We start from the raw sequence: 57,671 nt of genomic DNA on the forward strand, positions 1-57,671 counted from the left end.
CCACGGCTTCCCGATCTTCCTCCACTCAGAATCGCGCGACGGAAACCGTTGCTCGATCGACAGAATCTCGCTCCGACAAAGAATCAGACGACTCGTGGCGCCGCTGTCCACGCGTCGTAGCGGACGATAGAAGACGGTGTTGACAACCTTGCGAGTGGAACTGTTGCTCACCACTTCTTTGACTTGTTCATCAATTCCTCTCGGAGATGCGTCGACGAACCCGGGGTACCCCCACTCGGCGGATTGTCCCTGGAACGCGAGCTCAAAGGATTCGACGTAAGCACGAACGAACGTTCCTTCCCCACTCATGAAATCGAGGGCGCTTCCGGGCACCCAGCGAAAGGAAGTATCCAGGTTCGGCGGCATGCCAGCGTCTTCCGGGGGTTTCGTGGTACGCGATACGCCGGAAACTGAGGGCGAGTCCTGAGGCACACCACAGCCCGCAGCTCCGATCGCAAGGACCGCAACGAGTAAGCACCCGACGAAACGCGCTCTCTCTGAAAAACTCGCTTGCACTCAACTACCTCTTGTACGCGTGTTCGAAGTTTTCGTTGTGACGGAGAGCAAATGAATTGATATCCGACTTCAGCAAGCGCTGAGCATAAGAGGCAGCCTCCTCAACATCAGCTACCTCCGGCATGACCTTGGTGCGTTTCATCTCCTCGAAATCAACCTCACCGTCTGGAGCAAACAGTTTTCGGAAATCTGGATCATCAGCTATCTCGGGATGCGAACTGAAGTAGCCTTCCAGTATCTGCGCGTATTTGGCGTTGGGCTCAATCTGCGATGTGTACATCTCGGTTCGCAACCTCTGTAGTTCCGGGTCCGCGATTATCGTGTCCGGGTCCGTGGGCAGCCCCGAGAAATGAAGTTGCGCCTGTGGGGCCACACCACCGAGCAAGACTCTCACAGCAGGGTCCAGACCCGGTACTGCCGAGAGCAAACCGTACGCACTCTCGAACATTGCACCCCTGGCAGCGGCATCGCGCGCCGCCAAGTGACGACCGTCAACCTTGGTTTCCTCGATGTGCGAATCCAGACCGCTGGCCATCGCACCTTCCAAACGACCGGTGACTTCGCCGAGTCCGTAGTCGTGCGGGTTGCGGCCGAATTCCTCTTGGAGGACGTCGATCTGCAAAGCAGTCATCGAATTAACAATTCGCCCGGCGTCGGCGTCCGAGTTCAGAATCTGGAAAGTCGCCTTCAAATCGGCTAGATCGACTTCAGCAACTCCATGCGAGTCGAACAGTCGAGGATCTGCTCCACCCATCACAGCAGTGTGGGGACCTATAGCCGAAGCCAGGGTACGGGCCAGCTCACCGTTCAGTTCTCCCAACGCACTCTTGTCGTCCCCGATGTCTATGAACGCCTCCTTGTTGTCACCGAAGTACTGGGTGAGGGAGGTAGCGATCTGCCCTGCTCGTTCACTCTCCGCCAGAGCCTCCAGTGAGCTACCGTCGGCGGCATAGGCGGCCCCGGGCATCCAATTGAAGAGCTTGTTGACACCCGAACTCTCGTTGCCCGCACCGTCGGTCCAGTCGAAAGTGAACAGGTGCTTCAAGCTTTCAGCGTCCTTGAAAGTCTGCTCGCGGCCCTCGACGTCGTACACGGAAGGCATTGAACCGGTTGTTGCGCCACCAGTCGCGGCCAACACGGCGTCGTGGATCGCAATGTGATCACTCCCAGCGACGTCGAGCATCCGTATCATCAGGGCTTCGGCATCTGTCTTGGACACGTTGTGGGGGTTGAAAAGTCCAGGATTCGAGACGAGCTCATCACCCCCGACTGCAGCGATCTCTCCCGCCCGCGCAACCAATGCTCGGTCGACATCGCTACCGAGCTGAACCGACGTAGACCCGCCCTCGGTGTCAACCGAGCGATGCTCCAGGATATCCATCACGGTTTTCAAATCATTGAAAGTCTTCAGGTCGGTCACCGGCCTGTGCCCGCCTGAGTGCGGACCCGTATCTGGCACGGTGACGTTTGCTTTGCTGGCCGCGGGATTGGTCAGGACTTCACGTATCGGCGACGAAAGCTGACCCATACCGCCGCTAACGAACTTCGACTCAGGGGACAGTCCCATCTGTTGCAAGGGACCAGCCAAGAACGTCGGCTCGACCTGCTGATCTGTCCGTAAATTAGGGTTGCCAAGCATATAGATACCATCACCGAGTGCATTCTTGAGCTTGGATCTTTCCGCGCCACTGTATTCGTCGCCGAAACGCTTCAACGCGTCGAGTGAGTATGGCGCGGAGCCTTCAGCGCTCTGCCCCCAATTAGGCGTGTAGATGGCCTTCAGGTAATCGAACTGCTCCTTCGAGATGACCGCTTCCTCGCCGCGTGCCAGTGCCGCACGCTGTTCGGGGGTCGAGCTGGTCGCGCGGTAGAAGCGTTCCTTCTGCTCCGGTGTCGCGGTCCCGCTCATGATCGCCTGAACGTCGCGGCTCGCCTGTCCTGCGGAGAAGCTCGATCTGAGCGGAGCACTGATCTCTGCATTGCCGAAGACCACATTCAGCGCGCGTGCACCGTTCCGGTCGTCTTCCCCGATCTGGTCCGCCAGCGACTGCAGCGACAGTGTCGCAGTCTTCGCCTCCTCCGCACGCTTGGCTTGGTCGTTCAGAATCGACTGCTCGGCTGCGCTGCCGGCGTCTACCCCCTTCAACTCAGCCGCGTAGTCACGAGCGTCGCGCACGGTCCAGTCATCCGAGACGCTGAACTTGTCGAATTCGAGGCCGAGCGCTTTCGTCAGAGCAGTGCTTCGGTTGGGGCTGATCGCGGCGGCGGTGTCGTGCAGCACCCTTGCGGCCGCGTTGAGTTCGGTTCCGAGCTTGTTGATCTCGTCTCGGTCAGACGCCGTGCGGTCTTCACACGCACGCCTGGATTTGCCCGACCAGCCCGTCACGTTCATCGGGGCGTCGGCCATTGTCCTGGTCTGGGTTCGTAGGTTTTCGGCCGTTGTCTCCAGCGATTTCGCAGACTGGAGCAGGACCATCACATCCCAGCTGGTGACCGTCGATCGAGTCGGACGGCTCATCAGAACACGGAAATGGCTCGGAAACCGCTCGCCAACTCTTCATCGGTATCGGCGAACTCGGTGGCCACCTGGTAGCACGTCTGCGACACCGCATCCATGCGGGCGGCCGCGCGTCCGAGAAGGGTACGAACGACGTCGTCCTTACCGGCGCAAGCGGCGCTGAACGCTGATCCAGGCATCGCGGCAGCTGCGTCAGCGAGACCGGCACTGCCCGACCAGAGCGCCCGCGTGGCATCCGAACACCCGGCCAACGTCTTGCCGACGCCCTCGATCACTCCCTTTTCAGCTTCCAGGCGATAAGTCACTGTGAGTCCCCCGTCCCCGGCATCAATGCCCCTTGACGCCCCTCGACTCAGACAACCTAGTACGAGACACTACGAAGTGGGGATTCAGCATCCACAACCGGCCGAGCCGAGTCGCACACCGCCCAGGTAGCGCAAGGTTCGTTTACGGAACCCTCACCATCGCCCACACATCTGGACCGTCGTCGGGCAAAGACACCTTCCCGGCCACCTCGAACCCGAGTCGTCCGCCCGCGCGGCAATGTCCGCTCTGTCTCCGTACAGGTCGACAACTCGGGATGCGATGTCGCCGAACGCCTCGTCGAGACCTGTCGAGGACGGAGTGATCCACACCGCCACGGCGGCAAGGTCGTCCGATACCCAGACGCGGCCGCACCGCTGCCATTCTCGGCGAGGAACAACCGCTGCAACGACCGCACTCGGTCGCCATGGTCACGCGCATCCACCGTGCGCCATGTGAACGGATAGTCGGCGAAGGCCTGGCCGAGGGTTTCTGCGCAGCGTCGACGTCAGCCGGAGTCGCCTGCCGAATCAAAAGCGCGGATCGTCACGCCGTTGGACGTTACCCGGCGCCGACACCGCTCAGGCGACCGCGAACAGCTGCAGCAGCTTCGTTTCGATGACGCTTTGTTCAGGGTCTCGATGCCCGACGGCCGGCGGTGCCGTACTCCGATGTCGTGCACCGGTCGGAGTGATGACGTCGATGACCCGGATGTCGCCGGACATGCGGACCGAGTACGTCCAGCCATCGGCCTCTTTCGCGCGATTATGGGTGACGCAGATGCCGTCGGCATTCGCCTCGCTGGTCGGGCCTTCATGCCGATGCGGTTTGGCGTGGTCGATCTCGGCGATAGGCGCCCCGCAGTACGGGGTGCGACACCGCTGATCTCGCAACCGGATGAAATGCGCCAGTGCGGGCGGGAATCCGCGGGAACGGGACTCCATCGCCACCAGCACACCATCGGACGGACGCGCATAGACACGGCGCAGCGTCGAGGCGGTCTCACCATCGGGCGACACCGACGCGGCGACGAGTTCCCGTGCCACTGCTGCCGGAATCGGTCCGTACCCCTTCACTTCGGCCGCCGAATCGTTGAGCCCGAGCAGGCACTCGTCGGACAGGACCATGTCCACCGACACCGGAACCGGTTCCGCTGCGGATCGACCGGTGACTCGTTCGACCAGCGCGTCGGCCATGATCTGCGCATGCGTGCGATCGTCCGCACCGACGACCGAATCGGCGTGCTTCTTGAGCGCGGCATACACCGAGATCCCCTGCGTCATCGGCAACAGCGCCGACAGCTTGGTCATCAGATCGGGCGCCGGCCGCACGCTGACGCGACGGTCTTTCTCGGCCTTGGCCTTTCGCGCGACCACGGCCGCCGGCTCGAGTTCGTACGCGTGACGCTTCGCCCGCGCTTCGATCTCTCGGTCCGAGGCGCCCACCAGCGCCTCCGGATCGCCACACACCCGCCGGTCGATCTCCTCCCGCGATTCGCGAGTCAGATAAGCGGTTTCGCGGACGAGGATCGTGGCTCGCCATTCTGTCAACACCCCGTCCGTGAGTGCGGCCATCGTGTGCGGCATCTCGTGCGCCAGAGCACGAGCGAACCCGAGGTACTGACTCCCCTTCTGCGGTGAGGCCTTGCGCGCCAAGCCGACTTCGGCGGCGAGCCCTCGACCCCGGCGCGGTTGCGGAACATTGCGCGCGGCCTCGTCGTCCGCACGCAGCCGGTCGAGATTCGCGGTCTCACGCACCTGGGCCGCAGTGCACGCCGACTTGATCTCCTCGAGCAGAGTCAGCCGCTCCACCGACTCGGCCTCGCCAGCCCCCGCAGCCATGCCGGCAAGGAGGCTCACGAGAGCGCGCAAGTCGCCCGTTGCCGGCCTCCGTGTTTCCGGTACATCAGTCTCGTACATACGTTCGATAGTACGTGAATACTTACTGCTCCGCCGCATCTTTCCACAACCACATCCCACCCGGATCACTTAGCTGTTGAGTTCAGTGAACAATCATGCAACACTTAGCCACATGGCAAACAGTTCGGTCACACTCGACGACCTCTTCGGCGCACTGTCGGATCCGACCCGCCGCGCCGTCGTCGAACGCCTCGGGCGCGGACCCGCGAGCGTCGGCGAACTCGCCGACCCCTTCCCCATGACCCTTCCGTCGTTCATGAAGCACCTGAAGGTCCTCGAGGACAGCGGACTGGTGATGACCAAGAAGACCGGCAGAACCCGAATGTGCACGCTCGACCGTCGACGCCTGCGACGCCTGCAGACCTGGCTCGAACACCAGCGCATCGTCTGGACCGAACGCACCGACCGACTCGAAGCCTTCGTCACCGAACCCGAGGAGACACCATGATCGACCCCGAACTCGACCTGACCCTGCAACGCATCATCCGCGCACCGCGACAACGGATCTGGAATGCGTGGACCCGACCCGAGCAGCTTGCGAAATGGTGGACGCCCTCCCCGACCATCACCCGGGTCGAACGACTCGAGCCACGCCCCGGCGGCGCTCTCGTCACGCAGATGAGCGACGACGGCGAGACCTTCGTCCCGCACATGGATGCTGTCTTCCTCGTCGTCGACGACAACGAACGCCTGGTGTTCACCAACGCGATCGACAGTTCCTGGCGGCCCGCCGAACCCGCGCCGGTCCCCATGACCGCCGAGATCACCTTCGCCGAACACGCCGACGGAACCGAGTACAGCGTCGTCGTCCGCCACGGCAATCCATCCGATCGCCACCGACATCATGAACTCGGCTTCTACGACGGCTGGGATTCGGTGACCGCCGCGCTCGCCGAACTGGTGGAAAGCGAGGCCACGCAATGAAAATCACCGATCGTCGGTCAGCAACGGCGCAGCCATCCGCGTGACATAGTCCGAAATCTCGTCCATGGAGGCCTGAGAGAGGGCCGGACTCTCGATCTTGTGCCGCATGATGGTGATCCCGACGACCAGGGCGTTGAGCAACTCCGCCCGCAATCCACCCGAATCACCGCCGAGCCGGTCTCCCAGCTGCCGGGTGAACACATCCTCGATGATGCTGCGGATCAGGTCGTTGATGGTCTCGTTGTTGACCACCCCGGCGAGCAGGGCGGTGCTGCCGCCACCCGAGGCGCTCACGTCGAGGACCTCGCGCAGGATCTTGTCGGGCAGATCCGCCAGCGGGGTTGAGGCCACCAGTCCCGCGGCGCCGCTTCCGCCAGTCCGCACCGCCTCGACGAACAGATTCTCCTTGGAGCCGAAATAACGGTTGATCAACGCCTGGTTGACCCCCACGACGGCAGCGATGTCGCGAGTCGTCGTCTGCGTGGCCCCGCGTTCGGCGAGCAGGGTCCGGGCAGCCTCCAGCAGAGCCTCGCGGGTCGCCTCTGCATTACGACGCCGCTGGGTCGGGTCAGCCATCATCTCCCACTCGTCCGGACAGTGTTGCCCGCAAGCTTAGCGTCGACGACGTCGCAAATCCGGCCCGACTGTGTCCCAAGTCATCAGGCATTGACTAATAGGTCCGGAGTAACCTACCGTCGCTAAGTCGTCAATCGTTGACTTACCGGTTCTGGCGGCCTTCAGCCCTAACCTCCTCGAGGAGTTCGTCACCATGTCCTCATCCAAGACCGTCGCCATTACGCCAAGCGGCGCCACAACGCGACCGGGTGGCGTGATCCTCACACTGGCCCTCGCGGGCACGGTGGCCGCAATCACGCAAACTCTCGTAACGCCGTTGCTTCCCGAGTTGCCGCGCATCCTCAACACCACTGCGTCCAACTCCAACTGGGTCATCACCGTGACCCTTCTCGTCGGCGGTGTCTTCGTACCGATCACCGGTCGCCTCGGCGACCTCCTCGGCAAGCGTCGCGTCCTGCTCGCGCTCACCGTCCCGCTCATCGCGGGTTCGATCCTGTGCGCACTGGCGTCGTCGGTGATCCCGATGATTGTCGGCCGCGGCCTCCAAGGCCTCGGTATGGGCATGATCCCGCTCGGCATCGCCCTTCTCCGAGACGCCGTTCCGCCGGAGAAACTCAGCTCCTCGATCGCGCTCGTCAGCGCCTCGATGGGCATCGGTGGCGGTATCGGCCTGCCGCTGTCGGCGGCGATCGCCGAGTACACCAACTGGCGCGTGCTGTTCTGGGTGACCGCCGCCCTGGGCGCGATGATCCTCGCACTCATCTTCACCCAGATCCCCGATGTTCCGCCGGCGGCCAAGGGCCAGAAGTTCGACTATTTGGGTGCGGTCGGTCTCGGCGCCGGCCTCGTCTGCCTGCTCCTCGCCGTGTCGAAGGGTGCTGACTGGGGATGGGCGTCCGGCTCCATCGTGGGCCTGTTCATCACCGCCGTCGTACTGCTGCTCGGCTGGGGCTTCTGGGAGCTCCGCATTGTCGAACCGCTCGTCGACCTCCGTACGACTGCACGTCCGCGCGTGCTGACCACCAACATCGCGTCGATCTTCGTCGGCATGGGCATGTACGCGGCCATGCTCGTAGTGCCCCAGATCCTGCAGTTCCCCGAGGCCACCGGCTACGGGCTCGGCCAGTCGATGCTGGCGGCCGGCCTGTGGATGCTGCCCGGCGGCTTGATGATGATGGTCGTCTCCCCGCTCGGCGGAAAGCTCACCGACACACGCGGACCCAAGTTCACCTTGATGTCCGGTGTGCTCGTGATCGCCGCCGGTTACGGCCTGTCGCTGCTGCTGCTCGGTACCACCTGGGGCCTGATGCTGGCGATGATGGTGATCAACAGCGGCGTCGGCCTCGCGTACGGCTCGATGCCCGCACTCATCATGGGATCGGTCCCGGTCACCGAGACCGCGGCCGCCAACGGTTTCAACACCCTGATGCGGTCGATCGGCACCTCGGTGGGCGCCGCCGTTGTCGGTGCGGTGCTCGCCCAGATGACGATCAACCTCGGCGGCCACGAACTCGCCTCGGAGAGCGGCTTCCGCGTGGCGCTGACGATCGGTGCCGGTGTCGCCCTGGTCGCCTTCGTGGTCGCGGCCCTCATCCCCAAGGATCGCGGTGCGGCGGAATCAGTCTCCGCGGCAGTCGCCGATACCGATGACGACAAGGCGTCGGTCTAGTCCCGACGCCTCCTTCTCTCCGTGGCCGTCCTGGCCCGCGTCAGTCGCGGGTCAGGGCGGCCATGAACATCGCATCCGTGCCGTGGACGTGCGGCCACAACTGCACATGCGGACCATCGCCGAGCAGTTCCGGTCCGAGCTCCCCGACGGTCACCAGCGGGCGGGCGTCGAGCCGGCGGGCCCCGTCGACCGAAGCCAGCACGTCGGCGACCACCGCGGTGGTCTCGGCCGGGTGCGGTGAACAGGTCGAATAGACCACGATTCCACCGGGTTTCACGAGCCGAAGCGCCTCGGTCAGCAACTGCTTCTGCAGCGCGACGAGCTCGTCGACATCGGCAGCGGTTCGGCGCCAACGCGATTCGGGCCGACGACGCAGCGAGCCGAGCCCGGAACAGGGTGCGTCGAGCAGGATGCGGTCGTATCCCGGTTCGAGGCCACTCGACCGGGCGTCGGCGACATGGATCGTCACCGGCAGGTCGCTGACGACCTTGCGGATCAGCTCGGCGCGATGTTTCGACACCTCGATCGCATCCAGCCGGGCGCCGTCGATGTCGGCGAGCGCGCCGATCAGCGCGGCCTTGCCGCCGGGTCCGGCGCACATGTCGAGCCAGCGACCGGAGTCGTCGGCGACCTCGGCGACTGTCACCGCGCGCGCGATCAGCTGGCTGCCCTCGTCCTGCACACCGGCATAGCCCTCACGGATCGCATCCACGTCACCCGGATCACCGCTCGGCAGATACACGCAGTACGGCGAGAACCGGCCTTCCTCTCCCCCGCTGGTCAGCGCCAGCTCCTCGGCGGTGATGTAACCCGGCCGGGCGACCAGATGCACGGGCGGACGTTCGTCGTCGGCAGCGAGTGCCGCCTGCAACTGGCCGGCCGACCCGCCGAGCGCATCCCGGAACACCTCCGCGATCCAGCGGGGATGCGCGTACTGGAAGGCCAGATAGCCGACGAGATCCTCGGCGGGCGACGGCGCGAGCTCGTCGACCCACATCTCCTCGGTCTTCTGCGACACCTTGCGCAGCACGGCATTCGCGAAACCCGAAGGCCCCATCCCGTTCTCGGAACGCACCAGGTCCACCGACGTCGACACCGCGGCATGGGATCCGACGCGCGTACGCAGCAATTGGTAAGCGCCCAACCGCAGCACATCGAGCACCGGGCCGTCGATCTCGTCGACGGGACGCTTGGCGGCCGAGGCGATCACCGCATCCAGCAGCCCCTGGGCCCGCGCCGTGCCGTAGGCGAGTTCGGTCGCGAAGGCCGCGTCGCGACCTTCGATCCTGCGGTCCCGCAGCATCTTCGGGAGAACCAGATTCGCGTAGGCGTCACGCTCACGGATCGCGCGCAGCGTGTCCCGCGCCGCGACGCGCGCCGGGTCCAGATCCTTCTGCCGGAACTTCGCGGAGCTGTTGTCGCGCTTGCCCTGGTTCGGTCGTCGATCTGTACTCATCCCAGCACCGTCCCATCGGTGAGTCGGGCGCCACGGGCCCAGTCGGCGGCCGGCATCGGCTTCTTCCCCGGCGGCTGCACGGTGCCGAGTTTCACCGGCGTCGAACCGGTACCGACGAACACCGCCTTCTTGGTCACCGCGATGACTCCCGGCGCCGGCGATTCGGCACGCACTGCTTCCGGGAGTGCCGCGTCATCGGAATCGACGGGCCGCACCGGACCCACCTTGATCCGCGCGTCGTCGAGACTCGTCCACGATCCCGGCGCCGGCGTGTAGGCGCGGATGAGACGATCGATGATGTGCGCGGGCAGATCCCAGCGGATCCGCGCATCCTCGACCTCGACCTTCGGCGCGTGGCTGACACCAGCAGCGGGCTGCGGTTCCGGGACGAGTCCCCCGGCCTCGATGCCGTCGAGCGTGTTCACCAGTAGACCCGACCCGGCCTCGGCCAGACGCCCGAGGAGATCACCGCTCGTGTCGGTGGGCCGGATGGTCTCGGTGAGGACGCCGAACACCGGCCCGGTGTCGAGACCCTTCTCCAGGCGGAAGGTGCTCGCACCGGTCACCTCATCGCCCGCGGCGATCGCTGCCTGCACCGGCGCGGCGCCACGCCAGGCCGGCAGCACCGAGAGATGCAGGTTGATCCAGCCGTGGGTCGGGAGCGCGAGAAGATCCTCCGGCACGAGTCCGCCGTAGGCCACCACCGCACCGCAATCCGGGGCCCAGCGTCGCAGAACCTCGGCGACGTCCGGCTCGGACATCCGTCGCGGGGTGATCACCTCGAGGCCGTGCTCGTCGGCGAGCACGCCGATCGGTGACCGCACGACCTTGCGACCACGGCCCGACACCGCGTCGGGCCGGGTGATGACGCCGACGACCTCATGCGACGGCGAGTCCAGCAGGGCCTGCAACGACGGCACGGCCACCTCGGGGGTGCCGGCGAAAACGATGCGCATTCATCCGATCGTAGGCGGGTCCACCTGAACCCGGATCGGCCCGGTCTGCCGGTGCGTGTTGCGCCGCGCCTGCCCCGCGGCGAGAGCCTGCGCGAGGAGCCGTCCGTGCTTGCGCGGCAACCGCACCAGGATGCGGTCCATCTCGTCGTCCGCGGCGGCCTCCCACTCGGCGCTACCGGCCGGCGGCCGCACCCCCGGTGGAAGCGGCACGGGCCCGAGCACGTCCGACCCCTCGGGTAGTTCGAGATGTTCCACGAAGTCGGTGATCACCTGCGTCGGACCGTCCACCGACGCCATCGTGACCGCCGGCGGGAAGCCCAGTTCGACACGCTGAGTCAGCTGCAGCGACGCGAAACCGACCGGATCCCAACGGATCAGCGCCTGGACCGGCGCCAGCGTCGAGTCGGCGACGATCACCACGCGACCTCCGTCGCCGTGCGGTCGGACCATGCCGGCCAGCGCCATCCAGCGTCGCACCGCGTGTTCCTCCGCACGAAGATCGGCGCGGTCGAGTTGTGCCCACGTGTCGACGACGATCGCCGCCCCGTAGCCGTCCGGGGCGACCGGTTCGGCCCCCGGTGTCGCGACGACGAGCCGTGCGCCGGGCTCGATCTCGTCGATGATGGTGTCTCCGCCACTGGTGTGGACCGGCACGCCCGCGAAGGCGCGTCCGAGTTCCTCGGCGGTCCGTCGGGCGCCGGTGACCGTCGCCCGCACCTTCGTGTTGCCGCACTCGGGGCAGCGGAACGATCGCTCCGGGCGGCCACACCATCGGCAACTGAGACGTTGGTGGCCGTCCATCTGCAGTGGTCCGTTGCAGGCACGACACCGCGCGTGTTCCCGGCACCGGGTACACGCCAGCGACGGCACGTAACCGCGGCGCGGAACGCTGAACACCACCGGCTGGTCGGCGGCGAACGCCGAACGGGCTGCATCGAAGGCGACCTCGGGGATGCGTGCGGACCTCGCCATCGGATCGCGCGCGATCTGGCGGTCGTCGTCGGAGATGGCCTGCACCCGTGGGCTGCGGTGGCGGACGAGCGGACGGTCGGCGACGAGGTCGTGTGCCCAGCCCGATGCGACGAGCGCCTGCGCCTCCGCCGTCCGGGCGAAGCCGCCGAGGATGAGTCCGCAGCGTTCCCGGTGCGACCGCAGCACCGCGACTTCCCGCGGGTGCGGATACGGCGCCCGCGGATCGGCCATGCTGTCGTCGCCGTCGTCCCAGACGACCACCAGACCGAGGTCGGTGACCGGCGCGAAAATCGCACTGCGCGTGCCGATCACGAGCTTCGCCGCACCCCGGCGCGCGGCCAGCCAGCGGCGGTACCGCGCGGTGGGCCCGAGCCCGGCGGCCAGAGCCACTCCCCGATCGCCGATGAGTGGTTCACATTCCGCCCACACCCGGTCGAGGTCCCGCTGGTCGGGCACGACGATGATGCATCCGCGTCCGACCGCCAGGGTCGCCGCGGCGAGTTCGGCGAGCCGACGCGCCCAGTCCTCACCCGGCAGGGCCTGCCACGCCGCCCGCGGGTGCCCACCGTCGGCGAGCGCCTCGAGGAACGATTCGGCCAACGGATAGCGACACCACGCCTCCAGGTCGGGCGCCTCGACGACAGTCGCGGGCTCGGGCGTCGTCTCCTTCTCGGTCCGCGCATGGCGCGGCGGGATCGCCAGACGGACAACGTCTCCCATCGTGCCGGCGTAGCGATCGGCGACCGCACGGCACAGCGTCGCCAACTCCGGCGACAGGACCGGCTCGGCGGAGACGACCCGGTCGAGCCACCCCAGTTTGCCGGGGTGATCGCTCTTCTCGATCCGGTCGAGCAGGTACCCGTCGACGAGACGACCGGAGAACCGAACACGGACCCGCACGCCCGGAACCGCCGTCGCATCCTGATCGGAGTCGATCAGGTAGTCGAACGGCCGGTCGAGGTGTGCGAGTCCGAGAATGGGCAGAACACGGGCCACCGGCAGCGAATCAGCCGGGACCCGTGCGCCTTTCGGGGGCAGGGACTGCGCCCTTCGGGGTCAGAGACCGGCGGCCGCGCGCAGCTTGTCCGCGCGGTCGGTCCGCTCCCACGGCAGATCGACGTCGGTACGACCGAAGTGGCCGTACGCGGCGGTCGGGCCGTAGATCGGTCGCAGCAGGTCCAGGTCGCGGATGATCGCGAGCGGACGCAGGTCGAAGTTCTCCTTGATGACCCGCTCGATGACCGCGGGGTCGACGTGTTCGGTGCCGAAGGTCTCGACGAACAGACCGACCGGCGCGGCCTTGCCGATCGCGTAGGCCACCTGGACCTCGATGCGATCGGCCAGGCCGGCGGCGACCGCGTTCTTGGCGACCCAGCGCATCGCATAGGCGGCGCTGCGATCGACCTTCGACGGGTCCTTGCCGGAGAAGGCGCCGCCGCCGTGGCGGGCCATGCCGCCGTAGGTGTCGACGATGATCTTTCGGCCGGTCAGGCCGGCGTCACCCATCGGGCCGCCGAGGACGAATTTGCCGGTCGGGTTGACCAGCAGTCGGTAGTCGGAGGTGTCGAGGGTCGGCAGGTCGATGTCGGCGAGCACCGCGTCGACGACCTGCTTCTTGATGTCGGGAGCCAGGAGGTTGTGGAGGTCGATGTCGGCCGCATGCTGGGTCGACAGGACGACGGTGTCGAGGCGGACCGGGGTGTCACCGTCGTACTCGATGGTGACCTGGGTCTTGCCGTCGGGACGCAGGTACGGCAGCGTGCCGTCCTTGCGGACCTCGGTGAGACGACGGGAGAGACGGTGGGCCAGCGCGATCGGCACCGGCATCAGCTCGGGGGTCTCGTTGGTGGCGTAACCGAACATCAGGCCCTGGTCACCGGCGCCCTGGCTGTCGATCTCGTCCTCGGAGATACCGCTGCGGCTCTCGTGGGAGTTGAAGACGCCGCCGGCGATGTCCGGCGACTGAGCGCCGATCGCGACGTTGACGCCGCACGACGCGCCGTCGAAGCCCTTGGTGGAGGAGTCGTAGCCGATCTCGAGGATCTTGGCGCGGACGATGCCGGGGATGTCTGCGTACGCGGTGGTCGTGACCTCACCCGCGACGTGGACCTGGCCGGTGGTCACCAGCGTCTCCACCGCGACCCGCGCGTTGGGGTCGTCGGTGAGGATGGCGTCGAGGATCGAGTCGCTGATCGCGTCACAGATCTTGTCGGGATGCCCCTCGGTGACGGATTCGCTCGTGAACAGGCGTGACGAGGTGGTCATCAGATCCTCTCGAGATCTCGCGCGCGGATCTTCCGGCGCCGTTTGGCAGGTATCGTCCGGTCGTCGTGGCCGGTGGGAGTCACTTCAAAACTACACAGCGGTCGGTTTCGCTGCGGTGCCGCTCAGGCCCCCGGACCATCAGGCACCAGTTGTCGCACTTCGTCAAGTATTCGACTCGACATGAGTGTTTTCGACCCGAAGGGCAGCGCGGTCTCGTCGCCCTTGGCCGACAGCAGCCAGCCGGTGTTGTCCTCGGTGCCGAACGCCTTGCCGTCGCCGACCGCGTTCACCACCAGCAGGTCGCAACCCTTGCGGGCGAGCTTTGCGCGACCGTGGTCGAGGACCCCGCCGGTCTCGTCGCCGGTCTCGGCGGCGAATCCGACGATGACGGTCTCCGAGGGGATACGGCCGTCGTCCCGCGCCTCGACGAGCCCGCGGAGAATGTCCGGGTTGGTGGTCAGCTCGATCGGGGCCGGACCCTGATCGCCCTTCTTGATCTTGGCGTCGGCCACCGCGACGGGCCGGAAGTCGGCCACGGCGGCGGCCATGATGACGACGTCGGCGTCGGCCGCGCGCTTGGTCATCTCCTCGGAGAGTTCCTGGGCGTTCGAGATCCGGACGATGTGCACGCCGGCGGGGTCACCGGGGTCGGTCGTCGAACCGGCGACGACGGTGACGCTCGCCCCACGCTGTGCAGCTGCCCGGGCCAGGGCGAATCCCTGCTTGCCCGAGCTGTGATTGCCCAGGTAGCGCACCGGATCGAGCGGTTCGCGGGTGCCGCCGGCACTGATCAGCACGCGGACACCGGCGAGGTCGTACGGCAGTGCGTCGGCGCGGTCGAGGAGCAGCTCGCCGATGAGGGCGATCTCCTGCGGGTCCGGGAGACGACCGCGGCCGGAGTCGGTGCCGGTGAGGCGACCGAACGCCGGCGTCATGACGGTCGAACCGTGTTCGCGCAGGGTCGCGATGTTGGCCTGGGTGGCGGGGTGCTCCCACATCTCGGTGTGCATGGCCGGCACGAACAGCACCGGGCACCGCACGGTGAGCAGCGATGCGGTGAGCAGATCGTCGGCGCGTCCCTGAGCAGCGCGGGCCATGAGGTCCGCGGTCGCCGGCGCGATGATCACGAGGTCGGCGCCCTGGCCCAGACGCACATGCGCGACCTCGTCGACGTCGTCGAAGACGGTGGTGCTGACCGGGTTACCGCTGAGCGCCTCGAAGGTGGCCTTGCCGACGAACTCGAGGGCCGCCGGGGTCGGCACCACGCGGACGTCGTGCCCGGACTCGGTGAAGTGGCGGATCACCGAGCACACCTTGTATGCGGCGATGCCTCCACCGACGCCGATGAGGATTCGGCGTCGTTTCTTGGTCGGTGTGGTCATACCCGACGCCGCGACTATTCGCCCTCGGTGTGCTCGAGCAGATCGGAGTGGATCTCGCGGAGCGCGATCGACAGCGGCTTCTCCTGGAGGCCGGGCTCGACCAGCGGGCCGACGTACTCGAGGATGCCGTCACCGAGCTGGTTGTAGTAGTCGTTGATCTGGCGCGCACGCTTGGCCGCGTAGATGACGAGGGCGTACTTCGACGAGGCGCGCTCGAGGAGATCGTCGATCGGGGGATTGGTGATACCCAGCGGTGTGTCGTATGCCGGTGCGTCGGCGATCTCGGTGATGTCGAAATTGGTCGGGGTGGTCACACAAACTCCTGCGTCGAGGTCTGGGATGTCAGAGAGGCTGGTCAGGTCGCGGGCGCGGTGGGCTGCTCAGGTCCGACCAGCAAGGATACCAAGTCGGAGGCCGCTCGGTCGACTTCGCTGTTCACGATGACGTGGTCGAACTCGTCTCGGGCAGCCATCTCGACCTTCGCGGTGGCGAGCCGGCGCTCGATCGCCTCGGGGCTCTCGGTGCCGCGGCCGGTCAGCCGGGCGACGAGTTCGTCCCAGCTCGGCGGGGCGAGGAAGACGGTGGTCGCCTCGGGCAGACGGGTGACGACGTTGCGCGCACCGACGAGGTCGACCTCCACCAGAACGGGTTTACCGGCCTCCAGGGCAGCGAGGACGGGCGCGAGCGGGGTACCCGATCGCTGCAGGCCACCGTGGATCTCCGCCCACTCCAAGAGCTCGTCGCCGGCGATCATCCGGTCGAAGTCCTCGGCCGAGACGAAGTGGTAGTCGCGGCCGTCGACCTCACCGGGACGCGGTGCGCGGGTCGTCGCCGAGACGCTGAAGTACAGGTCCGGCAATGCGGCGCGCACCCTGGCGACGACGGTGGACTTGCCGACGGCCGAGGGGCCGACCAAGACGATCAGTCGACCCCTCGTGCGTGCGGCTCCCGCGGTTTCCGGCCGGTTGGTCACCGCCGGTCCCACGAAACCGTCACGCTGCCGTGTTCGGTTGCATTGCTCACGTTCAGGAGCTGAACTTCTCGAGCAGGGCCTTGCGCTGACGGTCGCCGAGACCGCGCAGGCGGCGGGTCGGAGCGATCTCCAGCTCGGTCATGATCTCCTGAGCCTTGACCTTGCCGACCTTGGGCAGGGCCTCGAGCAGTGCCGAGACCTTCATCTTGCCCAGGATCTCGTCGTTCTCGGCGTCCTTGAGCACCTGCTGGAGATCGGTGCCACCGCGCTTCAGGCGCTCCTTGAGCTCAGCGCGGACGCGACGAGCGGCAGCTGCCTTCTCCAACGCAGCGGCGCGCTGCTCGTCAGTCAACTGGGGAAGGGCCACGGGTTCCTCCGTCTTTCGTTCTTGATTGGGACTGTCGTCGTCCGCCGTGAGGCGTCCGACGGCTGTTGCCACGCGGGCGGCGCTGCGTCGTCTTCGCAACGATGCGGTCGGGTGGGGTACCCGTCCGGCACTGCCGATTGTTGGCGGCGAATGCGACCGTACCCACGTGATCAGGCATTTGCGAGCGCGACCCCCCGTTTTCGCGGTGTTTTCTCATGTTGTAGTGCACCGCGGCACTTCGGCCCGGCACACCGGCGCTCCACTCGGTGTTGCACCGCTCTGACGACGGGTTTTACATCATACCCGCAGGTCACGACAGTGGCGCCGGTGAACGAGATCGATAGCAATGCGAAGTACTCGCGATCGAGCGATCGACGTACTGAGACAGATGTGACTGGAGTGGTGTGACCAGATTCGTCTGGAATTCGACGGCGCTTTGCGCGTGTCGCGCCGTCGCACGGAACCGGGCGGTCGCCTCAGCCCAGTGCGGTCTCGACCTCGTCGCGGGCCCGGACGAACGCGTCGCGCAGTGCGTCGACGTCGGGACCGGCGCGGAGCACTCCGCGCGAACTCGCCGGCAGCACCCACCCGGGGTCGGCGTCGGCGAAGACCACCTTCAGATCCTCGGCGGTGGCTCCCTGAGCACCCAGACCCGGCGCCAGGATCGGGCCGTTCAGGTCGGCCAGGTCGAGTCCGTGCTCGCGGGTCGCACCCACGACGAGGCCGGCGGTCGCGGTGCCGTCGGCGTTCTCGGCCGCCGCGGCATCGACGATCGACTGGGCGACCGTCCGCTCCCCCGTCCGCGCCTGCTGCACGTCCCCGCCCTCCGGGTTGGAGGTTCGCGCGAGGACGAACACGCTGCGTTCCCCCGCCCGTGCCAGGTCAAGCGCCGGGCGCAGCGATTCGTAGCCGAGGTACGGCGAGGCGGTCACCGAGTCGGCGCACAGCGGTGAGGCGTCGGCCAACCACGCCTGTGCGTACGCCGACATGGTCGAGCCGATGTCACCGCGCTTGGCGTCGGCGATCACCAGGGCACCCGCCTCGCGGCAGCCCGCGATGACCCGTTCGAGCACCGCGAAGCCCGCGGCGCCGAACGGCTCGAAGAAGGCGACCTGGGGCTTGATCACCGCCGCCGACGGGGCCAGCGCCTCGACGCAGATGTCGGCGAACCGCGACAACCCGTCGACGGACATGTCCAGGCCCCAGCCGGTCAGCAGCCCCGCGTGCGGGTCGATACCCGCGCACAGGCGTCCGCGTTCGGCCGTCACCCGCCGGTAGCGGGCGCCGAAGCCGGACGCCCCCGTCATGCGGACGCCACCGTCATGAGAGGCCGGCCATGTCCGCGTGGCGTCGCTGGATGGAGCGGACCCGGACATCGCCGTTGATCGCGGCCTCGATGCCCTGCACCGCTGCACTGGCGCCCTGCACCGTGGTGATGCACGGGATGTTCACCGACACCGCGGCACTGCGGATCTCGTAGCCGTCGACGCGCGGGCCGGAGTTGCCGAACGGGGTGTTGATCACCATCGTGACCTCGCCCGCCCGGATGATGTCCACAACCGTCCGCTCTCCCGCGGTGGCCTCGAAGTGCTTGAGGACGGTCTCACACTTGATTCCGTTGCGGCGCAACACATCTGCGGTTCCCTCGGTGGCCAGGATCTCGAAGCCGAGGTCGGCGAGGTGCTTGACCGGGAAGATCAGCGCCCGCTTGTCCTTGTTGGCCACCGACACGAAGATCTTGCCGCTGGTCGGCAGCGACCCGTAGGCGGCGGTCTGCGACTTGGCGAACGCGCGACCGAAGTCGGCGTCGATGCCCATCACCTCGCCGGTGGACTTCATCTCCGGGCTCAGCAGGTTGTCGACCCCGCTGCCGTCGTGGCGACGGAACCGGTTGAACGGCAGGACCGCTTCCTTCACCGAGATCGGCGCGGTCGCCGGGGTCTCGCCACCGTCGCCGGCCTCCGGCAGGATGCCCTGCTTGCGCAGGTCGGCGATCGACGACCCGAGCATGACGCGGGCACACGCCTTGGCCAGCGGCACCGCGGTCGCCTTCGACACGAACGGCACCGTGCGGCTCGCGCGCGGATTCGCCTCCAGGACATAGAGGATGTCGTCCTTGAGCGCGTACTGGACGTTGAGCAGACCCTTCACCCCGATACCCCTGGCGAGTGCCTCGGTGGAGGTGCGGACCATCGCCAGGTCGGCGCGGCCGAGGGTGACCGGCGGCAGCGCACACGCCGAGTCACCGGAGTGGATACCGGCCTCTTCGATGTGCTCCATCACGCCGCCGATGAAGACCTCCTCGCCGTCGCACAGGGCGTCGACGTCGATCTCCACCGCATCCTCGAGGAACCGGTCGACCAGCACCGGATGGTCGGGGGTCAGTTCCGTGGCGCGGGAGATGTAGTCCTCCAGGGACTTCTCGTCGTAGACGATCTCCATGCCGCGGCCGCCCAGGACGTAGGACGGACGCACCAGCACCGGATAGCCGATGCGAGCGGCGGTGTCACGGGCCTCGGCGAAGCTCGTCGCGGTGCCGAACGCCGGGGCCGGCAGACCGGCCTCGGCGAGGACCTTGCCGAACTCGCCGCGATCCTCGGCGAGGTCGATGGCGGCCGGGCTGGTCCCGACTATCGGGACACCCGCCTCCTCGAGGCGACGTGCGAGACCCAGCGGAGTCTGGCCACCGAGCTGCACGATGACACCGGCGACGGTGCCCGACTGGGATTCGGCGTGGTAGACCTCGAGCACGTCCTCGAAGGTCAGCGGCTCGAAGTACAGGCGATCGGCGGTGTCGTAGTCGGTCGAGACCGTCTCCGGGTTGCAGTTGACCATCACGGTCTCGTAGCCGGCCTCGCTCAGCGTGAGTGCGGCGTGGACACACGAGTAGTCGAATTCGATGCCCTGTCCGATGCGGTTCGGGCCCGAACCGAGGATCAGCACCTTGGGACGATCCGGCTGCGGCGCGATCTCGCTGGTGGCCGCGGGATCGAGCTCATAGGTCGAGTAGTGGTAGGGCGTCTTCGCCTCGAACTCGGCCGCACAGGTGTCCACGGTCTTGTAGACCGGGCGCACACCGAGCGACAGGCGATGCGTACGCACCGCGGCCTCGTCCTCGAAATCCGAACGGAGAGCGGCGATCTGACGGTCGGAGAAGCCGGTCGACTTCGCCTCGCGCAGCAAGGCCTCGTCGAGGATGTCGGCGTCGCGGATCTCCGCACCCAGCGCGGCGATCCCGCCGATCTCGGCCAGGAACCACGGATCGATGGCGGTGGCCTCGTACAGGTCCTCGATCGTGGCGCCGGCCTCGAAGGCCAGCATCAGCTTGTAGAGACGCCCGTCCTTCGGCGTCTTGATCTCCTCGAGCAGCGCGGGCAGATCGACGGTCTCCGGGTCGGGCCGGTTGGCCTCCGCCCAGAAACCGCCGGCCTTGGTCTCCAGCGAGCGCATGACCTTGCCGAGCGCCTCGGCGAAGCTGCGGCCGAGGCTCATCGCCTCGCCCACCGACTTCATCGTGGTGGTCAGCGTGTCGTCGGCGCCCGGGAACTTCTCGAACGCGAACCGCGGCGCCTTGACCACGACATAGTCGAGCGTGGGCTCGAAACAGGCCGGGGTCTCCTTGGTGATGTCGTTGACGATCTCGTCGAGGCTGTAGCCGATGGCCAGCTTCGCGGCGATCTTGGCGATCGGGAAGCCGGTCGCCTTCGACGCCAGTGCCGACGACCGCGACACACGCGGGTTCATCTCGATCACGACGAGGCGTCCGTCGCGCGGGTCCTGGGCGAACTGGATGTTGCAGCCGCCGGTGTCGACGCCGACCTCGCGCAGGATGTCGATCGAGAGGTCACGCATGATCTGGTACTCGCGGTCGGTGAGGGTCATCGCCGGGGCGACGGTCACCGAGTCGCCGGTGTGCACACCGACCGGGTCGAGGTTCTCGATGGAGCAGACGACCACGACGTTGTCGCGGTTGTCGCGCATCAGCTCGAGCTCGTACTCCTTCCAGCCCAGGATCGACTCCTCGATGAGGACGTTGGCGGTCGGCGACGCGGCGAGACCGCCGCCGGCGATCCGCTCCAGATCGTTGTCGTCGTAGGCCATGCCCGAGCCGAGGCCGCCCATGGTGAACGACGGACGCACGACGACCGGGAAGCCGAGTTCGGCGACGGTCTCGCGGACCTCGTCCATCGTGTGGCAGACGCGGGAGCGCGCGCTCTCGCCGCCGACCTTCTCCACGATGTCCTTGAACATCTGGCGGTCCTCACCGCGCTGGATGGCGTCGAAGTCGGCGCCGATCAGCTCGATGCCGTACTTCTCCAGCGAGCCGCGGTCGTGCAGCGCGACCGCGGTGTTCAACGCGGTCTGCCCGCCGAGGGTGGCGAGCACGGCGTCGATGGGATGTCCGGCGTCGCGCTCGGCCTCGATCACCTTCTCGACGAACTCGGCGGTGATCGGCTCGATGTAGGTGGCATCGGCGAACTCGGGGTCGGTCATGATCGTCGCCGGGTTGGAGTTCACCAGGCTGACACGCAGGCCTTCGGCCTTGAGGACGCGGCAGGCCTGGGTACCCGAGTAGTCGAATTCACAAGCCTGACCGATGACGATCGGCCCCGAGCCGATGACCAGGACGTGGTTGATGTCTTCGCGGCGCGGCATCAGGCACTCGCTCCTTGATTCTTGGTCTTCCGGGACGCACGGTCACCCTCGAGCAGGGTGACGAATTTGTCGAACAGATACGCGGCGTCGTGGGGGCCGGCGGCCGCTTCCGGGTGGTACTGCACGGAGAAGGCGCGGCCGGAAAGCAGCTCGACGCCCTCCACGGTGCCGTCGTTGGCGCAGACGTGACTGACCCGTGCGCGGCCGAAGTCGGAGTCGAACTCCTCCCCCGCCTCGCCCTCGAGTGCGAAGCCGTGGTTCTGCGAGGTGATCGAGACCTTGCCGGTGGCGTGGTCGACAACCGGGATGTTGATGCCCCGGTGCCCGAACTTCATCTTGTAGGTGGACCGGCCGAGGGCCCGGCCCAGGATCTGGTTGCCGAAGCAGATGCCGAACAGCGGCAGGTCCTGCCCGAGGACACCACGCGTGAGCTCGACGATGTCGTCGGCGGTCGCCGGGTCGCCCGGACCGTTGGACAGGAACACGCCGTCGGGCCTGAGGTCGGCGATCGCGTCGAGCGCGACCGTCGCCGGCAGCACATGCGTACGGACGCCACGCTCGGCGAACATCCGCGGGGTGTTGGTCTTGATCCCGAGGTCGATGGCGGCGACGGTGAACCGGTGCGCCTCGAGGGGCTCCACGACATACCCGTCGGACGTGGTGACCTCGTCGGCGAGCCTGGCGCCCTTCATGTCCGGCTGGTTGCGCACCCGGCCGACGAGTTCGTCGGTGTCGGCGAGCGCCGGTCCGGAGAAGATGCCGGCCTTCATCGAGCCGTGGTCGCGGAGGATGCGGACCACGGTGCGGGTGTCGATCCCGCCGATGCCGACGATCCCCTGCTTGACGAGTTCGTCCTCGAGCGAGGTGGTCGCGCGCCAGTTCGAGACTCGTCGGGTGGGGTTTCGCACCGCATATCCGGCCACCCAGATCTTTCCGGAGTCGCCGTCGACCCCGGTGCTGCCCGCGCTGCCGGTGCTCTCGCCGTCCTCGGTGTTCCAGCCGGTGTTGCCGATCTGCGGCGCGGTGGCCACGACGATCTGCCGGTGGTAACTCGGGTCGGTCAGGGTTTCCTGGTAGCCGGTCATCGCGGTGCAGAACACCGCTTCACCGAGGGTCTCGCCCACTGCGCCGAAGCTCCGGCCGGTGAACACCTGGCCGTTCTCCAGCACCAAGACCGCTGTGTTCATTCCTGTGTCCCCTGTCCACTGTCATGCTGCCCGGCAAAGGCGTTCACCCAGCCGGGGTAGATCGATTTGTCGTCGGCGCGGATTCCCGAGTCGATCTCGGTGCCGCTGGGCAGGACCCATCGGATCACCAGGACGCCGTCGGCGCTCATCACCTTGCCCGCGATACCGCGTTCGGTGCGGACCGCGGTGATCGCCTCTCGCGGGATCCAGATGTCGCTCGCACCCTGGCGGGAGATGAGGACGCCCGCTGCGAACTCGGCGATCGTCGCCGACGCGCGGTCGGAGATGTCACCGACGACCACGCGGTTCTGCCAACTCGGCGCCATCGTGGAACCGAGGTAGAGGCCGGTGTCGGGGCCGCGTTGTTGCGCCCCGGGATCGGCCGGGGTGGACGGTAGTTCGCCGATGAGTTCGGCCTGTGCCGTCTGCTTCTTCTTGTTGCCGGTGATCAGCAGGTAGAACATCGACAGCAGGCCGAGCACGATGAGCACGCATACGCCGATGAACCACGCGTTGAACACCACTCGCCCGTAGCCGAGCACGGTGCCGATCACCGAGGCGACCACGACGACCACGAGGATGCCGGGGATGAGGCCGCGCCGGATGTTCATCGGGTCACCTGGCCCTCGCGTGTGGTGACGACCCCGCGCAGGACGGTGGCGGTGATGGTCGCCGGCATCGTCATCTCCTCGAACGGAGTGTTGCGCGACAGGCTGGCCAGCTCGTCTCCGCGGACCACCCACGAGGTGTCCGGGTCGACGACCGTGAGGTTGGCGGGCTCGCCGACCTCGATCGGGCGGCCCTGATCGGTCAGTTCGACGATCTGCGCCGGCCGTTCGCTCATGACCCGCGCGACGCCTCGCCAATCGAGAAGCCCGGGCTTCACCAGGGTCTCGACGACGATCGGGAGCGCGGTCTGCAGCCCGAGCATGCCCGGCTTCGCCTGGGCGAACTCGCAGCACTTCTCCTGCGCGGCGTGCGGCGCATGGTCGGTGGCCACACAGTCGACGATCCCATCAGCCAGGGCCTGGCGCAGGGCTTCCTTGTCACGGACCTCCCGCAGCGGCGGATTGACCTTGTTCACCGGGTCGTACGTTTCAAGTCGGGAATCGTCGAGGAGCAGGTGGTGCGGGGTCACCTCGGCGGTGATCGCGATCCCCTGGTCCTTGGCCCAGCGCAGCAGCTCGACGGTGCCCTCGGTCGAGGCGTGGCAGATGTGGATGCGCGCTCCGGCGTCGCGGGCGAGAAGCGCGTCGCGGATGACGATCGACTCCTCGGCGGCACGCGGCCAGCCGGCCAGTCCGAGCCGGGACGCGGTGGCGCCCTCGTTGGCGACGGCGCCGACGGTCAGGCGCGGCTCCTCGGCGTGCTGGGCGATGAGCACGCCCAGTCCGGTCGCGTACTCCAGGGCGCGGCGCATGAGGAGCGGGTCGTGGACGCATTTGCCGTCGTCGCTGAACATCCGGACGCCCGCGGCGCCGGCGTTCATCATGCCCATCTCGGCGAGCTGTTCGCCCTCGAGCCCGACGGTGACCGCACCCACCGGGTACACGTCGACGAGCCCGACCTCGCGGCCGGAGCGCCACACGTTGTCGGTGACGGTGGAGTTGTCGGCGACCGGGCTGGTGTTGGCCATCGCGAACACTGCGGTGTAACCACCCAGGGCGGCGGCCTCGGAGCCGGACCGGATGGTCTCGGTGTCCTCGCGGCCGGGTTCACGCAGATGGGTGTGGAGGTCGACGAAACCGGGCAGCAGCACACCGCCTCTGCCCTCGATGCGCTCGGCACCTTCGGGTGCGGACAGGCCCGCGCCGATGTCGGTGATCACGCCATCGACGACGAGGACATCGATCGGCTCGCCCTCGCCGTAGGGACGGACCTCGCCGATGAGGACGGTTCCGGTTGCCGGGGCGGTCACGGGCGAACTCCTGACGTGCTGGGGGTGGTGGTCACAGGTGGGCTCCCGCGGAGTCGGACCCGACGAGCAGCCGGAAGAGGACCGCCATGCGTACGTGGACGCCGTTGCGGACCTGCTCGAGGACGGTGGCCTTCGGCGAGTCGGCGACCGACCAGCCGATCTCCATACCGCGCAGCATCGGACCCGGATGCAGGACGACCGCATCGTCGGCGAGCATCGCCAGGCGGCGGTCGCTGAGACCGAAGCGGACCGAGTACTCACGGGGACTCGGGAAGTATCCGCCGTTCATCCGCTCGGCCTGGACGCGCAGCATCATCACCGCGTCGACGGCGGGCAGTTCGGCGTCGAGGTTGCCCGAGACGGTGACCGGCCACTCACCCACTCCCGCCGGGAGCAGGGTCGGCGGGGCGACGAGGACGACCTCGGCGCCGAGGGTCGACAGCAGGTGCGCGTTGGACCGCGCGACCCGTGAGTGCACGACGTCGCCGACGATCGCGATGCGACGTCCCTCCAGCGAGCCGAGCCGCTGGCGCAGCGTGAGCGCGTCGAGCAGGGCCTGCGTGGGATGTTCGTGTGTGCCGTCTCCGGCGTTGATGATCGCCGGACCCTCACCGTTCGAATCGGTTGTCCAGTCGGCGATCTGGGCCGGCGCGCCCGACGCGGGGTGGCGGACGATCAGGGCGTCGGCACCGGCGGCGTGCAGGGTCTTGACCGTGTCGCGCAGCGATTCGCCTTTGCCCACCGAGGAACTCGAGGCGCTGACGTTGATGACATCGGCGCTCATCCACTTGCCGGCGACCTCGAAGGAGACGCGGGTGCGGGTGGAGTTCTCGTAGAAGACCGTCATGACGGTCCGGCCACGGAGCGTCGGGAGCTTGCGGACCTCACGACCGGTGAGGGCCTGTTCGAAACGCTCGGCGTCATCGAGGAGCGCAGTGGCCTCGTCGCGGTTCAGGTCCTGCGTGGAGAGCAGATGCCGCATCACGAATCGCCCTCGGCGGCAACGGCATTCGAAGCCGAGCTGAGGACGACCTCGTCGACTCCGTCGTGTTCGGTGAGATGCACCGACACCTGCTCGTCGCGAGCGGTCGGGATGTTCTTGCCGACATAGTCGGCGCGCAGCGGCAATTCGCGGTGGCCGCGGTCCACCAGCACCGCGAGCTGGACCGCGGCGGGGCGTCCGAGATCGCGCAGCGCGTCCAGGGCGGCGCGGACCGTACGCCCCGAGTAGAGCACGTCGTCGACGAGGATCACGATCGCGCCGTCGACGCCGCCGGCGGGGACCATCGTCCGTTCGAGCGGGCGATGTGGCTTGCCGCGCAGATCGTCGCGGTAGAGAGTGATGTCGAGGTAGCCCACCGGCACCTCGACACCGGCGAACTCGCCGATCTTGGAACCCAGACGAGTCGCGAGAGATGTTCCGCGAGTGGGAATTCCGATGAGAACGACGCGCGGGGCGTCGGGCGAGTCCAGAGCTGTCTTCTCGATCACCTGGTGTGCGACACGAGCAATCGTGCGCGACACGTCAGCGGCATCGAGCAGCACCCTGGGAGCGGGGCTGGCCAAAGCCGACCTCCTTCTCCGCCTCGCAGGACGGATCGTTAAAGGATGTCTGTCTCGCGACACTTTACACCGCGTCGCGAGACAGACGAATTCCCGCGACCTGCGCCACATTCTCGACGCATCGCGTCACTCCGGAGACCCGGAGGGCTGCCGTCAGTCGGCGGCGGAATCGCCGGCGGCCGGACCGCTCGGCTCGGCCGATGCGGCCGCCCGCACCTGCGGTGCGAGCTCGGCGATCTTGGCGAGCACGCCGTTGACGAAGGCCGGCGAATCATCGGTGGACAGCTCCTTGGCGAGCTCCACCGCCTCGTCGACCACCACGATGGGGTCGACGTCGAGCGAGTTGAACAGCTCCCAGGTCGCCAGGCGCATGATGGCGCGGTCGACGGCGGGCAGACGCTCCAGCGTCCACTCGCGCAGATGGGAGGAGATGACCGCATCGATCTGGTCCTGATCGTCTGCGAGACCCCCGATCACCGTGGCGGTGTAGTCGTGGATCGAGCCGACGCTCTCGTCGCTGCGGACGTACTCTCGGCGTTCGGCGACGAGCTGGCTGGGACTGACCTTCTTGGCCTCGGCCTCGAAGAGCAGGTCCACCGCGCGCCGCCGCGCCTTGTGTCGGGTTCCGGGTTGTTTCACAGGTCAGGAGTTGACGCGGCCGAGGTAGCTGCCGTCGCGCGAATCGACCTTCAGCTTGTCGCCGGTGTTGATGAACAGCGGCACCTGGATCTCGGCGCCGGTCTCCAGCGTGGCGGGCTTGGTGCCGCCGGTGGAGCGGTCACCCTGCAGACCCGGGTCGGTCTGGGCGACGATGAGCTCGACGGTGACCGGGAGTTCGACGAACAGCGGGGTGCCCTCGTTGAGCGAGACCTGCACGGTCATGTTCTCGAGCAGGAAGCGCGCGCCGTCGCCGACCACGGCCGGCGGCAGGGCGAACTGCTCGTAGTCCTGCGCGTCCATGAAGACGTAGTCGGTGCCGTCGTTGTACAGGAAGGTCATGTCCCGACGGTCGACGGTGGCGGTCTCGACCTTGACGCCGGCGTTGAAGGTCTTGTCGACGGTCTTGCCGCTCATCACGTTCTTGATCTTGGTGCGCACGAATGCGGGACCCTTGCCCGGCTTGACGTGCTGGAACTCCTGGATCTGCCAGAGCTGGTCGTCCATGCGCAGCACGAGGCCGTTCTTGAAATCGGCGGTGGTCGCCATGTGGTGTTTCTTCCCTTGCAGTCAGATGACGGTGAATGTCTTGTCGGTGGTGGTCAACAGTTCCGGGTCGCCTTGTGTGACGACCAGGGTGTCCTCGATCCTGACCCCACCCCATCCGGGTAGGTACACACCGGGCTCCACGGTGACCGCAGCACCGCATGGCAGTGTACCCGTCGAGAGTTTGCCGATTCCCGGCGCTTCGTGGATCTCGAGGCCCACGCCGTGGCCGAGTCCGTGCACGTAGTGGTCGCCGTGCCCGGCGTCGTCGATGACGGCACGCGCCGCGGCGTCGACGTCCCGCAGCTCCATGCCCGGAGCGAGAGCCGTCCGTCCGGCGGCCTGCGCGGTGGCGACGAGGTCGTAGATGTCGCGCTGCCAGTCCGCGGCGCGGTGCAGCACGAAGGTTCGGGTCATGTCGGAGTGGTAGCCGCCGACGACGGCGCCGAAGTCGATCTTGACGAGGTCGCCGTCCGCCAGCGCGGTGTGCGTGGGCCGGTGGTGCGGAATCGCCGAGTGCGGCCCGGCGGCGACGATCGTCTCGAAGGCGATGCCGTCGGCGCCGAGGCGATACATCTCGAACTCCAGGGCGCGGGCGGCTTCGCGTTCGGTGGTTCCGGCGCGCAGGACACCGTCGGCGATGATCCGGGCCAGCGCGGCATCGCCGATCGCGCAGGCAGCGCGCAGCAACGCGATCTCCCCCGCATCCTTGACGGCCCGCAGACCCTGCACGACGCTGGCGAGACCGACCAGTTCGACCCCGGAATCCTCGATCGACGCGGTCAGGGCACGGTGCCCGGCGACGGTTTCGGCATCAGCCTCGAAGCCGATACGGGCGGCACCCGCGGTCCGCGCGTGCGCAACCAGGGCGGGGACGCAGGCGCGTTCGATGACGGGCTCGACATCGGGGACCTGCGCGGCGACCTGGGTGAGGTAGCGGCCGTCGGTGGCGATCCGGTCCCCCGCGGGGTCGGACACGTCGATGAGGACTGCCGCGTTGGAACCCGTGAAGCCGGTCAGGTACCGGACGTTGACGAGGTCGGAGACGATGAACGCCGCGACCTGCGCGTCGGCACCCGAGTGGTCGCGTAGCTGGTTCCGCAGCCGGTCTCGTCGGCCGGCGGTGTCGTGGATGATCGGCACCCGAGCAACGCTACGGCGGGACGTCCGACTGTGCGAACCCGGCACGCGGAGCCGGCCACATCGGCCAGGTGTGTCCGCAATCACGGCACGGATGCGTAGTATGACGCGCATGTCTACGTGGTTGGTACGCGGTCTGGCGATGACCGCTGTTCACGTCCTCGCCCGAATCCTGCTCGGCGTCGCAGTGGTCGAGGCCCCGCTGAACTCCACCGTGTGGCGCACCGTCGCCATCGCGGCGGTCGTCCTGGTAGCCCTGGTCTGGGGTGGTTTCGACGGTATTCGCGATGCACGCGCCAATCCCGATCCGGACGACTACGAGGACCTCACCGTGCGCTGGCTGAAGGCCGGCGTCCTGGCCGGCGTCGCCGCCGGGCTGATCTCCTGGATCCTCGGCAACACGGTGCTCGCCGGGATCGGCCAGGCCGGCCTGTTCGTCGAGCTGATCGCCGGTGCCTCGTTCACCGCGCTGCTCGTGTTCGTCCCCGCGTTCGTCGGCGCCGCCATCGGCCGCTGGTTGATCCGCCGCGAGCAGAACAAGGGCGCCTCCGACGACTGGTCGGTCCACGAGGACCGGCACGCCGACGCGGCCCGGTAACCGGTTTCGCACCTCTGACAGCAACGAACCCACCGCTTCGAGGCGGTGGGTTCGTTCGTCTGTCGGTTGGTGCCGTCGGACTAGAGGAGGACCGAGGTGCTCTTCCCCGCCCCACCGGCCACCGCGGAGTAGGCGGCGGCGAGGAGGCCGGGATCGGGTCCTTCCAGACGGCCCGGCTTGGCCAGTCCGTCGAGCACGACGAAGCGGAGCACACCCGAACGGTTCTTCTTGTCCCCCGCCATGCCCTCGAGCAGGTCGGCGAAGGCGTCGGGGTCGTAGGAGGTCGGCAGTCCCACGAGTTCGAGCACCGACCGGTGACGGTCGGCCGTCGCGTCGTCGAGACGCCCGGCCAGGCGCGCCAGTTCGGCGGCGAACACCAGGCCCACCGACACCGCGGCACCGTGACGCCAGCGGTAGCGCTCGCGACGCTCGATCGCATGACCCAGGGTGTGGCCGTAGTTGAGGATCTCGCGCAGCGAGGACTCCTTCAGGTCGGCCGAGACGACGTCGGCCTTCACCTGCACCGACCGGCGGATGAGATCCGGGAGCACCGGCCCGGTCGGGTCGAGGGCGGCCTCCGGATCGGCCTCGATGATGTCGAGGATGGTCGGGTCGGCGATGAAGCCGGTCTTGATGACCTCCGCGAGCCCGGCCACGATCTCGTTGCGCGGCACCGTCTCGAGCGTGCCGATGTCGATCAGGACCGCGTCGGGCTCGTGGAACGACCCGACGAGGTTCTTGCCCGCCTCGGTGTTGATGCCGGTCTTGCCGCCCACCGCGGCGTCGACCATCGCCAGCAGCGTGGTCGGGACGTGGATGACCCCGATGCCGCGCATCCAGGTGGCGGCGACGAACCCGGAGAGGTCGGTGGCGGCACCGCCGCCGAGGCTGATGACCTTGTCGTTGCGCTTGAGACCGATCCGGCCGAAGACCTCCCAGCAGAACGCGGCCACCGACAGGTCCTTGCCCGCCTCGGCGTCCGGGATCTCGATGCGGTGCGCGTCGAAGCCCTTGTCCGCCAGGAATTCCCGGATCTGCTCGGCGGTCTTGTTGAGCGGGGGCTGGTACAGGATCGCGATGCGGTCGGCGCCGGCCGCGGCCGCGGCGACCTCGCCGAGCAGCCCGCGGCCGATCGTCACGTCATAGGGCGCGCCGGCATCGACGCGGATCGCAACGGGTTCGGTGTCGGTCATGGGTCTGTCCTCACATCAGTTCGCGGGCGAGTTCGGTGACGATGGCGTCGGCGACGTCCTCGGGAGCGGCATCGGCGTCCACCTCGAAGGAGCACACCGACGAATAGATGTCGGTGCGCTCGGCGAGAAGTTCGGCATAGCGGGCGGCCGGGTCCTCGGTGTCGAGCAGCGGCCGGTCGGTGCCGGAGACCCGCTCGTAGCCGCGTTCGGCGCTGACCCGCAGGTAGACCACACGGTGACCGGTCAGTGCATCCCGCACTCCGGCGGTGGTCACCGCACCTCCACCGAGCGATACCACCCCGCTGTGGTTGTCGAGGACGTCGGTGACGACGTTCTCCTCGATCATGCGGAACCCGTCGACCCCGTCGGAGGAGAAGATCTCGGGGATGCTGCGCCCGGTACGCCGGACCAGCTCGATGTCGGTGTCGACGAAGTCGACCCCGAGCCGGTCGGCGAGCAGACGACCGACGGTCGACTTGCCCGCACCCATGAAGCCGATCAGCACTGCGGCGGGGCGGCGCCCCGTGGTCGGCCGCGTGGGGGTCGGCGTCTGCGTCATGGGCGCGGCGGGCGCGCGTGGACGGCTGTCAGGTAGGCGCCGAGGTTCGTGGAGGTCTCGGCGACCGAGTCGCCGCCGAACTTGTCCAGTGCCGCCTGGGCGACGACGAGCGCCACCATCGCCTCGGCGACCACACCGGCCGCGGGCACCGCGCACACGTCCGAACGCTGGTGGATCGCGCTGGCGGTCTCCCCCGTCTCCATGTCGATCGTCGACAGCGCGCGCGGCACCGTCGAGATCGGCTTCATCGCGATCCGGACGCGCAGGTCCTCGCCGTTGGTCATGCCGCCCTCGAGGCCGCCCGCGCGGTTGGTCGACCGCAGCACGCCGTCGGGTCCGGGCACCATCTCGTCGTGGGCCTCGCTGCCGCGGCGGCGGGCGGTCGTGAAGCCGTCGCCGACCTCCACTCCCTTGATGGCCTGGATGCCCATGAGAGCGGCCGCCAGGCGCGCGTCGAGCCGGGTCTCTCCGCTGACATGCGAACCCAGTCCGACCGGCACGCCGGTGGCGACGATCTCGACGACACCGCCGAGGGTGTCGCCGTCCTTCTTGGCGGCCTCGATCTCGTCGATCATCGACTTCTCGGCGGCGGCGTCGAACGCGCGGACCGGGCTGGCGTCGATGGCCTCGAGGTCGCTGAAGCGCGGCGGCGGACCGACATAGGGATCGCTCGCGCCGATCGAGATGACGTGGGAGACGACCTCGATGCCGAAGACCTGGCGGAGGAAGTTGCGGGCGACGGTGCCCGCGGCCACGCGGGCAGCGGTCTCCCGGGCGCTGGCACGTTCGAGGACCGGGCGGGCGTCGTCGAAGCCGTATTTGAGCATGCCCGAGTAGTCGGCGTGCCCGGGGCGCGGACGGGTCAGCGGCGCGTTCCGGGCGCTGCCCTCGAGTTCGGCGGGATCGACCGGGTCGGCCGCCATCACGGTCTCCCACTTGGGCCACTCGGTGTTGCCGATCTCGATGGCCACCGGGCCGCCCATCGTGCGGCCGTGGCGCACGCCACCGAGCACGGTGACCTTGTCGGCCTCGAACTTCATCCGCGCGCCCCGGCCGTAACCGAGGCGACGGCGGGCGAGCTGTTCGGCGATGTCCGACGAGGTCACCTCGACCCCGGCGACCATGCCCTCGACGAGGGCGACCAAGGCGGGTCCGTGGGATTCTCCGGCAGTTATCCAGCGCAGCACAGTGATCAATTGTTCCATGTGCCCCACGAGTGGCCGACAGCGGTCGTGGGGCGGGCGTCGTCAGAGCAGATCGGACACGACGATCAACGCGCCGACGAGCGCCGGTGCGTGCGCCCGGCCTCGTGACTGCGCCGTCGGCGATGTCTCTGCCATCGTCGGGACCGGGACCGCGACCAGGGAGAGCAGGGCGGCGAGAGCCACCATGACCAGCGCGGTGTCCCAGGACAGCGTGAGACCGCCGCAGGCGAAGGCCAGCTTCACGTCACCGCCGCCGCACCACCCGGCGACGAAGGTCAGCAGATACGGCGTCGCGGCCGCCGCGGCGGCGAGTCCGACGGACGGCTGCGCTACCGCGCTGAGCGCCACCGCCCCGAGTCCGGGCCAGACCATCACGTTGGGGATGCGCCGGGTGCGCGCGTCGGTGACGGCGATCGTGAGCAGCCACACCGAAATCGAGAGCTCGACCATGCGCCGAGCATCGCGCCCCCGGTGGGTGCCGGCGAGCGAGGTCTCCACAGCCTCACGCGTTGGGGATGAGCACCTTCGTCATCGCCTCGCGAGGTGCCGGCAACCCGGTGAACAGTTCGACCTGACGGAACGCCTGGTTCAGCAGCATGACCAGTCCCCCGACGACGGCACCACCCGCCGCCTCGACGGCCCGCGCCAGCGGCGTCGGCCAGGGGTCGTAGATCACGTCCACGACCTTGCCCGCGTGGGCGATGGCCGGCGCGAGGATCTCGGCGGCCGGCGCGGGCACCGTCGACACCACGACGGAGGCGTCGTGACAGCGATGTTCGAGTGCGGCACCGGCCGCGAAGGCGATGACCTCACCGGCGATGCCCAGGCGGTCGCACAGGTCGAGGACCGCCGCGGCACGTCCGGCGTCGCGCGCCACGATCGAGATCGTCGAGACGCCGACCTCGGCGAGCGCCACGACGGTCGGCAGCGCCGTGCCGCCGGCGCCGATCACGACCGCATCGGGGGCGGCCCCCGCGGCGATGTCGGCGTCGACGCCCAGTGCCGCCAGCGCGCCCGTCATGCCGTCGATGTCGGTGCAGTCGGCCCGCCACCCGTCATCGGTGCGCACCAGAGTGTTCGCCGATCCGACCAGCGCAGCACGTTCGGTCCGCTCGGTCGCGAAGTCCAGCGCGGCCAGCTTGTTCGGCATCGTCACCGAGAACCCGATGAACTCGGGTGCCGCGCCCGACACGATCCCGGGCAGCTCGTCGGCCGTGCACTCGATCCGGTCGTAGGACCAGCCGTCGAGTCCGAGGGCGTGATAGGCGGCGAGGTGCACCGCCGGTGACCGCGAATGGCCGATCGGCGAACCGAGCACCGCCGCCCGACGGTGATCCCCGTACGGCGAACGGATCACCGGCATCCCGTCGACACCAGCTTGTTCTGACAGGCGACGAGGCGATTGCGCTTGTGTTCTTCGAAGGTGTTCGCGAACAACGTGGTTCCCGCCGTGTCGACGGTCACGAAGTACAGCCACGATCCCGGTGCCGGGTCGAGCATCGCCTCGAGTGCCGGGACACCGACGGCCGCGATCGGGGTCGGCGGAAGACCCTTGTAGCGGTAGGTGTTCCACTCGTTGTCGGCCTTGTAGGCCTCACCGTGCACGTCGATGTTGGTGACAGCGGCGGTGTAGTTCTGCGTCGAGTCCATCTCCAGCCGCTGATCCTCGTCGAGACGGTTGCGGATGACACGGGCGACCTTCGGGGCGTCCTCGACGTGGCGCACCTCGCGTTCGACGATCGACGCGGCGATCAGCGTCTCGTACGGCGCCAGTCCCGACTTGTTGCTGTCCACCAGGCCCCACTGGTCGAACATCACCGCGCTCTGGGAGATCATCTCGTTGAGGATCTGCACGGCGGTGTGATCGGGTTCGACCCGTTCCCACGTCGTCGGCGCGATGAGGCCCTCGATGCGGCGGTGGTCCCCGGTCATCGACGCCACGTTCTCCTTCGCCCACTCGGGCACCCCGAGCTCCTCGGGGGTCGCCTTCGCGGCCGCCTCCTCGAGTTGGGCCACGGTGACGCCCTCGGGCTGGCCGTTGACCTCGGTCGACGTGGCGTCCTGGATCATCTGGAAGATACCCGGCGTGATCTTGCCGTCTATCCCGGTCTTGGAGTCGAGTTGGAGACCCGGCGGGATCACCACGCGCCCGACGCGGTGCTGGGCGCTGTCGTCGGTGAGCATCTCCACGGCGGTCGACGCCGGGATCTGGGTCCTCATCTTGTAGAGCCCACCCGACATCGGCTGACCGTCCGCGGCGTCGATGAAGGCACGCACACTGCCGACGACATCGGCGTCGACCAGGATGCGCCCGAAGTCGGCGAGGGTCGAGTTCTCGGGGATGTCGACGATCACGTCGCCGGCGCCCGCCGTGGTGGTGTAGTCCTTACGCGACTCCAGAACCCCGGTCGCACGCAGACCGTAGTATCCGACACCGCCGACGAGCGCGAGCATGAACACGACAGCGAGCGCCAGAATCACCCGGCGCTTCTTCTGGTTCGCGCGGGAGCGTCGTCGCGGGCGCCGTGATGCCGGTGCCGGCTCGACGTCGTCGGCGCCCGGCCACCAGTCCTCCTCGTCGCGACCACCGTGTCCGCGCCGGCCGTCCGGCTCGGGTTCGGCGTACGCGGGTTCGGTGTACGCGGGTTCGGTGTACGCGGAGTCGGGGTACGCGGACTCCTGATTGTCGACGTCGCTGAACTCGCGCTCGTCGTAGCGTTGTTCGAGGTACCCGGTTGCGGCCTGCGGCAACTCGGGCTCGGCGGTGTCGGCCGCCTCGTGAGTGGGCGTCGGCGGAGGGGGCGGCGGCGCGGGCCGGCGCGGAGCGACCGGCGGCGGAGGTGCCGCCTGGGTACGCGGAGGCCGCGGGGGCTGTCCGCCCGGCGGGATCCGGACGGGCGTCGCACGCCGGGGGGCGCCGACCTGATCGGCCGTGCCGCCCTGAGGCGGGTTCGCGAGGTCACCGGGCTGGCCGAGCTGTCCCGTACGCCGACGACGATGCCGTGTGTTGGGCGACCCCTCGGCCGGCTGCGTGAAATACCGCAGACGTTCCGGATCCATGCCCTCGGCACGACCGCCATGGTTGTCCCGGTGTCGCGTACGACGCCGTTCTTCGGTCACCGCCGGTTCCCCTCCCGACTCTGTCGAGGGACCATCGGACTCACCGTCGCGCATCCAGCCATCCCTGAAGGATAGCGACCGCGGCCGCCTGATCGATGACCCCTCGTGACGACTTCACCGACCGGCCGCTCGCGTGCAGGGCCTGCTGCGCGGTCACGGTGGTGAAACGTTCATCCTGCCAATGCACTTCGGCCGGCGCGATGCGCTCGGCGAGCCGGTCCCCGAAGGCGCGCGCGGTCTCCGCGGCCACCCCGGTCGTGTTCTTCAGCGTCTTCGGCAGCCCGATGACGACGCCGATCGCCTCGTACTCGTTCACCAGGGCTACGATCCGGTCGAGATCGGTTGCGGCCGAAGGGGTTCGGCGGACCGTCTCGACCGGTGTGGCGAGGATGCCGTCGGGGTCGCACACCGCGACACCGATCCGGACACTCCCGACGTCGATGCCGAGCCGGCGACCGCGTCGGGGCGACGGGCCCTGATCTGACGGCATCAGCCGACGAACTCGCGGACACGCGACAGGGCGGCGTCGACACCACCGGGTTCGGTTCCCGATCCCTGGGCGAGGTCGGGTTTGCCACCTCCACGGCCACCGACGAGCGGCGCCACCTCCTTGACGAGGTCGCCGGCCTTGATACCGGCGTCGCGAGCCGCGGCAGTCGTGGCGATCACGAACGGCACCTTGGCATCCGGTCCCTCGCCGTTCGGCGAGAAGATGGCGATCACGGCCTGGCGGTCGGCGACCCGGCCACGCAGGTCGGTGACGACCGAACGCAGTCCGTTGGCGTCGAGCCCGGGGACCCGGCCCTCGACGACGAGCGTGGAGCCGATGGTGGTCGCGGTGTCGAGGAGACCGGAAACGGCCGCCTGAGCCTGTTCGGCACGCACCCGGGCGAGTTCCTTCTCGGCGTCGCGCAGCTTGGTGACGAGCTGCTCGACGCGGCCGGGCACCTCCTCGGACGGCACCTTCAGCGACGACGCCAGCCCGGCGAGCAGCGCTCGCTCCTTCGACAGGAAACGGAACGAGTCCATGCCGACGTAAGCCTCGACGCGGCGCACCCCGGAGCCGACCGAGGACTCGCCGATCAGCGTGATCGGACCGATCTGCGACGACGACACGACATGTGTGCCACCGCACAGCTCCATCGAGAACGGGCCGCCGATCTCGACGACGCGGACGACATCGCCGTAGTTCTCGCCGAAGAGCGCCATCGCGCCCATCGCCTTGGCCTCGGTGAGTCCGGTCTCGAAGGTGTTGACCTGATAGTTGGCCTCGACGGCCGCGTTGGCGATCTCCTCGATCTCCCGACGCTGGGACTCGGTCACCGGGCCGCGGGCGTTGAAGTCGAAACGCAGGTAGCCCGGACGGTTCAGCGAACCGGCCTGCGTCGCACCGGGTCCGAGCACCTCGCGCAGGGCGGCATGCACCATGTGGGTGCCCGAGTGGCCCTGCGTCGCTCCGTGGCGCCATGCGGTGTCGACGGCGGCGAGGACCTCGTCGCCCTCCTCGATCTCGCCCTCGTCCACCCGAACCTTGTGCAGCCACACCGACTTTCCGACCTTCTGCACGTCGGTGACCGACAGGCGCACACCGGAACCGGTGGTGATGGTGCCGACGTCGGCCATCTGGCCACCCGACTCGGCATAGAGCGGGGTGCGGTCGAGCACGAGGGTGAGTTCCTGCCCGGCCGTCGCCGCCGGCACACGTGCGCCGTCGGCGACGAGTCCGAGGACGCGCGCCTCGGAGACGAGCTCGTCGAAGCCGGTGAACTCGGTGGGTCCGCGGTCGAGGAAGTCGCGGTACACGCTCAGGTCGGCGTGCCCGGTCTTGCGCGCCGTGGCATCGGCCTTGGCGCGCTGCTTCTGCTCGGCCATCAGGGCGGTGAAGCCCTCCTGGTCCACCGACAGCCCGGCCTCGGCGGCCATCTCGAGCGTGAGGTCGATCGGGAAGCCGTACGTGTCGTGCAGGGTGAACGCGTCGGCGCCGGTGATGGTGGTGCTCGAAGACTTCTTGGTGGCGGTCGCGGCGTCGGCGAACAGCTTGGAACCGGCGGCCAGCGTCTTGGCGAAGGAGGTCTCCTCGCCCACCGCGACGTCCACGATGTGGGTGCGCTCGGTCTCGAGTTCCGGATACGACGGGGCCATCAGGTCGATGACCTTGCCGATGATCGCGCCCATGGTGGCCTGGTTGTCCCCGGCCCCCAGCCCATCCGGCCCGCTCGCTCCGCTCCCGGCGCCCAGCAGACGCATCGACCGCACGACGCGGCGCAGCAGGCGACGCAGCACGTAGCCGCGGCCGTCGTTGCCGGGCAGCACCCCGTCACCGATCAGCATCGCCGAGGTGCGGGCGTGGTCGGCGATCACGCGGAAGCGCACATCGTCGGCATGCGAGCCGGCGCCGTAGGCGCGGCCGGTGAGTTCGGCGGCCAGATCGATGATCGGCTTGAGCAGGTCGGTCTCGTAGACGTTGTCGACGCCCTGCAGGATGCAGGCGACGCGCTCGACGCCCATGCCGGTGTCGATGTTCTTCTTGGGCAGGGGCCCGAGGATCTCGTAATTGTCCTTGCCACCCCCCGGACCACGGACGTTCTGCATGAACACGAGATTCCAGATCTCGATGTAGCGGTCCTCGTCGGCCTCCGGGCCGCCTTCGACGCCGTATTCGGGGCCGCGGTCGTAGAAGATCTCCGAACAAGGACCGCACGGACCGGGGACGCCCATCGACCAGTAGTTGTCCTTCAGGCCGCGACGCTGGATGCGCTCGGCGGGCACGCCGATCTCGTCGCGCCAGATGGCCTCGGCCTCGTCGTCGTCGAGATAGACGGTGGGCCACAGCTTCTGCGGATCGATGCCGTAGCCGCCGTCTTCCACGCTGTTGGTCAGCAGCGTCCACGCGAAGTTGATGGCCTCGCGCTTGAAGTAGTCACCGAAGGCGAAGTTGCCCGCCATCTGGAAGAAGGTGTTGTGGCGGGTGGTGATGCCGACCTCGTCGATGTCGAGGGTACGGACACACTTCTGGACGCTGGTCGCGCGGGAGTACGGCGGGGTCTGCTCGCCCAGGAAGTACGGCTTGAACGGAACCATGCCGGCGTTGACGAACAGCAGGTTGGGGTCGTCGAGCAACAGCGAGGCGCTGGGCACCTCGGTGTGGCCGGCCTTGATGAAGTGGTCCAGAAAACGCTTCCGGATGTCATGCGTCTGCACTGTTGGTCTTGTCCTCGCCGTTGGTTGTCGCGACATCCCAGAGTACCGTCGGCGCGTCGCGGAACCGGTCCCGGTACGTCATCCCCGCCGTGATCAGCGGGATCGGCGACGTGTGACGGCACCCCGCACGATGGATCTCAGGCGTGCGACGCGCGGCCCGATCTCGCGTTCGAGCCCGTGATCGGTGGGCTCGTAGTAGTCGACGCCGACGAGTTCGTCCGGCGCGTACTGCTGGGCCACCACTCCGTCCGGATGGTCGTGCGGGTACTGGTAGGCGACGCCGTTGCCGAGTTTCTTGGCACCTGCGTAGTGGCTGTCGCGCAGGTGGGCGGGTACCGCTCGGGCCTTGCCGGCCTCGACGTCGGCGAGCGCGGCGCCGATCGCCGACACCACTCCGGCCGACTTGGGTGCGGTCGCCAGATGGATGGTGGCCTGGGTCAGTGCCAGCTTGGCCTCGGGCATGCCGACGAGGTTGACCACCTGCGCGGCGGCCACCGCGGTCTGCAGCGCGGTGGGATCGGCCATGCCGATGTCCTCGCTGGCGTGGATCATCAGGCGCCTCGCGATGAAGCGCGGGTCCTCCCCCGCCGCGATCATCCGCGCCAGATAGTGCACCGCGGCATCGACGTCGGAACCGCGGATCGACTTGATGAACGCGCTGGTCACGTCGTAATGCTGGTCGCCGTCGCGGTCGTAGCGCACCGCCGCGCGGTCGATGGCCGTCTCGACGTCGGCGAGGTCGACCCGGGTGGTCGAGTCGGCGCTCGCCTCGAGCGCCGTCAGCGCCCGGCGGGCGTCGCCGCCGGCGACCGCCACCAGGTGGTCGTAGGCGGCGTCGGTCACCTCCACCTGCCCGTCGAGGCCGCGCGGGTCGGCGACGGCCCGGATGAGCACCTCACGGATGTCGTCGTCGGTGAGCGACCGCAACTGGAGCACGAGCGACCGCGACAGCAGGGGCGCGACGACAGAGAACGACGGGTTCTCGGTGGTCGCCGCCACGAGCAGCACGATGCGGTTCTCCACCGCGTCGAGCAGCGCGTCCTGCTGGGTCTTGGAGAAGCGATGGACCTCGTCGATGAACAGGACCGTCTGCTGGCCCTCGATCAAGCGGCGCCTCGCCACGTCGATGACGGCGCGCACCTCCTTGACGCCCGCGGACAGCGCCGACAGCGCCTCGAACCGGCCGCCCGTCGCGCGCGCGATCAGCGACGCCATCGTCGTCTTGCCGGTGCCGGGCGGGCCATAGAGCAGCACCGATGCCGCACCGACCCCGCTGATCAGTCGCCGCAGCGGAGAACCGTCGCCGAGCAGGTGCTGCTGGCCGACGATCTCGTCGAGGGTCTGTGGGCGCATCCGGACCGCGAGCGGTGCGGTCGGTGACGGCGCCGCGGTCAGTCCGTTGGCGCCGGGCGTCGGCACACCGGTTCCGGCCCGGGGATCCACGGGCGGGTCGAACAATCCGTCCACGAGCCGATCAGGCCATCCAGATGCGCTGCAACGCGAGGCCCGTTGCGGTCGCGAAGTCGGCGATCGCGTCCTCACCGGCACGGCCGGCGGCTGCCGCGAGATCGGTCCAGCGGGACACGAGGACGCGCGGATCGTTCGTGTGCAGCGCCCAGTCGTGGGTGAATCCGCCACTCTCGATCGGGGTACCCACTGCGGAGTTCTGGAGTGCCGGGTCGAACGGGGGCATCTCCAGGCTCGCGTCGGCGTCCTGACCGATCGCGGACTCCGGGTCGACCAGGTCGGTGTCGGCAGGCAGCATCCAGGCGGTCGACAGCCACACCCACAGCAGCCGGGCGACGAGCACCTTGCGCTGCATCTCGCGCTCGTGCGCGAGGGCCGGCCAGATCGGGTTCACCTCGGAGCGCCAGGCGTCGACCATGGACACCTCGAGGTCGGTGGCGCGGGACGCGGCGCGCGCGGGCAGCTGCGCGGACATGGTGACCACGGCGTAGGCGATGTCGAGGGTGGCGTCGCGGAACCCGCCCCACTCGTAGTCCATGAACTGCACGCCGTCGTCGTTGAGCATGATGTTCTCGGGACCGACGTCCGACGGGCTGAACGCGCGGTGCTCGCCGTCGTCGAACAGGGCGGCGGCGGCCTCGAGCGCCTCGAGAACCCGATCCGGCACCTGCACGCCGAGCGCGGCGGCGTGTCCGGAGAGCGCATCGACCGAGCGTCTGGCCTCGTCACGGAGAATGTCGCGCCCCTCGGTACCCGACGGGCCGCGGCGGACCAGCGCCAGGAAGTCGATCTCGCCGCCGACGGTCGCCGCGTGCATGCGGCCCAGGGCCTGACCCCAGGCGCTCACCGCGCGGGAGGTCTCCACCGGGTCGTCGCCGTCGAGGAACTCCATCATCGACCGGCCGTGACCGAGATCAGAGAGAACCATCAGGCGCAGGTCGGGGTCGGAGGCGATGAGCTGCGGGCCCGGTCGCGATTCGTTCGGGAGCGCGGTGGCGTACTTGTACGACGCGATCTCGCGGTGGAAGGCCTGCGGGTCCTCGTGCTCGGGCAACGCCTTGATCACCAGCGAACGGTCCATGCTGAGGGGGTTCTGCGCCACCCGCACCCGCACGACCGTCGTACGGCCGCTACCTCCGAGGTCCTCGGGGTCGTCGAGGACTACCGAGGAACCGGCGCGGTGTGACAGCAGCGCCTCTGCCGCCCGCACCACGCTGGTGATGCGGCTTTCAGTAATGACCGTCATGGCGTATCCCAAGGTACCCGTTGCAACGGGGGTGCAACACCATTCTTCATCCTTCTGTACGACGTTGCGGATCTTGTACCCGCGAGTGTGTGCGTCGAAACCACTGCGTCGCAGGGGTTTCGGTGCCCTCGTCACATTCGTGCCGCGATGTGCCCGTGATGGTCCCGACGCGCGGTGTCTCAGGCCCCGGTTCCGGGTGCGGGTGACTGCGCCGGACTCACGTCGACGGATACGTCGATGTGGCTCTTCGTCGAGTCGGTGTAGATGACCCCGCGCAACGGCGGGACGTCGTCGTAGTCGCGGCCCCAGGCCAGCGTGACGTGGCGTTCGTCGACCAGTTTGTCGTTGGTCGGGTCGAACGCCAGCCAGCGGCCGTCGGGCATCCAGACCGCCGCCCACGCATGGCTCGCGTCGGCGCCGAAGATCTTCTCCTTGCCCGGCGGCGGGTCGGTCGCCAGGTAGCCCGATTCGTAGCGGGCGGCGAGTCCGACCGAGCGCAGGCACGCGATCGCGACCCGGGCGAAGTCCTGGCAGACGCCCTCGCGTCGTTGCATCACGGTGTCGACCCGAGTCGAGATGGCCGTCGAACCGGAACGATAGGCGAAGTCGGTGAAGATCCGGGTCGTGAGGTCGGTGACCGCCTCGATCAGCGGACGCTGAGGGGTGAACACCGCGGCGGCGTAGTCGCGTACCGCCCGGGTGATCTCCGGCGGGTCGAGATCGAGGACGAACTCGACGGCGAGCGCGGCCTCGCGGCCCCCGAGCACCGCCGGGCGTGCCGACTCCCACGGGGCCCGGGCCGCGGGGCCGATGAGCACGCCCTGATCGACCGGATCCACCTCGACGACCGACCGTGCGGTGACCGTCAGTTCCCGGTGCGCGGTGCGGACGTGGAAGTAGCTGTCGTGGTTCCCGTAGACGTCGATGCCCGTCGACCGGTCGTCGGGTTCGGGTTCGATGTCGACCGTGGTCGACCGCACCCGTTGTCCGGGCAGGTCGCGCGGGGTCAGGTAGCAGCGGCCGTACGACGAGGACACGTCGTCGTTGTAGGTGTACCGGGTGCGATGCATGACCCGGTAGACGCGCGTGCTCACATCTCACCTCCGCCCCAGATCGGCTGCGCCTGGCGAGGCATGGCGAAACGGCTCCTGGCCAGCAGATCGGACAGGTCGCGGGCCCCCGCGCGGAGCGCGGTCATCAGGTCGGCGAGCGCTGCCCGGCGGCCCTGTGAGTCGACGCCGGCGAGGTCCGCCGGCCCGCTCCGACGCAGCTCGGCGATCATGTCCTGCACACCTCGTTCGGCCCCGGCCGAGCGCAGCGGTTCGGGTACCGACGTCAGATCGTGGTTCATCTTCTCGAGCTGGAAGATCATCGACCGCGGGTTGGTCGGGTCGAACAGCAGCAACTCGGCGACGCTCGAGAACCGGTACAGACCGCGGTTGCGGCGCCGGTAGATCACCGACGACTCGTTGGCGACCAGATACGACTCCAGCAGCGCCTGTTCGACGTCGGTGTCGTGCGCCTGCGCGAACATCGCGAGAGTCAGGTGGGCGAGGGTGATCGCGCGTTCGATGCGCCGGCCCAGATCCATGAACATCCAGCCCGGGTCGTGGACCATCGACTCCTCCTGCAGGCCGGTCAGCGCGAGCACGCCGTGGAGGACCTCCTCGTGGGCCCGCGCCAGATCCGGACCTAGGTCCAGGGCGGAATCGGATTCCGCCCGCGACCGCGAGACCAGCCGCGCGGTGCCCGCGACGACCCGTTCGACGGGCGCCAGGACCATCCAGGTACTGGTCGACATCTGGTCACGGACCGCCCGGGCAGAACCGACGAGCCGGTCGACCGAGTAGGCGACCGTACCCGGGATCGAGCGGGCGACGGTCAGATCGGCGATCTTCTCGATAGCCTCGTTGACCTGGTCCGGCGAGGGCTGACGGTCGGTGCCCGAGACCAGCAGATCGGCGGTGTCGAGGTAGCCGTCGGTTCCGGTGATCGTGGCGACCGCGTGCAGCAGCAGCGGTACCGCCGGGGTCCCCGACATCCATGGGCGGTACTGGAAATCCTGATAGCGCTGGCGCGAGACCTTCGCCAGCCGGGTGACCTGCTCGGTGCGTTCGGCGTAGCGGCCGAGCCAGAACAGATCGGCGAGCACGCGGGGACTCGCGGCAGCCGCGACCTCCGAGTACTCGAGCGGCACGGGCCGGCCCGTCTCCGGTACGACCTCGCCGGCCGGTTCGACGCGGGTCTCCGAACGGCGCGACACGTGTCCGCCGACCTCCGTGCTGGTGACCCAGACGTCCTTGGCCGACACGACGTGGTGGGCGGCCCCTTCGACCCCGTCGGCCAGGACGGCGCCGAGACCACCCGGCATCACCGCGTAGGTGGGCCCCTGGGCGACGCTGAAGGCCCGCACCGACACGGGCGCGGCACGCAGCGCGGTCGTGTGACGTCCGGGTCGCGTCCCGGCGGTGACGGTCGGCGCCACCGAGTAGGCGTCGAGTTCGCGCCCGACCCAGGCCCACGGTCGCGATTCGATCCGCGCGGCGACCTCGGCACGGGTTCGCGCGTCGAGCAACGGCCCGATGAACTCGTCGTCGGTGCGGGTGTCGGTCAGCACCAGCGAACCGATGCGACTCTGGATCTTGCTGCGCTCCAGCGCATCTCCGGCCCAGTAGGTGGTGACCGACCCGAGCGCGAGTTCCTCGTCGAGCAGGACCGGCGCAAGCCGTTCGAGCACGGTGTGCAGCGCGGGATTCTCGAGAACACCGGACCCCAGCGTGTTCAGCACCGTGACGTTGCCTCGCGAGATCGCCTCCACCAGACCGGCGACGCCGAGTCGGGAATCGGTCCGCAGATCGAGCGGGTCGGCATATGCGGCGTCGACGCGGCGCAGCAGGACGTCGACCCGCTTGTACCGCCCGAGCGAACGCATGTAGACCGCGCCGTCACGCACGGTGAGGTCCGCACCTTCGACCAGCGGATAGCCGAGGACCGAGGCGAGGTAGGCCTGGTCGAAGGCAGTCTCGGACATGCTTCCCGGGCTGAGCACGGCGACCGTCGGGTCGTCGACCCCGGGCGGGGCGTACTCGGCGAGCGCGAGGCGCATCGTCCCGACGAAACCGGTCACCGGTCGCGGCGCGCAGGCCTGGAACACCTGCGGGAACGTCTTGGTCAGCAGTCTGCGGCCGACGATCGAGAAGCCGATGCCCGACGGGGCCTGGGTGCGGTCCCGGTAGACCACGAAACGCCCATCGGCGGAACGCGATACGTCGACCGCGTGCAGGAACAGGGCGTGAGGTCCGGCGACCTCGAGACGTGCCGCCTTGCGGATGTAGCCGGGGTGCCCGAAGACCATCTCGGGGGCCACGAGACCGGAGGTGATGGTCTTCTGGTCGCGGTAGAGATCACGCAGCAGCAGATCGAGCAGCATCGACCGCTGGGTGATGGCCCTCTCCAGCTCGGCCCACTCGACACCGTCGACGATGAGCGGCACCGCGTCGATGTCCCAGTCTCGGGTGTGCGTGGCCTGACCGTCGAACTCGTTGTAGACCACACCGTCGTCACGGACCGCCGCGGCGAGACGATCCGCGGACTCGCGCAACCGGGCGTCACCGCGCCGCTGATAGAGCCGGACGAGATCTTCCCACGCGGGACGAACGATGCCGGCGGAGTCGAGGAGCTCGTCGTGGTGGGCGCCGGCGGCCGGTTCGGCATCGCCGGGTCCGGGGACGTCGAAGAGCGTGTAACCCTCGTTCCGGTAACGATCGAAGACCGTGGAGGCATCGAACACCGCGGAAGCGTTGCCCGGCGAAGAAGTCACCGGAGAACTGTACGTGCCCGACGCAGATCCAGGATCCCAGGGACCCCGAAGTCGATGGCCTGCCGGGCCTGTCGTTCCCGGAGAAGCCCGACGTCGACGGTGCCGGTTGTGTGACCGGTCGCCTCGAAGCGCCCGTTGCGGCGCGATTCGGCCTCCACGGCGTTCACCGGTGGTCGGTCGTAGGCGCGTCCACCCGGATGGACGACGTGGTAGGTCGCGCCGCCCACCGACCGCCCGTTGACGGTGTCGACGAGGTCGAAGGTCAGCGGGGTATCGATGCTGATCGTCGGATGCAAAGCGCTCGGCGGCTGCCAGGCCCGGAACCGGATGCCCGCCACCCGTTCGCCGGATCGGCCGGTGGACCGGAGCGGGATCGGGAAACCGTTGCAGGTCAACAGGTAACGATCGTCCTCACCGCCGAGGACACGCACCTGGACCCGTTCGATCGAGGAATCGACGTAGCGGGCGGTACCGGTTCCGGTCGACTCCTCCCCCAGCGTGTTCCACGGTTCGATGGCGCCGCGCAGTTCGACTTCCTGGTCGCGGATCTGCACGGTCCCCAGCCGCGGGAAACGGAACTCGGTGAACGGATCGAGCCAGGCGGTCTCGATGGGTAGCCCGCCTCGCGGAGTTCCTCGGCGACGAGCGCGATGTCGGCGATGACGTGGTGCGGCAACAGATGTTTGCCGTGCAGGTCGCCGCCGTGGCGGATGAGCCGGGCCCGGTAGGGCTTGCCCCAGAACCACGACACCAGGCTGCGCACCAGCAGCGACTGGACCATCGCCATCCGGTGGTGCGGCGGCATCTCGAAGGCACGCAGTTCCAGCAGTCCGAGCCGCCCGCGCACCGAGTCGGGGCTGTAGAGCTTGTCGATGCAGAACTCGGCGCGGTGGGTGTTGCCGGTGATGTCGGTGAGCAGATGCCGCAGCGCACGGTCGGTGACCCACGGATTCGGCGGCGCCCCCTCCCCGGTTCCGGTCTTCGCGGCGAGCCGGTCGATCTCGGCGAAGGCGATCTCCAACTCGTAGAGCGCCGATTCCCGGCCCTCGTCGACGCGCGGCGCCTGCGAGGTGGTGCCGACGAAGCGGCCGGAGAACAGATAGGACAGCGACGGGTGGCGCTGCCAGTAGGTCAGCATCGACACCAGCAGATCGGGGCGGCGCAACATCGGCGAGTCGGCGGGCGTCGTACCGCCCAGCGTGATGTGGTTGCCGCCGCCGGTGCCGCCGTGGCTGCCGTCGAGGCCGAAACTCTCCGTGCCGAGCCGGACGCGGCGGGCGTGGTCGTAGACGGACTCGAGCAGTTCGGACTGTTCGGCGAAGCTCGCCGTCGGCTGGATGTTGACCTCGATGACGCCCGGGTCGGGGGTCACCGACAGCGACGTCAGGCGCGGATCCGACGGCGGCCCATAGCCTTCGATCACGACCGGGGTCGCGGTGGTCGCGGCGGCGCCCTCCACCAGTTCGACGAGGGCGAGGAACTCCTCGCCCGTCGACGTGGGCGGCATGAACACGTACGTGACGCCGTCGCGGACCTCGGCGACGAGCGCCGTGCGCGGCAGGAACTGCGCCGGGTCCACCGCGCGCACGGTGTGCCCGAGCGCGGCGGCCGGGTCGGTGGGCAGAGCGTCGTGGCGCGCCGACGGGTCGGCCTCGAACAGGGTCGGCGCCGGCCCCCAGGACAGTGAGTTCAGCGGCAGGCGCAGACCCGCGGGCGAGGTACCCGGCGTGAGGACGATCCGACCGCGCCGGGTCGACCACATCGCACTCTGCCAGGCGGTCCGGTCCTCCGACCGGTTCAGCGGCAGGACGTGGGCGCTGGGGTCGGTGACCGCGTCGTCGAGCCGGGACAACAGGGAGCGACGCCGGGCCACCGAATCGTTCTCGGGCGCCAGTACCTCCTCGTCGCCGTCCGCCAGGCTATCCAGCTCGACGTCGAACTCCGCCTGGGTGAACCTCCGTGCGGTGGGCAGGGTCGGGTCGTCGCCGGGGTCTCCGGGCGGCATGGTGGACAGCTCGCGCATCCGCACGAGCGGATCCTCGTAGGCGGGCAGCACCTGTTCCGTGGGCAGACCGAGATTCGCCGCGAACGCGGTCAGCAGTTTGTGTGCCGGTTCGGCCCGGGCCGGTTCTCCACCGCCGCTCGTGTCCGGGTGGGCGCCGTAGGTCTCCGTCTCGATCGCCGCGCCACACTGTTCGGGCATCGACCACGGATCGGCGAGCAGGTCTGGGTCACGCCAGATCGGTTCGCCGTCGGCGCGCCAGATGATCTCGATCTGCCAGCGCGGCAACGGTTCTCCGGGATACCACTTGCCCTGGCTGCGCCGCACCAGACCCTGCGGGGCGTAGGCCCCCCTGAGCCGTTCGGCGAGACGGGATGCCAGGAGCCGTTTGTGGGGTCCGTCGGCGGCGGTGTTCCACTCGGGGTCGGCCTGGTTGTCGATGGAGACGAAGGTCGGTTCGCCACCCATCGTGAGGCGGACGTCGTCGCGCTCCATGCGTTCGTCCACGAGTGCACCGAGGTCGACGACGCGGTTCCACTGCTCGGGTGTGTACGGCAGGGTGACGCGCGGGTCCTCGTGGAATCTCGTGACGGTGTTGGAGAAATCGAGCGTCGCGTGACAGGGACCGGTCGCGCCGGTGATCGGTGCGGCCCCCACCGGATGCGGCGTGGCCGCGAGCGGGATGTGTCCCTCGCCGGCGAACAGGCCGGACGTCGGGTCCAGACCGACCCAACCGGCGCCGGGCAGGTAGACCTCGGTCCAGGCGTGCAGGTCGGTGAAGTCGGCGTCGGGACCCGAGGGCCCGTCGAGCGACGTGATGTCGGAGGTCAGCTGCACGAGGTAGCCGGAGACGAACCGCGCAGCCAGGCCGAGTTCGCGGAGCAACGCCACGAGGAGCCACGCCGAGTCGCGGCACGAACCGATGGCACTCGACAGCGTGAACTCGGGTGGCTGCACCCCTGCCTCGAGACGCACGGTGTAACCGACGGCCTCGCGCACGGCGGTGTTCAGCGCCACCAGGAAGTCGATGACACGCGTCCTGCCGACCGGCTTGTTCTGCGCGGCGAAGGCGGCGACCTCCGGATGGACCGGCGCACCGGCGAATTCGCCCTCGCCGACGCCCACCGGCCGCAGGAAGATCTCGAGATCGCGGCGTAGCTCCTCGGGGTACTCGAACCCGTAGTGCTCGGCCCAGTCCTCGATGAAGAAGTCGAAGGGGTTGATCGCCGTCAGGTCGGCGACGAGGCTGACGGTGATGCTCAGCGAGGTCGACGGCTCGGGGAACACGAGCCGCGCGAGGTAGTTGCTGAACGCGTCCTGCTGCCAGTTGAGGAAGTGCTCACCGGGCTCGACCCTCAGCGAATAGGCCTCGATCGGCGTCCGCGAGTGCGGCGCGGGGCGCAGGCGGACCACATGCGGGTAGATCTTCGTCGGGCGATCGAAGGAGTAGCTCGTCCGGTGTTCGAGAGCCACCTTGATCGTCACCGACGCACCTCCGGGAATCCCTTGCTCGCAGACATGGGGAGAATCTCTCACAGGTGGTGGGCGCCCGCTCGGCGGCAACCGTCCGGAAACGAAAGCGGTGGCCGAACTCACGCTCGGCCACCGCTTTTCGTTGCTCGACGGAACTACTTGTCCGTCGTTGCCTTGTCCTTGTCCGTCGTTGCCTTGTCCGTCGTCGCCTTGCCCGGGACGCTCGCGTCCTGCTCGGCACCGCCACGCGGCACCGGCTTGGCGTCGATGCCCGACTCCTTGCGCTGCTGCGGGGTGATCGCCGCGGGCGCCTCGGTCAACGGGTCGACGCCGCCGCCGGACTTCGGGAACGCGATGACCTCGCGGATCGAGGCCTCACCCGCGAGCAGCGCGGTGATCCGGTCCCAGCCGAAGGCGATGCCGCCGTGCGGCGGGGCGCCGTAGGCGAAGGCGTCGAGGAGGAAGCCGAACTTCTCCTGCGCCTCGTCGTGGCCGATGCCCATGATCTCGAAGACGCGCTCCTGCACGTCACGCTGATGGATACGGATCGAGCCGCCGCCGATCTCGTTGCCGTTGCAGACGATGTCGTAGGCATAGGCGAGCGCCTCACCCGGAGCGGTGTCGAGCTTCTCGATCGACTCCGGCTTGGGCGAGGTGAACGCGTGGTGCACCGCGGTCCATGCCGAGTTGCCGAGTGCGACGTCGCCGGAGGCGGTGGCCTCGGCCGTCGGCTCGAACATCGGCGCGTCGACGACCCACACGAATGCCCAGTCGTCCGGCTTGATCAGACCGAGCTTCGAGGCGATCTCGCCGCGGGCGGCGCCGAGCAGGGCGCGGGAGGACTTGACCTCGCCGGCGGCGAAGAAGACGCAGTCGCCCGGCTGTGCACCGACGTGAGCGGCGAGCCCGGCGCGCTCCTCCTCGGACAGGTTCTTGGCGACCGGACCGGTGAGGGTTCCGTCCTCGCCGACGAGCACGTACGCGAGGCCGCGGGCGCCGCGCTGCTTCGCCCACTCCTGCCAGGCGTCGAGCTGACGGCGCGGCTGCGAGGCACCACCGGGCATGACGACGGCGCCGACATACGGCGCCTGGAACACGCGGAACGGGGTGTTCGCGAAGTACTCGGCACATTCGACGAGTTCGATGTCGAAGCGCAGATCCGGCTTGTCCGAACCGAACCGGCGCATCGCGTCGGCATAGGTCATGCGCGGGATCGGGGTCGAGATCTCGACGCCGATGAGCTTCCACAGCGCCACCAGGACCTCCTCGGCGACCGCGATGACGTCGTCCTGGTCGACGAAGCTCATCTCGATGTCGAGCTGGGTGAACTCGGGCTGGCGGTCGGCGCGGAAATCCTCGTCGCGGTAGCAGCGCGCGATCTGGTAGTAGCGTTCCATGCCCGCGACCATCAGCAGCTGCTTGAACAGCTGCGGGCTCTGCGGCAGGGCGTAGAAGGTGCCGGGCTGCAGACGCGCGGGCACCAGGAAGTCGCGGGCGCCCTCCGGCGTCGAACGGGTCAGCGTCGGGGTCTCGATCTCCACGAACTCGTGGGCGGCGAGGACACCGCGGGCGGCGGCGTTGGCCTTCGACCGCAGACGCAGAGCGGCGCTCGGCCCCTCGCGCCGGAGGTCGAGGTAGCGGTGACGCAGACGCGCCTCCTCGCCCGGCGACTCGTCGAGCTGGAACGGCAGCGGTGCCGATTCGTTGAGCACCTCGAGTTCGACGGCGTTGATCTCGACCTCGCCGGAGCTGAGGTTCGGGTTCTCGCTGCCCTCCGGACGGACCTCGACCACACCGGTGACGGCGACGCAGTACTCGGCGCGCAGGCGGTGGGCGGCCGTGGCCACCGTCTCCTCGCGGAACACCACCTGCACCAGGCCGGTGGAGTCGCGCAGGTCGATGAACACCACACCGCCGTGGTCGCGTCGGCGCGCGACCCAACCGGCGACGGTGACGGTCTGCGACGTGTCGGCGCGGCGCAGCGAACCTGCGGAATGCGTGCGGAGCACTGAGAGTCCTTCCCAACGTCACACGGCCGGCCCGGCTGGCGGGCGGCGTGGAGAAGCGTTGTTTGTGTCGGCTTGTTCGTGACCCGGTGGAAACGCAGGCCAGGTACCCATCGTGCCGCATCGGCGTCGGTGCCCCGAATCCGGCCACCCGGAGATGTCCGGCGCGGGCACCACGGCGTGCCAGAATGACCGCGTGACCTTCCAAGGCAGCGGATCGATCGACACCGGCAACGTCTCCGGCGGTGGCGGCGGTGGCGGGCGGATCGCGCTCGGCGGCGGTGCAGGGCTGCTCATCACCATCGTCGCCCTGCTGTTCGGCGTGAACCCCGGCGAACTACTCGGCGGCGAGACCGGCCAGCAGGGAACGTCGTCGGCTGCGGCCGAGATCCAGCAGCAGCTCGACGCCTGCACCTATGAGATGGCGAACGAGAACACCATCTGCCGCATCAAGGCGACCACGGTCAGCGTCGACGACGTGTGGTCGGACCTCATGCCGGGTTACCAGCCGCCGAAGACCGTCATCTTCGCCGACTCGGTCAACACCGGGTGCGGCGCGGCCAGTGCGGCGACCGGGCCGTTCTACTGCCCCGCCGACCGTACCGCCTACTTCGATCCGTCCTTCTTCACGCAGCTGCGCCGCATGGGCGGCAGCGACGGTCCGCTCGCCCAGGAATACGTGGTCGCCCACGAGTACGGGCATCACGTGCAGAACCTCACCGGTGCCCTCGCCAAGGGCCAGCGGATGGGTTCGCAGGGCCCGCGCTCGGGGTCGGTGCGCGTGGAACTGCAGGCCGACTGCCTCGCCGGCGTCTGGGCCAATCACGCCGACGACGGTCCCGATGCCCTGCTCGCCCCCATCTCCGAGCAGCAGATCACGACCGTCATCCAGACCGCGAAGGCGATCGGCGACGACACCATCCAGGGACCGGGCTCCAACCCGGAGGGCTGGACGCACGGTTCGGCCACGCAGCGTGCGCGGTGGTTCGGCATCGGATACCAGTCCGGCGACCCCAACCGGTGTGACACCTTCGCCACCAACGACCTCTGACGCGATGTCGAGATGACCCCCATGGCCGCAACCCCCACGAGTCCCCGTCGACGCACCGAAGTGGACGCGATCGCCGAGGCCCACCTCGATCGACTGTGCGAGCTCGATCCGCTGCTGAGCACCGAGATCGGGTACGACGGCCGGAACGACGCGCTGACCGACTTCTCCGCGCACGGGTGTGCCGAACGGGCCGCGGTCGCCGCAGACACCCTGGCCGCACTGGCCGACGCTCCCGTCGCCGACGCGATCGACCGGGTGACCGTCGCGACGATGACCGCATCACTGCGACGGGAACTCGCCCTCGCGGACGCGGGTGAGCACATCGGCGAGTGCAACGTCATCGCTTCACCGCTGCAGGCCATGCGGGACATCTTCGACCTGATGCCCACCGACACCCGGTCCGATCGCGAGGTGTTCCTCGCCCGCCTCACCGCGATCCCCGGCGCGTTGAACCGGGCCGTCGACGGGTTGGCACACCGACTGCGGCACGGTCCCCCGATCGCGCGCCGTCAGGTCGCCGCGGTGGTCCGGCAGGCCGATTCGGCCACCGATGCCATCGCCGAGAACACGGGGGCCATCGCCGACGACCCGGCGCTCGCCGGCACGCTGGGCACCGCCCTCGACGCGGCCCGGACCGCGTTCGGCACCTTCGCCCACTACCTCGAGACCCAGGTCCTCCCGTCCGCCGTCGACGACGACGCGGTGGGCCGGGACCGCTACCTGCTCCACCTGCCGTCGTATCTGGGCGCCGACGCCGATCCGGAGGAGGCCTACGCGTGGGCGATCACGCGCCTCGAACAGATCGTCGCCGAGCAGCACGAGATCGCGGAGGGGCTCCTCCCCGGACGCGGGGTCGCCGAGACCCTCGCCTGGCTGGATCGGCAGCCGCAGTACCAGATCCACGATCGTCACGAATTCGTGGAGTGGATGCAGGAGACCTCCGACGCCGCCGTCGCCGGACTAGGCGGCCGCCACTTCGACATCCCGGAACGACTGTCCCGCATCGAATGCCGCCTGGCGCCGTCGTCGACCGGGATCATCTACTACACCCAGCCGACCGCCGACCTGTCGCGGCCGGGCCGCATGTGGTGGGCGGTCCCCGACGACCAGACCGTTTTCCACACGTGGCAGGAGAAGACGACCGTCTACCACGAGGGCGTCCCCGGCCATCATCTCCAACTCGGTTCGGCCATCGTCGATCCCGACCTCAACGCGTGGCGCAAGCTGGCGTCGTTCACCTCGGGACACGGTGAGGGCTGGGCACTCTACGCCGAGCGGCTGATGGACGAACTCGGCTGGCTCGAGGATCCGGGCGATCGGATGGGCATGCTCGATTCCCAGCGGCTGCGCGCGGCCCGGGTGGTCGTCGACATCGGTGTGCACTGCCGCCTGCCGGCTCCGGAGCCGCTCGGTGGCGGGATCTGGGACGCGGAGAAGGCCTGGGAGTTCCTGACCGCCTCGGTCGCCATGGACCACTCGGTGCTGCGCTTCGAACTCGACCGCTACCTCGGCTGGCCCGGGCAGGCGCCGTCATACGCACTGGGACAACGGGTCTGGGAGCACACCAGGCACGCCGCACTGAGCGCTCATCCGGAGTGGACGCTCAAGGACTTCCACTCGCGCGCACTGGCGTTGGGCGGTGTGTCGCTGGACGTACTGGCCGACGAGATGACCGGCCGGCACGAGGCCTGACCCCTACGACGCCCGACTGCGGTCCAGGTAGGCCTTCCGCCTGGCGGGGTCGAAGGCCCCGTAGTCGACTCCCCCGACGAACCTCTTGAGCCACCACATGATCGGCGACGGGATGAGTTCCTCGAGGACTCCCATGCCGGCGAGGTACCGCGGGACGGTGACCTCTCCCCGGCCGTGCCGCGCGCTGTCGACGATCGCCGCCGCCACCTCCGCGGGATCGAGCGTCGGCTGCAGTCGCAGCAGCACCCCCGAGGTGAGGTCGGTGCGGGTGGCCGCGGGCATGATCGTCGTCAACGTGACACCGGTGCCCGCCAGTTCGGCGCGGACCGCCCGTGAGAGCGCCACGACCCCGAACTTCGAGGCGCAGTAGGTCGCGATCCCCGGCGTGGTGATCTTGCCCGCCATCGACGACACGTTGACCACGTGGCCGCGTCCGCGCTCGATCATCTCGGGCAGAACGAGGCGGGTGCCCGTCAGCACCGCGCCGAGATTGATGTCCAGCTCGCGCTGCAACGCGTCGAGGTCCTGGTCGACGAGACGTCCCATGTGTTGGATTCCGGCGTTGTTGACCAGCATGTCGACCGGCCCGCGTGCCGAGGCCGCGTCGATGAACCCGGCGAAGGAGTCGGTGTCGGTGACATCGAGATGATGGGCGTGTGCCCGGGGTCCGAGCCGGTCGGCGGTCGCGGTGGCCGCCACCAGGTCACGGTCGCCGATCCACACCGTCGCCCCACGCTCGACCAGCGCCGCGGCGGTCGCGGCACCGATCCCGCGAGCACCGCCGGTCACGCAGACGCGAGCACCCGCAAGCGCGATCACAGCGGGCTGCCCACGGGCTGACGCAGCGCGAAGTAGGCGATCAGGCGCACGTCCTCGTCCGACGCGAACAGCAGCGCACGACCGAGGTACACGCCCGGTGTCAGTTCGACGATCTCGTCGCGGGTCCGGCGGATCGGGAACGTGCGCACCGCCGGGTTGTTGTACTGCGGGACACCGTAATCGAGGGCCGCACCCGGACCCGCGGCTCGATGAGCCCGATGTCCGGGGCATGGTCGAAGTGGAACCCCTCCATCTCACCGTCGACGTAGCGCAGACCGAGGTGGCCGGCGGTGATGATCGGCATGACCACCGCCGCGATCGGAGACAACCGGTTGAGACCCGTACCCGCCCGCGCGTCGAACGACTTCCCTCGCCACGTGGGATCGATCTTCATCAGCGGATTGGCCAGCGCGGCCTCGTGGATCCCGAACAGCTTGCCGACGATCTGGCCTTCGAGTTTGCCGTCGAGGCCTTCCGGTTCGTCACCCTCGCCGAACAACAACCGCAGAGCTTCCCGGTCCTGACGAGATCCCAACTGGCGCAGATAGTTCCAGGTCTCCACGCGCGCCCGGTGCGGATGGTCGGCGGCAAGCGCTCGAAGTTCGGACAGCATGGCGAGCGGCGCCCGCTCCCCTCCGCGTCTCTGATCGGCCGTGGTCAACTCTGCACTCATCGCATCCTCATTTCTGGTACCAGCGCGTGCCACATCCATGTGGTACCGAAATGTGCCAGATAGGGTGTGGGGTGTCAACACCCGAGGCATCGCGGATGGAAGGATGGGCCGGTGAGTTCGACGAGCAGCGAGCGCAGCTACGGCGGCGAGTCCGCCGCGGACAGGTCCGCGCGCCGACGCACGGCGCTCGTCGACGTCGCCTCGACCCTCATGAGTGAAGGACGGTGGCGGGCGGCGACCGTGGCCGGCATCTGCGCCGATGCCGGCCTCAACAAGCGCTACTTCTACGAGAGCTTCCCCGATCTCGACACCCTCGCGGACGCGGTGATCGACACCATCTCGACCGAGGTCGCACAGTCGGCGATCGCCGCATACCTGGCATCGCTGGACGCCCCCCTCGACGTACAGGCCCGCAGAGCGGTCGACGCGATCATCGGTGTGCTCGGCACCGATCGGCGCAAGGCTCGAATCCTGTTGGGCGGGGCAGCCGGGACACCTGCCGCGCTCACCCGGCGAAGCGACGCGATGGCCGGCCTCACCGCGATCCTCGTCGAACACGCGCGGACCATCCACGGCGTCGAACTCGAGGCCGATTCCCTCGCCCACACCGCGCCGGCCTTCGTCATCGGCGGCACGGCCCAGGCGATCCTCTCGTGGGCCGAGGGCACCCTCCCGGTCAGCCGGGAGCAACTTGCCGACGACCTCGCCGAACTATGGCTCGGAATAGGCGCGTCCGCGAGCGATCTGGCGCGCTCGCGCCTCAGCCCAGGAGGCGGGTGACCTCGGCGACGACGTCGTCGAGCGAGACCTGCTGCTGCTCACCGTTGCCCAGATCCTTGATCTCGATGCGGCGCCCCGCGAGTTCGTTCTCGCCGAGCACGAGCGCGAGACGCGCGCCGGAGCGGTCGGCGGCCTTCATCGCACCCTTGAGTCCGCGATCGCCGTAGGCGATGTCGACGCTGATGCCCGCAGCACGCAATGAGCCTGCGACGCCGACGAGTTCAGCCTTGGCGTCTGCACCGAGCGGGACGCCGAAGACCTGGCAGCGCGCCGCCTGGGTGCCGGCGACACCCTCGGCCTCGAGCGCCAGCATCGTGCGGTCGACACCGATGCCGAAACCGATGCCCGACAGATCCTGTTTGGCGCCCAGCTGGCGCATCAGTCCGTCGTAGCGTCCGCCGCCGCCGATGCCCGACTGCGCGCCGAGACCGTCGTGCACGAACTCGAAGGTGGTCTTGGTGTAGTAGTCCAGGCCGCGCACGAGTCGCGGGTTGATCTCGTAGGCCACGCCGAGGCGGTCCAGGTTGGCCAGCACGAGGTCGAAGTGCGTCTTCGACTCGTCGGACAGGTAGTCGATCAGCAACGGCGCGTTCGCGGTCGCCTCACGGATCTCCGGACGCTTGTCGTCGAGCACGCGCAGCGGGTTGATCTCGGCGCGCTTACGGGTCGCCTCGTCGAGATCGAGCCCGAAGAGGAACTCCTGCAACGCCTCCCGGTAGCGCGGACGGCTCGCATCGTCACCGAGCGAGGTGATCTCCAGGCGATAGCCGGACAGTCCGAGTCGCTTGTAACCCTCGTCGGCGACGGCCACGACCTCGGCGTCGAGTGCCGGGTCGTCGACGCCGATCGCCTCGACGCCGACCTGCTGCAGCTGCCGGTAGCGACCCGTCTGCGGCTTCTCGTAGCGGAAGAACGGTCCGGCGTAGCAGACCTTGACCGGCAACTGACCGCGGTCGAGGCCGTGCTGGATGACCGCGCGCACCACGCCCGCGGTGCCCTCGGGTCGCAGCGTCACCGACCGGTCACCGCGGTCGGTGAAGGTGTACATCTCCTTGCTGACGACGTCGGTCGACTCGCCGACGCCGCGGGCGAACAGCGCCGTCTCCTCGAAGATCGGCAGCTCGATGTGTCCGTATCCCGCACGACGCGCCGCGTCGGTGAGCGTGTCCCGCACCTTCCGGAAGTCCGCCGAACTCGGCGGGAAGTAGTCCGGGATACCCCGGGGTGCCTGAAATGCTCCGCTCACAGTCCGTGTCGTCCCTTCGGTCGATCAGTGGCGATGGTGTCGGTTCCCGGTGCCCGAAGGTCGACCAGGAAGGGGTTTGCAGCGCGTTCCTGCGCGATCGTGGTCTGCGGTCCGTGCCCGGGCAGCACCAGGGTGTCGTCCGGCAACGGCAGCAGCTTCGCGGCGATGGAGTCGAGCAGCTGCTGATGGTTGCCGCCGGGCAGGTCGGTGCGTCCGATGGACCCGGCGAACAACACGTCACCGGAGAAGCAGACCGGGACCGTCGTCGGAGCGTCGGACCCGGGCTCCCCCGGAACGGTCACCTCGATGCCCAACAGCACCGAGCCCTGGGTGTGGCCGGGTGCGAGGTCCACCGAGAAGTGGATGCCGGCGAGTTCGACGGGCTCACCGTCGTCGAACTCGACGACCTTCTCCGGTTCGCGGAACTTCTCGTCGCCGATCATCGCGCCGAGCGCGCGCCCGATGCCCAGGCCGGGATCGGTCAGCATCGGCCGGTCGGCGGCATGGATGTAGACGGGAATGGAGTACTCGTCGCACAACTGCGTGGCGTTCCAGGTGTGGTCCAGATGGCCGTGGGTCAGCAGGACGGCGACCGGGGTGAGGTCGTTCTCGGCGAGCAGTTCGCGCACGCGCGGCGCGGCGTCCTGGCCCGGGTCGATGATCACCGCATCAGATCCGGCTTCGGCCGCCACGAGGTAGCAGTTCGTCTGAAACATGCCGGCAGGGAATCCGGTGATCAGCATGGCACTCCTCGAGGGTCTCGGATCGGGTCGCGGGTCCCTCCATTGTGTCCTAGCTGCCCACGGCGGCCGACAGGCGGTGCGGTCGCGCTGGCACGCGTGCCGCGACACCCCACTCCACCACCCACTGAACGCTGTTCTCAGGTACAACTGGCACACTTGCCTCTCGAGTAAGTGACGTCCGCGCAGATCGTCGGCAGACTATGCCGGGATTCAGGAGGATCCACCCGCGTGACCACCAATGAGGAGCGCCGCGAGGCGGCCAAGCGGAAGCTCGAGGAACGCCTCGAAACCGAGCGTCTCGCACGGCGCAAGCG

The 57,671-nt window shown here is 68.5% G+C and carries 48 protein-coding genes and 1 pseudogene (1 of these 49 only partly in view); 8 read left to right on the forward strand and 41 right to left on the reverse strand.

Going from position 1 to position 57,671, the window contains the following annotated elements; translation table 11 throughout:
- Positions 1-520: 520 nt before the first annotated feature.
- The 3 genes from GAA2_RS12730 to GAA2_RS12740 form a co-directional block, all read right to left on the reverse strand.
- The gene (locus GAA2_RS12730; protein ID WP_024497126.1) at positions 521-3,034 is read right to left on the reverse strand and encodes a hypothetical protein; all 2,514 of its coding nucleotides are present in this window, start codon (positions 3,032-3,034) and stop codon (positions 521-523) included.
- On the reverse strand, positions 3,034-3,339 hold the full coding sequence (locus tag GAA2_RS12735; protein ID WP_024497127.1) for a hypothetical protein: 306 nt from the start codon (positions 3,337-3,339) through the stop codon (positions 3,034-3,036). The genes GAA2_RS12730 and GAA2_RS12735 overlap by 1 nt, the downstream gene beginning before the upstream one ends.
- 579 nt (positions 3,340-3,918) lie before the next feature.
- Positions 3,919-5,178, reverse strand: coding sequence for a DUF222 domain-containing protein (locus GAA2_RS12740; RefSeq protein ID WP_024497128.1), 1,260 nt, complete (start codon positions 5,176-5,178; stop codon positions 3,919-3,921).
- Positions 5,179-5,368: 190 nt separating this feature from the next.
- On the opposite strand from GAA2_RS12740, the gene GAA2_RS12745 reads away from it, so the two are divergent.
- Both GAA2_RS12745 and GAA2_RS12750 read left to right on the forward strand, forming a co-directional pair.
- Positions 5,369-5,704, forward strand: coding sequence for an ArsR/SmtB family transcription factor (locus GAA2_RS12745; RefSeq protein ID WP_024497129.1), 336 nt, complete (start codon positions 5,369-5,371; stop codon positions 5,702-5,704).
- Positions 5,701-6,180, forward strand: a complete 480-nt coding sequence (locus tag GAA2_RS12750; protein ID WP_024497130.1) for an SRPBCC domain-containing protein — start codon at positions 5,701-5,703, stop codon at positions 6,178-6,180. Before GAA2_RS12745 ends, GAA2_RS12750 begins: the two co-directional genes overlap by 4 nt.
- Positions 6,181-6,183: 3 nt before the next feature.
- Here GAA2_RS12750 and GAA2_RS12755 read toward each other — a convergent pair whose 3' ends face one another.
- The gene (locus GAA2_RS12755) at positions 6,184-6,759 is read right to left on the reverse strand and encodes a TetR/AcrR family transcriptional regulator (protein ID WP_024497131.1); all 576 of its coding nucleotides are present in this window, start codon (positions 6,757-6,759) and stop codon (positions 6,184-6,186) included.
- 190 nt (positions 6,760-6,949) lie between these two features.
- On the opposite strand from GAA2_RS12755, the gene GAA2_RS12760 reads away from it, so the two are divergent.
- Complete coding sequence (locus tag GAA2_RS12760; RefSeq protein WP_051349533.1) at positions 6,950-8,425, forward strand: MFS transporter; 1,476 nt, start codon at positions 6,950-6,952, stop codon at positions 8,423-8,425.
- Between the two features lie 40 nt (positions 8,426-8,465).
- Here the strand turns inward: GAA2_RS12760 and GAA2_RS12765 are convergent, their stop codons facing one another.
- The 18 genes from GAA2_RS12765 to GAA2_RS12850 all read right to left on the reverse strand — a co-directional run bounded on the left by GAA2_RS12765 (position 8,466) and on the right by GAA2_RS12850 (position 28,466).
- Entirely contained in the window at positions 8,466-9,881 is a 1,416-nt protein-coding gene (locus GAA2_RS12765) for an RsmB/NOP family class I SAM-dependent RNA methyltransferase (RefSeq protein WP_024497133.1), read from the reverse strand.
- Positions 9,878-10,837 carry a methionyl-tRNA formyltransferase gene (gene fmt, locus GAA2_RS12770; RefSeq protein WP_024497134.1) on the reverse strand — a complete coding sequence of 320 codons (960 nt, stop codon included), beginning with the start codon at positions 10,835-10,837 and terminating at the stop codon, positions 9,878-9,880. Before fmt ends, GAA2_RS12765 begins: the two co-directional genes overlap by 4 nt.
- Positions 10,838-12,805 (reverse strand): primosomal protein N', encoded by a 1,968-nt coding sequence (locus tag GAA2_RS12775; protein ID WP_006436297.1) that lies wholly within the window; start codon positions 12,803-12,805, stop codon positions 10,838-10,840.
- A 60-nt stretch (positions 12,806-12,865) separates the two neighbouring features.
- Positions 12,866-14,074, reverse strand: coding sequence for a methionine adenosyltransferase (gene metK, locus GAA2_RS12780; protein WP_006436298.1), 1,209 nt, complete (start codon positions 14,072-14,074; stop codon positions 12,866-12,868).
- Between the two features lie 122 nt (positions 14,075-14,196).
- Positions 14,197-15,456, reverse strand: coding sequence for a bifunctional phosphopantothenoylcysteine decarboxylase/phosphopantothenate--cysteine ligase CoaBC (gene coaBC / locus GAA2_RS12785; RefSeq protein WP_024497135.1), 1,260 nt, complete (start codon positions 15,454-15,456; stop codon positions 14,197-14,199).
- A gap of 14 nt (positions 15,457-15,470) precedes the next feature.
- Positions 15,471-15,770 carry a DNA-directed RNA polymerase subunit omega gene (gene rpoZ / locus GAA2_RS12790; RefSeq protein ID WP_006436300.1) on the reverse strand — a complete coding sequence of 100 codons (300 nt, stop codon included), beginning with the start codon at positions 15,768-15,770 and terminating at the stop codon, positions 15,471-15,473.
- Between the two features lie 41 nt (positions 15,771-15,811).
- On the reverse strand, positions 15,812-16,441 hold the full coding sequence (gene gmk / locus GAA2_RS12795) for a guanylate kinase (protein ID WP_006436301.1): 630 nt from the start codon (positions 16,439-16,441) through the stop codon (positions 15,812-15,814).
- Positions 16,442-16,481: 40 nt separating this feature from the next.
- Positions 16,482-16,796 (reverse strand): integration host factor, actinobacterial type, encoded by a 315-nt coding sequence (gene mihF / locus GAA2_RS12800; protein WP_004021989.1) that lies wholly within the window; start codon positions 16,794-16,796, stop codon positions 16,482-16,484.
- A 476-nt stretch (positions 16,797-17,272) separates the two neighbouring features.
- Positions 17,273-18,103, reverse strand: coding sequence for an orotidine-5'-phosphate decarboxylase (gene pyrF, locus GAA2_RS12805; protein WP_024497136.1), 831 nt, complete (start codon positions 18,101-18,103; stop codon positions 17,273-17,275).
- A gap of 13 nt (positions 18,104-18,116) precedes the next feature.
- Positions 18,117-21,452, reverse strand: a complete 3,336-nt coding sequence (gene carB, locus GAA2_RS12810; RefSeq protein ID WP_024497137.1) for a carbamoyl-phosphate synthase large subunit — start codon at positions 21,450-21,452, stop codon at positions 18,117-18,119.
- Positions 21,452-22,639, reverse strand: a complete 1,188-nt coding sequence (gene carA, locus GAA2_RS12815; protein ID WP_024497138.1) for a glutamine-hydrolyzing carbamoyl-phosphate synthase small subunit — start codon at positions 22,637-22,639, stop codon at positions 21,452-21,454. The genes carB and carA overlap by 1 nt, the downstream gene beginning before the upstream one ends.
- Entirely contained in the window at positions 22,636-23,250 is a 615-nt protein-coding gene (locus tag GAA2_RS12820) for a hypothetical protein (RefSeq protein ID WP_024497139.1), read from the reverse strand. The genes carA and GAA2_RS12820 overlap by 4 nt, the downstream gene beginning before the upstream one ends.
- Positions 23,247-24,557: a dihydroorotase gene (locus GAA2_RS12825; protein WP_024497140.1), complete on the reverse strand. Its 1,311-nt coding sequence runs from the start codon at positions 24,555-24,557 to the stop codon at positions 23,247-23,249. The genes GAA2_RS12820 and GAA2_RS12825 overlap by 4 nt, the downstream gene beginning before the upstream one ends.
- A 31-nt stretch (positions 24,558-24,588) precedes the next feature.
- Positions 24,589-25,539 (reverse strand): aspartate carbamoyltransferase catalytic subunit, encoded by a 951-nt coding sequence (locus GAA2_RS12830; protein ID WP_006436307.1) that lies wholly within the window; start codon positions 25,537-25,539, stop codon positions 24,589-24,591.
- Positions 25,539-26,123, reverse strand: coding sequence for a bifunctional pyr operon transcriptional regulator/uracil phosphoribosyltransferase PyrR (gene pyrR, locus GAA2_RS12835; protein WP_024497141.1), 585 nt, complete (start codon positions 26,121-26,123; stop codon positions 25,539-25,541). Before pyrR ends, GAA2_RS12830 begins: the two co-directional genes overlap by 1 nt.
- Before the next feature lie 150 nt (positions 26,124-26,273).
- Entirely contained in the window at positions 26,274-26,759 is a 486-nt protein-coding gene (nusB, locus tag GAA2_RS12840) for a transcription antitermination factor NusB (protein WP_024497142.1), read from the reverse strand.
- Between the two features lie 3 nt (positions 26,760-26,762).
- Positions 26,763-27,326: an elongation factor P gene (gene efp, locus GAA2_RS12845; protein ID WP_006436310.1), complete on the reverse strand. Its 564-nt coding sequence runs from the start codon at positions 27,324-27,326 to the stop codon at positions 26,763-26,765.
- A 21-nt stretch (positions 27,327-27,347) separates the two neighbouring features.
- Positions 27,348-28,466 (reverse strand): M24 family metallopeptidase, encoded by a 1,119-nt coding sequence (locus tag GAA2_RS12850; RefSeq protein WP_024497143.1) that lies wholly within the window; start codon positions 28,464-28,466, stop codon positions 27,348-27,350.
- A 109-nt stretch (positions 28,467-28,575) separates the two neighbouring features.
- On the opposite strand from GAA2_RS12850, the gene GAA2_RS12855 reads away from it, so the two are divergent.
- Positions 28,576-29,061 carry a B-4DMT family transporter gene (locus GAA2_RS12855; protein WP_024497144.1) on the forward strand — a complete coding sequence of 162 codons (486 nt, stop codon included), beginning with the start codon at positions 28,576-28,578 and terminating at the stop codon, positions 29,059-29,061.
- 80 nt (positions 29,062-29,141) lie between these two features.
- On the opposite strand, the gene aroB is transcribed toward GAA2_RS12855, so the two are convergent.
- The 14 genes and pseudogenes from aroB to aspS all read right to left on the reverse strand — a co-directional run bounded on the left by aroB (position 29,142) and on the right by aspS (position 50,356).
- A complete protein-coding gene (gene aroB / locus GAA2_RS12860; RefSeq protein ID WP_024497145.1) occupies positions 29,142-30,254 on the reverse strand; it encodes a 3-dehydroquinate synthase in 1,113 nt (370 codons plus the stop codon).
- A gap of 10 nt (positions 30,255-30,264) precedes the next feature.
- Positions 30,265-30,813, reverse strand: a complete 549-nt coding sequence (locus GAA2_RS12865; protein ID WP_024497146.1) for a shikimate kinase — start codon at positions 30,811-30,813, stop codon at positions 30,265-30,267.
- Complete coding sequence (gene aroC, locus GAA2_RS12870; protein WP_024497147.1) at positions 30,810-32,018, reverse strand: chorismate synthase; 1,209 nt, start codon at positions 32,016-32,018, stop codon at positions 30,810-30,812. The genes GAA2_RS12865 and aroC overlap by 4 nt, the downstream gene beginning before the upstream one ends.
- Before the next feature lie 42 nt (positions 32,019-32,060).
- Positions 32,061-32,468, reverse strand: a complete 408-nt coding sequence (locus tag GAA2_RS12875; protein ID WP_024497148.1) for an A24 family peptidase — start codon at positions 32,466-32,468, stop codon at positions 32,061-32,063.
- A 52-nt stretch (positions 32,469-32,520) separates the two neighbouring features.
- Complete coding sequence (locus GAA2_RS12880; RefSeq protein WP_051349534.1) at positions 32,521-33,381, reverse strand: shikimate dehydrogenase; 861 nt, start codon at positions 33,379-33,381, stop codon at positions 32,521-32,523.
- The gene (gene mltG, locus GAA2_RS12885; protein WP_024497150.1) at positions 33,372-35,192 is read right to left on the reverse strand and encodes an endolytic transglycosylase MltG; all 1,821 of its coding nucleotides are present in this window, start codon (positions 35,190-35,192) and stop codon (positions 33,372-33,374) included. The genes GAA2_RS12880 and mltG overlap by 10 nt, the downstream gene beginning before the upstream one ends.
- Complete coding sequence (gene ruvX / locus GAA2_RS12890) at positions 35,179-35,628, reverse strand: Holliday junction resolvase RuvX (RefSeq protein WP_024497151.1); 450 nt, start codon at positions 35,626-35,628, stop codon at positions 35,179-35,181. The genes mltG and ruvX overlap by 14 nt, the downstream gene beginning before the upstream one ends.
- Complete coding sequence (gene alaS, locus GAA2_RS12895; protein WP_024497152.1) at positions 35,628-38,339, reverse strand: alanine--tRNA ligase; 2,712 nt, start codon at positions 38,337-38,339, stop codon at positions 35,628-35,630. Before alaS ends, ruvX begins: the two co-directional genes overlap by 1 nt.
- 93 nt (positions 38,340-38,432) lie before the next feature.
- The gene (locus GAA2_RS12900) at positions 38,433-39,806 is read right to left on the reverse strand and encodes a replication-associated recombination protein A (protein ID WP_024497153.1); all 1,374 of its coding nucleotides are present in this window, start codon (positions 39,804-39,806) and stop codon (positions 38,433-38,435) included.
- Between the two features lie 7 nt (positions 39,807-39,813).
- Positions 39,814-41,052: a hypothetical protein gene (locus GAA2_RS12905; RefSeq protein ID WP_024497154.1), complete on the reverse strand. Its 1,239-nt coding sequence runs from the start codon at positions 41,050-41,052 to the stop codon at positions 39,814-39,816.
- A gap of 179 nt (positions 41,053-41,231) precedes the next feature.
- On the reverse strand, positions 41,232-42,146 hold the full coding sequence (locus tag GAA2_RS12910) for a transglutaminase N-terminal domain-containing protein (RefSeq protein ID WP_024497155.1): 915 nt from the start codon (positions 42,144-42,146) through the stop codon (positions 41,232-41,234).
- Positions 42,143-44,872, reverse strand: coding sequence for a circularly permuted type 2 ATP-grasp protein (locus GAA2_RS12915; protein WP_024497156.1), 2,730 nt, complete (start codon positions 44,870-44,872; stop codon positions 42,143-42,145). Before GAA2_RS12915 ends, GAA2_RS12910 begins: the two co-directional genes overlap by 4 nt.
- Positions 44,869-48,359 (reverse strand): annotated as a pseudogene (locus tag GAA2_RS12920) (DUF2126 domain-containing protein). Before GAA2_RS12920 ends, GAA2_RS12915 begins: the two are co-directional and overlap by 4 nt.
- 143 nt (positions 48,360-48,502) lie before the next feature.
- The gene (gene aspS / locus GAA2_RS12925) at positions 48,503-50,356 is read right to left on the reverse strand and encodes an aspartate--tRNA ligase (RefSeq protein ID WP_024497157.1); all 1,854 of its coding nucleotides are present in this window, start codon (positions 50,354-50,356) and stop codon (positions 48,503-48,505) included.
- Between the two features lie 193 nt (positions 50,357-50,549).
- Here aspS and GAA2_RS12930 point away from each other — a divergent pair, with 193 nt between their 5' ends.
- Together GAA2_RS12930 and GAA2_RS12935 are read left to right on the forward strand one after the other, a co-directional pair.
- Positions 50,550-51,404 carry a neutral zinc metallopeptidase gene (locus GAA2_RS12930; protein ID WP_024497158.1) on the forward strand — a complete coding sequence of 285 codons (855 nt, stop codon included), beginning with the start codon at positions 50,550-50,552 and terminating at the stop codon, positions 51,402-51,404.
- A 21-nt stretch (positions 51,405-51,425) separates the two neighbouring features.
- On the forward strand, positions 51,426-53,096 hold the full coding sequence (locus tag GAA2_RS12935) for a DUF885 domain-containing protein (protein ID WP_035760020.1): 1,671 nt from the start codon (positions 51,426-51,428) through the stop codon (positions 53,094-53,096).
- A gap of 3 nt (positions 53,097-53,099) precedes the next feature.
- On the opposite strand, the gene GAA2_RS12940 is transcribed toward GAA2_RS12935, so the two are convergent.
- Genes GAA2_RS12940 through GAA2_RS12945 form a run of 3 tightly spaced genes read right to left on the reverse strand, consistent with a single transcriptional unit; the run spans position 53,100 to position 54,588 of the window.
- Positions 53,100-53,915, reverse strand: a complete 816-nt coding sequence (locus GAA2_RS12940; RefSeq protein WP_024497160.1) for an SDR family oxidoreductase — start codon at positions 53,913-53,915, stop codon at positions 53,100-53,102.
- The gene (locus GAA2_RS23380) at positions 53,912-54,064 is read right to left on the reverse strand and encodes a hypothetical protein (protein ID WP_316249286.1); all 153 of its coding nucleotides are present in this window, start codon (positions 54,062-54,064) and stop codon (positions 53,912-53,914) included. The genes GAA2_RS12940 and GAA2_RS23380 overlap by 4 nt, the downstream gene beginning before the upstream one ends.
- Positions 54,016-54,588: a hypothetical protein gene (locus GAA2_RS12945; RefSeq protein WP_316249287.1), complete on the reverse strand. Its 573-nt coding sequence runs from the start codon at positions 54,586-54,588 to the stop codon at positions 54,016-54,018. The genes GAA2_RS23380 and GAA2_RS12945 overlap by 49 nt, the downstream gene beginning before the upstream one ends.
- Before the next feature lie 111 nt (positions 54,589-54,699).
- Between GAA2_RS12945 and GAA2_RS12950 the strand changes: the two genes are divergently transcribed.
- On the forward strand, positions 54,700-55,368 hold the full coding sequence (locus tag GAA2_RS12950) for a TetR/AcrR family transcriptional regulator (protein ID WP_024497161.1): 669 nt from the start codon (positions 54,700-54,702) through the stop codon (positions 55,366-55,368).
- Here GAA2_RS12950 and hisS read toward each other — a convergent pair.
- Together hisS and GAA2_RS12960 are read right to left on the reverse strand one after the other, a co-directional pair.
- Positions 55,349-56,614, reverse strand: coding sequence for a histidine--tRNA ligase (gene hisS / locus GAA2_RS12955; RefSeq protein ID WP_024497162.1), 1,266 nt, complete (start codon positions 56,612-56,614; stop codon positions 55,349-55,351). The genes GAA2_RS12950 and hisS overlap by 20 nt on opposite strands.
- The gene (locus GAA2_RS12960; protein WP_024497163.1) at positions 56,611-57,357 is read right to left on the reverse strand and encodes an MBL fold metallo-hydrolase; all 747 of its coding nucleotides are present in this window, start codon (positions 57,355-57,357) and stop codon (positions 56,611-56,613) included. Before GAA2_RS12960 ends, hisS begins: the two co-directional genes overlap by 4 nt.
- Positions 57,358-57,585: 228 nt before the next feature.
- On the opposite strand from GAA2_RS12960, the gene GAA2_RS12965 reads away from it, so the two are divergent.
- On the forward strand, positions 57,586-57,671 hold the 5' end (the start) of the coding sequence (locus GAA2_RS12965) for a peptidylprolyl isomerase (protein WP_024497164.1). Its footprint extends 835 nt past the window's final position; only the first 86 of its 921 coding nucleotides appear in the window; it begins with the start codon at positions 57,586-57,588; the stop codon falls past the right edge of the window.

The organism is Gordonia ajococcus (assembly GCF_012974285.1).
Taxonomy (GTDB): domain Bacteria; phylum Actinomycetota; class Actinomycetes; order Mycobacteriales; family Mycobacteriaceae; genus Gordonia; species Gordonia amicalis.

Bases quoted from the DNA above. Each gene is read 5' to 3' on its own strand.
- GAA2_RS12865 (WP_024497146.1), bottom strand. From the start codon at position 30,813: ATGACGCAGACGCCGACCCCCACGCGGCCGACCACGGGGCGCCGCCCC.
- GAA2_RS12730 (WP_024497126.1), bottom strand. From the start codon at position 3,034: ATGAGCCGTCCGACTCGATCGACGGTCACCAGCTGGGATGTGATGGTC.
- efp (WP_006436310.1), bottom strand. From the start codon at position 27,326: ATGGCGACCACCGCCGATTTCAAGAACGGCCTCGTGCTGCGCATGGAC.
- GAA2_RS12820 (WP_024497139.1), bottom strand. From the start codon at position 23,250: ATGAACATCCGGCGCGGCCTCATCCCCGGCATCCTCGTGGTCGTCGTG.
- mltG (WP_024497150.1), bottom strand. From the start codon at position 35,192: ATGCGCGACGGTGAGTCCGATGGTCCCTCGACAGAGTCGGGAGGGGAA.
- GAA2_RS12905 (WP_024497154.1), bottom strand. From the start codon at position 41,052: ATGACGGTCATTACTGAAAGCCGCATCACCAGCGTGGTGCGGGCGGCA.
- GAA2_RS12880 (WP_051349534.1), bottom strand. From the start codon at position 33,381: ATGCCGGTGATCCGTTCGCCGTACGGGGATCACCGTCGGGCGGCGGTG.
- carB (WP_024497137.1), bottom strand. From the start codon at position 21,452: ATGCCGCGCCGCGAAGACATCAACCACGTCCTGGTCATCGGCTCGGGG.
- GAA2_RS12760 (WP_051349533.1), top strand. From the start codon at position 6,950: ATGTCCTCATCCAAGACCGTCGCCATTACGCCAAGCGGCGCCACAACG.
- GAA2_RS12740 (WP_024497128.1), bottom strand. From the start codon at position 5,178: ATGGCTGCGGGGGCTGGCGAGGCCGAGTCGGTGGAGCGGCTGACTCTG.
- GAA2_RS12750 (WP_024497130.1), top strand. From the start codon at position 5,701: ATGATCGACCCCGAACTCGACCTGACCCTGCAACGCATCATCCGCGCA.
- GAA2_RS12945 (WP_316249287.1), bottom strand. From the start codon at position 54,588: ATGAGTGCAGAGTTGACCACGGCCGATCAGAGACGCGGAGGGGAGCGG.
- GAA2_RS12745 (WP_024497129.1), top strand. From the start codon at position 5,369: ATGGCAAACAGTTCGGTCACACTCGACGACCTCTTCGGCGCACTGTCG.
- GAA2_RS12855 (WP_024497144.1), top strand. From the start codon at position 28,576: ATGTCTACGTGGTTGGTACGCGGTCTGGCGATGACCGCTGTTCACGTC.
- ruvX (WP_024497151.1), bottom strand. From the start codon at position 35,628: ATGCCGTCAGATCAGGGCCCGTCGCCCCGACGCGGTCGCCGGCTCGGC.
- carA (WP_024497138.1), bottom strand. From the start codon at position 22,639: ATGAACACAGCGGTCTTGGTGCTGGAGAACGGCCAGGTGTTCACCGGC.
- fmt (WP_024497134.1), bottom strand. From the start codon at position 10,837: ATGCGCATCGTTTTCGCCGGCACCCCCGAGGTGGCCGTGCCGTCGTTG.
- aroB (WP_024497145.1), bottom strand. From the start codon at position 30,254: ATGACCGACACCGAACCCGTTGCGATCCGCGTCGATGCCGGCGCGCCC.
- coaBC (WP_024497135.1), bottom strand. From the start codon at position 15,456: ATGACCACACCGACCAAGAAACGACGCCGAATCCTCATCGGCGTCGGT.
- GAA2_RS12765 (WP_024497133.1), bottom strand. From the start codon at position 9,881: ATGAGTACAGATCGACGACCGAACCAGGGCAAGCGCGACAACAGCTCC.
- GAA2_RS12875 (WP_024497148.1), bottom strand. From the start codon at position 32,468: ATGGTCGAGCTCTCGATTTCGGTGTGGCTGCTCACGATCGCCGTCACC.
- GAA2_RS12935 (WP_035760020.1), top strand. From the start codon at position 51,426: ATGGCCGCAACCCCCACGAGTCCCCGTCGACGCACCGAAGTGGACGCG.
- GAA2_RS12755 (WP_024497131.1), bottom strand. From the start codon at position 6,759: ATGATGGCTGACCCGACCCAGCGGCGTCGTAATGCAGAGGCGACCCGC.
- metK (WP_006436298.1), bottom strand. From the start codon at position 14,074: ATGACCACCTCGTCACGCCTGTTCACGAGCGAATCCGTCACCGAGGGG.
- pyrF (WP_024497136.1), bottom strand. From the start codon at position 18,103: ATGACGGGGGCGTCCGGCTTCGGCGCCCGCTACCGGCGGGTGACGGCC.
- aroC (WP_024497147.1), bottom strand. From the start codon at position 32,018: ATGGAACAATTGATCACTGTGCTGCGCTGGATAACTGCCGGAGAATCC.
- GAA2_RS12960 (WP_024497163.1), bottom strand. From the start codon at position 57,357: ATGCTGATCACCGGATTCCCTGCCGGCATGTTTCAGACGAACTGCTAC.
- GAA2_RS12830 (WP_006436307.1), bottom strand. From the start codon at position 25,539: ATGCGGCATCTGCTCTCCACGCAGGACCTGAACCGCGACGAGGCCACT.